Below are 48298 nucleotides of genomic sequence, written 5' to 3'. Positions count from 1 at the left end.
CAAAAGCATCAAAAGCTTGTAAAACATATGGTTTTACAAGCTTTTTACATTTCAGCAATATCCTTTAATTTGATTAAATTTAATGTGTTGACCACAAGTCGGTCAACAAAAAAAGTGCGGTCAACACTGTTGACCGAATTGGGATCAAGTCATAAAGGATGAATTCAAATAGTTGTGGAATATGAAAGTTAGATAGAAGCTGTTATGGATAGGTATAAATTTTCGATCCAATATTTTACACTGTACAGAATTTTCTTTTCTTTAAGGTGTTTGGATTTATCCATTCCATACACTATCCATGGAGTATCTATGGAGTATCTATGGATTTGACCCGTCCTGAAATAACCAAAAAAAATAGCCAAACAGGTTACAATTAAAGATTTCTTTTTAAATGTAATCTCATTTGGCCCTACTCTTAAGGAGCTTCTTTCCAAGCTTATATCTTCTGTTAAAAAGCCGCCCTATGGATATCCTTTTTGAATCTGTCAGCACTTGTCAAAGTCATTTCTGAGTCTCTAAAGACAGGGTTTATCCCTATCGACCTGTCCGTAACAATCAGTATGGATTGATTGTCATTTTCACATCCAAGATTGCCCATAATAAATAGAAATAAAATAGCTTTAAGAAGTGGTTTCTAAACCTTTTGCATGGCATTTTAGGTGAGTACAAAAATAAAATAATTAGTTATCAAATGACATGATAAAGGTTGACCTAGATTTTTAGTGAAAAGAGGCAATATCTTGAAACCGAATGATCTGGGTCATTTGAAATGTTGGAAGACGTGGTTATGTTTACGAGTTAAATAAATACACAAGATGTCGCTAACCAGAAATGAAGCCTTTCAGAAGGCATGACCAACTATTTGATGAACCGACTGTTTAACAATTTCAGTGCTAATAGCAACTTTTAAATGTTAGCAGCAAAAGTACTCGGAATTACTATTGACGAAATAAAAATAACGAAAATACACTAACTCAGGAATAATTAAATATTAAAAATGATGGAAAAATCAATTGTTAAAACAAAGCCAGTAAAGATCAGAGCTGAATACATTGAAGTAGAACCCAATGTACGTCTTCATATTACTGATGTAGGTGAGGGCAGACCTGTTGTATTAATACACGGTTGGCCTTTAAGTGACGAGATGTATGAATATCAATACAGCGCTTTGATAAAAAATAACTTCAGGGCAATTGGTATTGGCTTAAGGGGTTTTGGAAAATCAGATAAGCCTTATGGAGAATATGATTATGATATTCACGCCATGGACATCAAAACCGTATTAGACAAACTTGACATAAAAGATGCTGTTTTGGTTGGCTTTTCAATGGGTGGTGCCATTGCAATTCGTTATGTCTCTATGTATGATGGAGCGCATGTTTCTAGGCTGGCATTGTGTGGAGCCGCAGCACCAATTTGGACACAACGCGACGATTTCAAATACAACCTGCCCAAAAGTGAGGTTGATGAATTAATCGAATTGAATTATAGGGACAGACCGCAGTTATTAGCCAATGTTGGAGATATCTTCTCTGCAACGGAAACCTCATTAAACGAAGGATTAAAGAGTTGGTTGAATGGGATTAATCTCAGTGCATCGTCTTATGCCACCGCACAATGTTTAATTGCTTTACGTGATACCGATCTAAGGCCCGACTTGGAGAAAATTAAAATTCCTACAGTGATAATGCATGGCAAAAAGGATAAGATATGTTCTTTTGATTTGGCTGAACAGATGAAATCCGGTATCAAAGATTCTCATATAATTGCTTTTGAAAAAAGCGGCCACAGTTTGTTTCTGGAGGAAATGGATAAGTTTAATTCAGAGTTGATAAAATTTGCAGGAAAATAGGCAGCATTACTTCAACCCTTTTTTGTTTTAGAACTCACTAACATTAATGTGTCCTTAATATTTGCCTGGAGCATATTGAAGGTGTTCGCCTTTGTCAAGAAATGTGCTGCACCAAGTTTTAAAGTCTCATCCTTATCCAGTTGATTGTCAGACGTGGTATAAATAATTACAGGGATATCTTTCAGTTTATGGTCTTTCTTAAGTTCTCCAAGGCAGGTTTTTCCGTCCATTCGGGGCATATTTAAATCAAGAAAGATGAAATCGGGTAGTTCTTCTACACTATTATTTTGTAGTTTATGGAGCGCAATCTCCCCGTTTCCAGCAGCAATGCAGGTATATGTCGGATTGATACCATTTATCGCGTCAAAGAAAAAGTCAATATCGTCTTCATCATCATCAACGATCATGATTTTTAATGTGGATTTCACAAGGATTGGTTTAGGATATAACGCAATTTAAATAAAAATTGTAACTTTCAATAGGGTTTATAAAAGATAAATTGAACTTCATTTTAGGTCATCCATATAGGTCTGTTTCTTAAAAACTTTGTATAGCTTGCAGAACTAGGATTTAGGATCCATTAAAACTCTTCCTGAACACAATACATTATACTTGCGATTTATACTTTGACAACAAAAACCAAATGGAGGAAGAAAAAATACGAGAGCAATTACCGATAGTTGGTATCGGTGCATCAGCAGGGGGAACCAACTCTTTTGAAAAACTCCATGAAGCGCCTCCAGACACTATAATGCGGCGTACAGATCAAAGAATGTCCATCAATCACATAACGAGCCATCGTGATTATTTGAATTTGCTCCGAGAAAACACATTTGAAAAGGATACTCTGAACCAGAATCTACGCAATAATGGGAACGCCTTTTATGGCGATCCAGAGATTTTTGAAAAATTGTCGACCACCGTCTTTCCACAATTGTTGGCAAATAAAAAATTGAATAAACCCATCCGTATTTGGGTAAGTTCTTGCTCCACCGGTGAGGAAGCTTATTCGTTGGCCATTGCGTTTTTCGATATATTAGGTGGACTTACTGCAGGTCAAAGCACACACCATAAAGAGATTCAGATATTCGCAACAGACATCTCAGAATCCGCCATCTCTAAAGCACGTTCAGGCATTTATACTGCTGCTGAACTGGAAGGGCTTTCGCTAAGAAATAGAGAAACATATTTCACTAAAATTGGCGGGAGCTACAAAGTCGTTAAATCGGTTCGGGATAGCATAGTGTTCGCGGTGCATAGTTTTATCAAAGACCCGCCTTTTAGCAATGTGGATCTGGTAAGTTGTCGTAATGTATTGACTTATTTAGATCCCATTTTACAAGAAAAGGTACTGGTCACCTTACACTATGGTCTTAATGAGAATGGGTTTTTGCTGCTCGGAAAATCGGAGACCACAGACTCTTTGTCTAACCTTTTTATAACTTTTTCAAAACAAGATGGCCTCTTTATACGCAGGCCAGGGTCTGGACGTTTTGTGCGAACTCTCAATCAACACAGAGAAGAAAACAAAGTAATTCCAATAAATAAAATTCCAATGGAAAATCATTCCAAAATGGGGTTTAAAGAAAATGCAGAAGCGATTCTTATTTCTAAATATACCCCCTCCAGCGTCGTTGTTGACGAACATATGGAAGTCGTTCATGTCAACGGAAATATTGACCCTTTTTTGGCGCCATCCTCGGGCAAGCCTACCCACGAGCTATTGAAAATGGCGCGTAAGGAATTAGTTTTTGAACTGCGAAATGCCATACACAAGGCCAAAACGATCCAGGAATCAGTTACTAAGGAAGGTATTCAGGTACTGTTCAATGGAGTTCGCTTCTCCGCCAGTATTGAGGTCGTACCACTTCCCAACACCTTGGAGCCACACTATTTAATTCTGTTTCGGAAAAAATTACCGAGTACTTCCTTTGGGAATAGGCTATTGAAAATCTGGAAATCTAACTTTAAATCTTCAGAGAAAGACCATTTAAATAAGCGTAACACTTCCTTAGAAAACGAATTGGAGCAAATCAGGGAAGACATGCGTCACATCAGCCAAGACCAAGAAGCCTTTAATGAGGAATCACAGAGTGCCAACGAAGAATTATCGAGCAGCAACGAGGAAATGCAAAGCTTAAATGAGGAATTGGAGACGTCAAAAGAAGAACTACAATCAACTAATGAAGAGCTCATCAACATCAACCGCGAGCTATTAGAGAAACAAGGCGAAGTCAATTTTACGCTCAATTATCTTGAGGCTATCATCGCCAATCTACGGGAACCTCTATTGGTGTTGGAAAAAGACTTTCGTGTACAGATTGCAAATGCCTCATTCTATAAGAATTTTAAGGTGGTTAAGACCGAAATTGAGGGCATGCCTTTCTTTAAAATGCAGGATGAATTTTGGGATAATGACGGCTTGCGTACCTTATTGCTAAAGGTGCTTCCAGAGAAAAAACGTGTGGTTGATGAAGAAATTGTGTTCGCCCTTCCTTCGGGAGAGAAAAGATCTTTTATGCTCAACGCCAGGGAAATCGTTCGTGAAAAGGATTCGGAAAAACTGATTCTCTTATCTATGGAAGACATCACTGAAAGAAAGAAGACAGAGAGCTATAAAAAACTGATTGCCCAACTCGAACAGACCAATGAACAATTAGATAAGTACGTGCACGTAGCCAGCCACGATTTACAAGAGCCCTTGCGAAAAATAATGATTTTTTCGGATCTCTTGTTGAACAATCAAGATGATGATCTTTTTAAATATAGGGTGACATTGGAGAAAATTGCGAATTCCGCAATACGGATGTCCGGACTGATCAAGAGTTTACTCGATTATTCACGCGTTGCGCACCACGGTGATTTATATGAGTGGACGGATCTCAACCTAATACTTAAAGATATCATTCTTGACTTTGAAGTTCTTATAAAGGAAAAACAGGCCCAGATAACGATCAATGAGTTGCCCGAGATTGAAGCCATACCGCTTCAAATGACCCAGTTGCTAACAAATTTGATGGCCAACGCCCTCAAGTTTTCAACGAAGGAGGTTGCGCCTATAATTACCGTGTCTTCACGGCCATTATCTAAAAAAGATATTGAAAAATACCCTAATCTTAAACAGGATTTGGATTATTTTGAAATCACCATCAGCGACAATGGGATCGGAATAAGTCCACAATATCACCAACAGGTTTTCGAAATCTTTCAGCGCCTACAGAATTCAAAGGACTACGATGGAAGTGGAATTGGGCTGTCGCTGGTTAAAAAAATTGTTCAAAATCACCATGGTACCGTATTTATGGTATCTGAAGAGAGAGAAGGTGCGGCATTTCATATCATCTTGCCTAAGACCCAACCAAAATAACAATTAAAATGAATGTCATCCAAATATATCGTTTGGTTGATTTCTGGAAATGGTATATGTTTACGAAAAGATAGTAGAGAAAACTAGGAACCTAGAACTACATCATGATTAGAAAAGCCTACACGATTCGACGATCCCTTATAGCCATTCTCTTTTTTGCGCATCGTGAAATTTCAGCATTAACGAGATGAACTGAGAATTACTGGGGAATCATTTTCTATATTGAAATTTATTTAATGTGTTTTACACTAAAATTCAACAAAAAGCACATTTACACTTATTTAAATGGTAGATTACAAAATGACAAAAGATACACCAGAAACAGACAAAACCCTTATCATGTCTACCAATGAATTTCCCGTTGTGGGTATTGGTGCATCCGCTGGTGGTCTCGCGGCTTTTAAAAAGTTAATTGCAGGCATTGCAGAGGATTCTGGGATGGCCTATGTGCTTGTACAGCATTTAGATCCGAAGCACGAAAGCCTCCTGCCAGAGCTTTTACAAAAGAACACTAAGCTACCCGTACTTGAAATTACCGATGATATCAAAGTGGAGCCAAACCACATTTACATTATTCCCAGCAATAAAATGTTATTGGCAACAAATGGTATTCTTAAATTAAGTCCTCGACCTCAACCAAGCACATATAAGCAAAACCTTCCCATCGACCTATTTTTCAATTCGCTTGCCATTATCCATCAATCCCATTCTTTGGGGGTAGTGCTTACAGGTTTAGGCTCAGATGGTACAGAAGGTTTGAGAGCAATAAAAGAATACGGCGGCATCACCTTTGCGCAGGATGTTGCATCTGCAGAATGGAAAGACATGCCCCGCAATGCCATAGAGGCAGGAGTGGTAGATTTTGAATTGGAGGTTCAAGAAATACCCAATAAGATAAGAGAGGTCATTAGCACTATTGATAAAAACAACATAGATAAAAAAGATAGCTCGCCATCGGATGAGGATGTCTATCGACAAATTATCGCGCTATTGCGCGTTCGCACGGGAACAGACTTTACTTATTATAAAAAGACCACCATTTATAGGAGAATAATGCGTAGAATGGTGATCACTAAAAATCAAAGTCTCGTTACCTATCTGGATTATCTGAAAAAAAATAAGGAGGAGCAGGATTTATTATTTCAAGACTTACTTATTCCGGTGACTACTTTTTTTAGGGATCCGGATGTATTTGACAATTTATGTAAATCCATTCTGCCGTCGATTATTCAAAATAAGAAAAATGATCTACCCATCCGCTTATGGGTTGCCGGATGCAGCACGGGCCAAGAAGCTTACTCCATGGCCATTTGCTTAAAAGAATATTTCAATGCACATCCTGATCTCTACAATTCAGAAGACGTAACATATAAAGAAAATATAAAAATTTTTGCCTCAGATATCAGTGAGATTGCTATTTCTAAAGCACGTAAAGGATTTTATACAAAAAAGGAAGTTGAGGATGTCGGTCCTAAGCGGTTAAAAGAATTCTTTAGTAAATCAAGCGGCGGTTATCTGCTTAACAAAGAGGTGCGTGAACTCTGCGTCTTTGCGGTACATAATTTTTTAAAAGATCCACCTTTCAGCAACATGGATCTGATAAGTTGCCGAAATGTGCTCATTTACTTTCAACCCTATTTACAGAAAAAGGCGCTCACCAATTTTCATTATGCCTTAAACACAAAAGGGTATCTATTGCTTGGAAGCTCAGAAACAACAAGTAGTGTGCCCGATCATTTCACTCCCGTTCTCAAAGGCGATAAATTTTTTATGCGCAGGGATACCGCAAGAAAAACCATGCTTTCTTCCAATAGATATAGTGAACAGACATTGCGCAATAAAATTGAAAAAAATAGTCCAATTCCGAAAAGGCGCATCGATTTTCAACAAACAGCCGATGAATACTTGTTGCAACATTACACACCTGCTAGTGTGGTGGTGAATGAGAGTATGGACATTGTGCTTTTTCGTGGTGACATCGAGGTTTATTTGGGGCAACAAGACGGTATACCAAGTCATAATTTAGCCAAAATGGCTAAGGGAGGACTGGCATTTGAGCTTCACAATATTTTCCATAAAGTAAAAAAAGACAATAAACCCGTAATAATGAAACAGATTCCGTTTCAGTTGAACGGTAATATAGAATTGATATCGTTGGAAGCCGTCTCTCTGCCCAATGTTGAAGAGCCACACTACCTCATACTTTTTCATCCGCCTGCGATGCTCAAGGGCAGTTCACCTAAATCCATAAAGGGTTATAACAAGGATGAAAAAGACCTACGGATTGAACACTTGGAAAAAGAAATTATGGCCACTCGAGAAAATATGCGGTCCATTATCGAAGATCAGGAGGCTGCTAATGAGGTCTTGCAAACTGCCAATGAAGAATTATTGAGTACAGGCGAAGAAATGCAAAGTCTCAATGAAGAACTTGAAACCAGTAGGGAGGAGTTGCAAAGCACCAATGAGGAGATTTCTGCAGTCAATCACGAACTCATTAATTTAAATGAACAGTTGACTGAAGAGCGTAATTTTGCTGAAGGCATCATCATGACGGTACGTGAACCTTTACTGGTTTTGGATAAAAATCTTAAGGTCATTCGCGCAAATGATTCTTTTTATAAAACTTTCCAGGTGAATGAATCGGATACCGAAGGTAGATTAATCTATGAATTGGGAAATGGACAATGGAACATCCCAGAATTGAAAAGCCTATTGGAATCCCTACTGCCCGAAAGAGATAGTATTTCAGATTTTGAAGTGACCCAAGAATTTGAATCGCTAGGAGCGCGCACCATGCTCTTAAATGCCCGTGAGATTAAACGCGATGATGCATCCCAAAACATGATTTTATTGGTCATTGAAGATATCACCTATCAAAGATACTTACATCAAAAGGACCAGGAGATTCTTTCAGAATTTGTAAGCCTTGTAATGCAGGCTCCCATAGCCATTATGGTCTTAAAAGGGAAAGACTACAAGGTAGAACTTGCCAATGATCTTTACCTTGAATTGGTTGATAAAGAAAAAGACTTTATTGGAAGTCATTTTTTTGAATTAATGTCCGAACTGAAAGATCAAGGCATCAAAGAACTTTTGGATACCGTGCTAAAAACTGGCAAACCATTTCATGGTAGAGAAATGGAGTTGAGTATTATAAAAAAGAATAAAAAAATAAAGGGGTTTTATAATTTCGTTTACCAACCTATGTTCGATCGTAAAAATACGATCACAGGAATTATGGTAATTGTTACAGAAGTAACCGATCAGGTGCTTGCACAAAATAAAATCGATGCCAGCGCACAAAAGTATAATGAACTGATCCATTCATCACCGTCTCCCATTGCTATTCTTGGAGGTGAAGAGCTTATCGTAAAGGTAGCAAATAAAGCTGTTTTAGATCAGATGGCAAAAGGAAAGGAAATTGTTGGAAAGCCATTCTTGATTGCCATACCAAGCTTTGAAGAGCAAGGATATGGCGATATTTTACGTGAAGTTTATAAAACCGGAAAAACCTATAAGGGCAATGAAATGCCCATCAATTTGGCGCGAAAGGGAAAGAATAAAATGGCTTATTACAACTTCATCTTTCATCCACAACGTCATGTTGACGGTCAAATTATTGGGGTGACCATGATCGCCACAGAGGTCACCGCAGAGGCAGAATTAAATAAAGAAATAAGAAAAAGTGAAGCCAGATACCATCAAATGGCAGATTTGGTTCCCGACATGATCACTAATGCCACCGTTGATGGTGAGGTGTTTTACTACAATAAAATGTGGGCTGATTTCTCAGGCTGGGACTTAGACAAAATGGAAAAACAAGGTTGGGAAAAGTTAATCCATCCAGAAGAACTCCAAAGTGTCCAACAGAATTGGAATAACGCAGTAAAAAGTGGAGATACTTTTGAGATGGAAATGAGAATTCTGGACAAAAACGGACATTATAAATGGCATATTAGCCGTGCCATCCCGGTAAAGGATGAAAATGGGAAAATACTAATGTGGATAGGTGCCAATACCCAAATTCAAAAATTAAAGGAGGAAGAAAAACGGAAGGAGGATTTTATGAGGATGGTGAGCCATGAACTCAAGACGCCAATAACATCAATCAAAGGATACACCCAGCTTCTTTTAAGTTTAATGGATGGTCAAGATGAAATACAATGGGATTCATTGCCAATTAAAAGCTCATTAGAGCGTATTGATAATCAAACAACCCGATTGACGCGTTTGATTTCTGAAATGTTGGACATTGACAGAATTGAAGTGAGTCAATTGCATTTACAAAAGGAAAAATTTAATTTAAATGTGCTTATAGAAAATACTATTCAGGATATTGTCTATGCACATGCACAAGCAGAAATTATCTTTAGTCAAGAAGTGCATTGTGATGTTTTTGCAGACAGAGATAGGATAGGTCAAGTAATCATCAATCTAATTACCAATGCCATCAAATACTCTCCAGATAACAAGAACATTGAAGTTAAGATCTTTGAACCAAAGGAAGCTAAGGTTTCAATAAGTATTAAGGATTATGGCGTAGGTATTCCAAAGAAGGACCAAAAACACGTTTTTGAGCGTTTTTATCGTGTAAGCGGCACAAACGAGGAAAAGTATTCAGGTTTTGGGATCGGATTATATCTGTGCAAAGAAATCATCGAGCGACACCAAGGAGTTATATCAGTAAAGAGCGAAAAGGGAAAAGGCTCAGAATTTACTATTACTCTGGATCAGTACCAAAACCATAAATAAAAAGAAATGTTTAAAATACTCGTGGTCGATGATGACCACATGATCTGCGAAATGCTAAAATTAATGCTCACCCATAAAGGGTATTTGCCATTCATTTCAAACAAACCTGATCAAACGGTTGATAATGTACTTGATAGCGCGATTGACTTATTAATTTTGGATCAATTCATATTTGGAGTGAGTGGTATGGCTGTTTGTAAGGAACTTAAAGAAAACCAATTGACGGCTCACCTACCTATATTAATGATGTCTGCAGATAATGAAATAAAATCGGAATGTCTGGCCGCAGGAGCCACAGATTTTATAGCCAAGCCCTTTGATATGAAGGAGTTATTTTTAAAAATCGAAACTATCTTAATGGATGTAAGCATTGATAAATAGGAGTTATTTGAAATGTAGAAAACCACAAATCTTTACTATTGATTATCCTTATCAATCTGAGCTCGTTTCACGTCACGAAATGTTGGGTTATTCTCTGTAATCCGTCCCGCTCCCTTTTTGTTAATTTTGAAAGTGATGTCTTTTTTTGTGGTAAATAAAAGTACCGAAGAAAAAGCCGTATGGAGATGTGATTTCAAAAATGCATAGGTTTCTTCTAGGCAAAGTTCGTGTTCTTCATCTTCAGTTTCTTTAGACCTGTAGTGAGATTTCACTAACACCTTAGAGTTATCCTCGGATTGGAGAGGTCTTACAAATATGTTCTTTAGGTTAGGTTTGCCAATGGTTTTTGCCATGGTCAGTTTTGCAAAGCTACCCTCTTGAATACTTGCTTTAACTTGATTCCAAAAAAGGTCGAATACGATTTGATAAGGCATAAACTGCTAATTGTTGATCGATTATTTTATAGGCTCAAAAATACTATAAATAAGTTTGGGAAGCCTAAAGCTATGGTAATATCGTCCAAACCAATTATTAATGCGAGCTTAATACGATTACTTTCTCTCCTTGAAATCAGTTTTCATCCCACAAGTTCCCGTACTGCAATTGCCTCCTGCGCAAGCCAATCCAAAAAGGCCCATAGCGGCTGGCAAGGCACCAAGGACGATTCCAATCCATTCGCCTTCAATCGCACTTTGGACGACAACCCAAATTCCTATGAGTAAGTAGCCTGCCCGTGTCCAAGTCCATCCGGTAAGAATTCTGTTTATCATCGGGTCATTGAATGTTGTTATTAAGCGAAGACCAGGAACCACCGTTGTAAACCTTTGTGAATCCCTTTGATTTAAGCAGGTTCTTTGCTGAAGCACTTCGCATCCCGGAGGCGCAACAAGTAATTACCGGTTTATCTTTATTTTTCAATAAGTTGAGGTTTGCGCTTAATGATGGCAAAGGAATGTTTTTTGATCCTTTAATATGTCCACCCGAGAATTCTGCTTTACTTCTTACGTCTACGATAATACCACCTTCTTTTAGAAGCTGACTGTAGTTTGGAGCTGGTTTTATTCCTAAGAGCGCCTTTAGTTTTGAAATCATATTATGCATTTTGTGCTATTAAATTATTTACTTCCAACCAAGAGCCTCCATTGACACAGCTCAAACCTTCATTTATTAAAAAATCTGCTGCCTGACCACTTCTCATTCCTGAGGCACAGCATAAAATTAATGGTGCTTTCATGGCTTTAAGTTCGTCTAGTCTATGAGGGATTTCATTAAGAGGGATATTCACTGCGCCAAAAACACTGCCTCCCATAAACTCCAGTGGCGTACGCACATCTATAATCGTGCTTTCGGAATTTGTAATTAGTTCTTCTCTATTCATAATTGTGTTTTGATAAAATTATTTGAAATCTGCCTGAATAAGCTGCGGATTCATACCTGCAAAATTAAACCTAAATCACTCAACCCACAGTAACCTTGGTTACATAAGAAACCTACAGTACAAGAAAGGGACATATTGCAATGGAAAATGAACGGCATTTCTCTACAACCAGATCGTTTTTACGAATGACTAATTTTTATTTTAGAAGATAAAACCCTAATTTCAGATTTTGAATCTAAATTGAAAACCGTAAACTTGGCGGATTCTTAAAATGGATTTCAGAAAGGAGACACTGATTCATTACCTAGCGAAACGCACTGTTTAATTAGAAAAGGACATTGGTCATGGAGACAAAGCTACATTATATAGAACGTCTATTGCTCATGTTATCATATTCCTGCTTTTGGCTGTTGACCAGGGTAGGGTCGGGATCCAGATATAAATCATAAATAATTAAAATAAAAATATGGAAAAATCAAAACGCCATCAACAAGGGATGGAAATTATAAAGAAATATGAGGATCCATCGGACAATCCGTCGTACTCTATCACTTTTGACAGTTTAATGGATCTGGACTCGGAATTGGAAAATTATATTGTCGAATTCGCCTTTGGCGACATTTATTCAAGAGAAGGCCTGTCCGATAAGAAAAAAACCCTGATTACGATTTCTTCTTTAGTCACTCAAGGCTTGGAGCCGCAACTCAAATTGCACGTCAACATTGGTCTCACCATTGGATTGACCCAAAAGGAGATCGTAGGAGCCATCATTCACTTACTTCCCTATACCGGTTTCCCACGTGTCCTCAATGCATTAAAAGTGGCAAAGGAAGTTTTTACTGAAAGAGAAATTAAATAAAAATAGGTGCTCTAGTTTCATGATTTGATAATTGCGTTCCACAGTTGACATGCAATTAATTATATAGATTTGCGAGAAGTTAATCTGAAAATAACATCTGGCTTTCTAAAGGTCCCTAATATCGAACGATGATTTTCGTAGGATCGTGAAGATGGACATTTATCCAATTACAAGGGTATTGGGTTTTCTAAAGGATATACAAGCAAATAAATCCCAAAACACTTAGAGTTTTAATGAAATAAAATCAATATATGTAGGAATTAAAGAAGTAATTCAAGTTCTTTCACTATTGAAAATTAACCGGCAATGGATAACTTAATTACATTTTCAATTACAGTATTTACAGGTTTTTTTGCGATCACCAACCCGATATCAAACATGACTGTTTTTTTATCCTTAACCCAAGGTGCGGATGAAAAAACAAAAAGGGACATTAATAAAAGAGCAAATATTATTGCTTTTATCATTGTCACTGTTTTTGTTCTTCTGGGTAAGTATATTTTCGAACTGTTTAATATTAGTATTCCTGCCTTTAAAATTACAGGAGGGATCCTTATATTTTACATTGGTTTTGAAATGCTACAATCAAAAAAATCGAATGTAAAAAACATTAAAGATGTCCATATTGACGAGGATATTGCGGTTTCGCCCATGGCCATTCCTATTTTGGCGGGACCCGGAACTATTGTTACGGCCATGAACTTCGTATCTGATGTGACACCATTACAAGTGTTTTTAGTGATTGCTATTTTCGGTTCGATGAGTTTATTGACGTTTTTAACGTTTAGACTCAGTAAGTATATTGTGAAGGCTGTGGGGTATAACGTGATTTCTGTAATTGGAAAGATTATGGGTTTAATTATCGCGATCATTGGCACAGGGATGATTATTGAAGGGATTAAAATTTCTTTTAATTTGATGTCTTAAGTGAAGGGGTAATTCAGTTCACTCCTACAAAACCTAAAGCCATGTTAAACAGCTGTAAACTTTTTTAGACTAACAGACTTTCTGTAACTTTCCACCTCAAAATAAAATTTATGACAGCCAAAGAAAAAGTAGCTTCCCTGAGAGTGGAAATGACGAAGAATAATGTAGATGCCTTCATCATCTATTCTGCCGATCCGCATATGGGAGAATACCTCCCGGCAGAATGGCAAGAACGGACTTGGTTGTCTGGATTTACAGGTTCCGCGGGCTATGTGGTAGTAACCGCTGATAAAGCTGGGCTTTGGACTGATGGCCGTTACTTTACTCAGGCTCCAAAAGAGTTGAAAGGTTCAGGTATTGACTTATTTAAGGATGGGATAGAGGGAACTCCCCATTATATTGATTGGATTGTTTCAGAAACTAAAGAAGGGGCGACCGTTGGCGTAAACGCTTTAGTTACTTCTCATGCCAATTGGAAGGTTTTGGACCAAAAACTCACCAAATCCAAACGTCATCTTAAAGATTTACCACTACTCAATAATATATGGACCAAGCGTCCTGCACCAAGCAAAAACACTGTTTTTATCCATCCCATTGAACGTGCGGGCCAATCTGTATCCGATAAGATTTCGGCGATTCGTGAAAAGATGGCTTCTGAAGGTGCTACCATGCATATTATTGCCAGTTTGGATGATGTGGCGTGGACTCTAAATTTAAGGGGGAGTGATGTGAAATGCAACCCGGTATTTTTAGGTTATATCGTTTTGACCCTGCAAGAATGCTTTCTTTTTGTGGATAAGGATAAAGTGAGTGAAGAAACCGAAAGTCAAATTAAAAAAACAGGCGTGGTCCTAAAATCTTACCACGAATTTTTTGGTCATCTTGCCACTTTAAAGGATGAATCTATTTGGATAGCACCTAGCAGTAACCAATCGATATTTGATGCTGTAAAAGATGCAAATTCCATTATTGAGAAGCCCGTACCTGGAAACTTAATGAAGGCTATCAAAAATGACGCAGAGCAAAAAGGTTTTCAAACCGTCATGGTACGCGATGGAGTCGCGATGGTGAAATTCTTGCACTGGCTGACGCATACCGTAGGAAAAGAAGACATGGACGAATATAGTATTGGTGAAAAGTTACACGAATTCCGTGCGGAAGGGAAAAACTTTATCGGCAATAGTTTTGATAGTATTGTGGGATATAAAGATAATGGTGCGATTATGCACTATTCAGCAAAACCAGAAGGAAGTGCCAAAGTAACAAAGGATGGCAGTATTTTGGTGGATTCGGGAGGTCAATATTTAGAGGGTACCACAGATATTACCCGCACCTTTCCTTTAGGTGAAGTTTCGGATGAATTTAAACACGATGCGACCAGGGCTCTGCAAGGTTTGATCCATTTGTCCCTTGCAAAGTTTCCGAAGGGCACCAAAGGAGTCCAACTTGATGCTTTGGCAAGAATGCCTTTGTGGAAAGAGGGGAAAGATTATAATCACGGTACCGGGCATGGGGTAGGAAGTTTCTTGAATGTGCACGAAGGGCCACAGAGTATCCGTAAGGAAATTAATCCTGTAGAACTGCAAGCAGGGATGGTCATGTCCAATGAACCTGGCTATTATTTGGAAGGTCAATATGGTATTCGTCATGAAAATCTCATCCTGGTCAAAACCTGGAAAAAAACTGAGTGGAATACCTTTTATGAATTTGAAACCTTAACCTTATGTCCTTTTTTTAAAAGTATTATAGTGAAAGATCTGCTTTCCAAAGAGGAAGTTGATTGGATCAACAGCTACCACAAAATGGTTAGGGAAAGGTTGGCACCGCATTTAGAAGGAGAAGTTAAGGAATGGCTTGAAAAAATGGTATCGCCATTGTAAATTAAATATATTTTTGAGTTAATACATTCCCGGACTTTGATCGGGGGTTTTTTTATGTGACTATTTCGTTGTGATTAAAAATTCCAAACGTAAAATGATAGGATTTACTGCATATCAAAGTTTTAAATTAATTGACGAGAAAGGAAGTTGAATTAAGACTTAGTTTTTTTAATATGATAAGATTTTCCGTTTAAAATAGAATACTTTAAATGACGGTATAGCAATTGCTTTTTAAGTTTATGCAATTGTATTTATCCTCATGGAAACGATAATAAACCTAGTAGAACTGCTTATCTTTCATAAATTAAAGAAAATGGAAATTTCGCGGCTCCGCAGTTTTCTTAAAATTTTCATAAAGTTTGTTAAAAAAACAACAGGTTTCGTACTTCTTAAATTTAAAAATTAGATTTGTGAGACCAATAACTATCCTGAATTTATATAACCCATCTTTTAATGAAAAAAAGATACATTATTGTCGCCATTATCATCCTCGGAATAATTGCGCTCATCGTCAATAGAATTACGGTAAATTCTAAAGCCAGTAGTCCGAGAAACGCGCCACGAACAGCTTCTGTAATGAGCGTTGAAGGCAAAATCCTGAAAGCTGAAAAATTTGCTGAGAATCTTACCTTATCCGGTACCTTGGAAGCCAATGAAGAAATTGAACTACGAAGTGAAGTTTCTGGAATCGTGGAAAGCATCAATTTTGAAGAAGGTTCAAAGGTTTCGAAAGGGCAAATTCTTTTTCATGTGAATGATATTGAATTGCGGGCGCAATTGTCGCAAGTTAAAACCGCGCAACAGTTGGCTTCTGAGAATCAGAGAAGAGCGAAGCTTTTATTGGAAAAACAGGCCATAAGTCAGGAGGAATTTGATGTCGCTAACGCCGATTTTGAATCTGCTCGTGCCCAATCTGATCTGATTGCAGCACAACTTTCAAAAACAACCGTCCGTGCACCTTTTTCAGGAACCATTGGTTTGCGTTCTATTTCTAAAGGAACTTATGTCACACCAACAACACCTATTGCAAATCTTGTCAATACAAATCAACTAAAGCTAACCTTTGCCGTTCCAGAAAAATATGTTTCCCAAATGCAAGTGGGTACCGTTTTGGTTTTTACAACTTCCAATTCACGAGAAGAGCATACGGCTAAAATTTACGCTATTGAGCCGCAAGTGGATATTGCCACAAGAACTTTGAGAATGAGAGCTATTGCGGAGAATAAAGAAGGGAAGTTATATCCCGGTACTTTTGCCAATGTCACCTTACCCCTTGAAACTGTCAATAACGCTTTATTGGTACCAACCGAAGCATTAATCCCGATACAAAACGGAAAGAAGATCTTTGTAAAGGAGAACGGACTGGCCAAAGAAGTTGTGGTTGAAACTGGAGCGAGAACGGCCACTGATGTGCGGGTGCTTTCAGGAATTAAGGTAGGCGATACCATCTTAACTTCTGGAGTCATGTCACTCAGAAATGGCACCCCAATAAAAGTGAATTTAAAGAATTAATCCTAACTGATGAGTTTATCTACTTTAAGCATTAAACGTCCTGTATTGGCCATTGTCATGAATTTGACCATAATGCTCTTCGGGATTATTGGTTTCACCTATCTGGGAGTACGGGAATTTCCATCTATTGATCCTGCACAAATATCTGTAAGTACTAGTTATTCCGGTGCCAATGCTGATATCATCGAGTCCCAGATTACGGAGCCTCTTGAAAAAGCAATCAACGGAATTGATGGAATTAGAAATATAACCTCTTCCAGTAACCAAGGCTCCAGCCGAATCAGTATAGAATTCAACCTTGATAAAGATCTTGAAGAAGCCGCCAATGACGTCCGTGATAAAGTGTCACAGGCCATACGTAGTTTACCTCAAGACATTGATGCCGCACCTGTAGTTTCAAAAGCGGATGCCGATTCTCGTGCCATTATTTCCATGACGGTCCAAAGTGATAATAGAAACATTCTGGAGCTGACGGATTATGCGGATAATGTTTTAGCACAGCGTTTGCAAACCATCCCCGGTGTGAGTAGTGTCCAAATTTGGGGACAGCGCAAGTATGCCATGCGCTTATGGATTGATCCTTTAAAACTCGCATCTTACGGCGTAACCGTCGCCGAAGTGAGAAGAGCATTATTGTCGCAAAACGTTGAATTGCCTTCTGGTAAATTATCTGGTGCCAATACCGAATTGACTATAAAAACCATTGGTAATTTATCTACCGAAGAAGAATTTAACGATATTATCATCTCCTCTGAAGATGGCAAAGTAGTGCGTTTTAGTGATATTGGAAATGCGACCTTGGAAGCTGAAAATATGGAAACCAAGTTGAGCGACTCTGGTCAGCCTATGGTGGCTTTGGCAATTGTACCACAACCTGGAACCAATTATGTGGCCATCGCTGATGCCTTTTATGAGGAATTTGAAAAACTTAAAAAAGATTTGCCCGCCGATTTCAAATTAAATATTGTGGTTGATGATACCCTATTTGTCAAACGTGCCATCACCGAGGTTGTTGAAACTTTAGGGATTTCTATTGTTTTGGTCATCTTGGTCATCTTTTTCTTCTTTAGAAATTGGTCCATTGCCATGCGTCCACTCATCGATATTCCGGTGTCCTTGATTGCCACCTTTTTTATCATGTGGATGTTTGGGTTTTCAATAAATGTATTGACCTTGCTTGCTATTGTACTTGCCACGGGATTGGTGGTTGATGACGGGATTGTGGTTACAGAAAATATCTATAAGAAAGTAGAAGAAGGCATGTCGCCTATTGAAGCCGCGATAAAAGGGTCCAATGAGATATTCTTTGCAGTTATTTCCATTTCGGTGACGTTGGCCGCAGTTTTTCTTCCTGTAATTTTCTTGGAAGGTTTTGTGGGCCGCTTGTTTAGGGAATTTGGTGTAGTTATTGGTGCAGCCGTTTTAATTTCGGCCTTTGTCTCTTTATCATTAACGCCTATGTTAAATGCGTACCTGATGAAACCAGGAAAGCAGAATCAAACACGGTTTTATCTCTATACGGAACCTTTTTTCGTAAAAATGAACAATGCCTATGCCAATTCATTAGGAAAATTTTTGAAGAAAAAATGGTGGAGCTTTCCTGTTTTGGCCATCTGTATTGTGATGATTGGAGTGTTTTATAATTTACTTCAAAAAGAAACCGCGCCTTACGATGATAGAAGTTACATCGGACTTAACGTCACGGCTCCAGAAGGTGCATCTTATGAATATATGGATCGCTTTATGACTGAAATCACCGATTTAATTAATGATTCCATTCCAGAAAAAAAGGTGAGTTTGATCATTACTTCTCCAGGTTGGGGATCTTCCTCGGTGAATAGTGGCCGTGCTACAATATCATTGGTGGACCCAGGTGAGCGTGATCGCTCACAAAAGGAAATTGCAGAAGATCTCTCCCGATGGACCCGAAATTATGAAAATGCCCGTGTGAGTGTCTCAGAAACACCAACCATCGCTGTGAATAGGCGGGGAGGGATGCCAATTCAATACATTATCCAAGCACAGAATTTCGAGAAATTACGAGAGGTAATTCCTGAGTTTATGGAAGAGGCCGAAAATAATCTAGTCTTTTCCAATACCGATGTGAATTTGAAATTCAACAAACCTGAAATCTATGTCACCATTAATCGTGAAAAGGCAAAAAGTTTGGGCGTTTCCGTGTTGGATGTTGCGCAAACCTTGCAACTCTCATTAAGTGGCCAACGTTTCGGGTATTTTATGATGAACGGCAAGCAGTATCAAGTGATTGGACAGTTTGACAAGAAGGATCGCAGTAAACCGATGGATCTCACCTCCATGTACGTAAAAAATGATAAAGGCGAATTGATACAGATGGATAATTTAGTCACTACTGAAGAGCATAGTAGTCCGCCACAACTTTATCACAACAACCGGTACATGTCGGCCACGGTCTCGGCAAGTTTGGCGCCAGGAATGAGTATTAGTGATGGTATTGATGCGATGGAGAGTATCCGTGCGAAGGTTTTGGACGAAACTTTCACCACTGATTTAGGCGGTGAATCGCGAGATTTCGTGGAAAGTAGTTCCAATACCCTTTTTGCGTTTGGACTGGCTTTATTATTGATATTTTTAATTTTGGCCGCCCAATTTGAAAGTTTCATTGATCCATTTATTATTATCTTAACCGTGCCTATGGCTGTTGCTGGGGCCTTATTCTCGCTTTGGCTATTTGGACAGACCTGGAATATTTTCAGTCAAATTGGTACCATCATGCTAATTGGGTTGGTTACGAAAAATGGGATTTTGATTGTGGAATTTGCCAACCAACTTAGGGAAGAAGGCATGCCCAAACACGAAGCCATTCAGAAGGCTTCAGTATCCCGACTCCGTCCAATTTTAATGACCAGTTTAACCATTGCTTTGGGGGCGTTGCCAATTGCGTTATCAATTGGAGCAGCTTCTACCAGTCGAATTGGTATGGGGGTCGTTATTATTGGAGGCACACTGTTTTCACTTGTTCTGACCTTGTTCGTCATTCCTTCTATTTATATGATGTGGTCCAGAAAGAGAAAACATCATCCAGAATTTGATAAAATTGATACTTATGGAACCGTTTAAGCTCTGGCCACTATATCTGAGTATATGTTTGGGATTGTTTACCATAAACACGCACGCCCAAGAACTATTGACACTTGAAGAAGCGGTAGCAATTGCGTTGGAAAACAACTACGACATTCGTTTGGCAAAAAATGATTTAAAATCGGATTCTCTTGGTGTAAGTCCAGGATTGGCAGGAATGCTCCCGAGAGTCTTTGCTCAGGCTTCCACCAATAACAGTACTCAAAATATCTCACAAACGCGCTCCAGTGGTGAGGTAATAGAATTGGACAATGCAAAAAATAAAAATCTAAGTTATGGTGTAGGATTGGACTGGACTATATTTGATGGTTTAGGTATGTTTGCGCGCTATGACCAATTGAAGGAACTCGAGAAATTAGGAAAAGCACAATTACAGAGCACCATATTGAATCGGGTGAGTGATGTCATGATTACCTATTTTGATTTGGTACAGCATCAACAGCAATTGGCTGCATTGGATAGTACCTTAGTGATTTCTAGACAGCGCGTAGAGTTGGCGGATAACCGTTTTAGTATTGGAAAAGCGTCAAAATTGGAGGTGTTGAATGCACAAGTGGATCTTAATACGGATAAGACCGAACATATCCGACAAAGCGAAATGTATACCAATACAAAAATTAGGCTTAACGAAATTATGGCCCGCGATCCTGAAACCGATTTTAAGGTTAGGGACGAAGTGTTGATTGAAAGTAATTTGGAGCTTGCTGAACTTGAGCGTTTGGCAACAGCACAAAATCCTGAGTTGCAGGCGCAATTGATCAATAAGCGCATTTCGGAATTGGAATTAAAGCAGATAAAAGGCAATCGCTATCCAAGAATTTCGGCAACAACCGGTTATAATTTCAGCGATTCAGAATCAAGTTTGGGCTTTACTACAAAAAATAATGCCCAAGGTTGGAATTACGGATTAGCAGCTAGTATTGACATATTTAACGGCTCCAATCAAAATCGGAATGAAAAAATAGCAAAGCTTCAAATAGAGAATTCAACTATTGCGATAGCACAACAAACACAGACTATAAAAACAGAATTGCATACCGCATTTCAAACCTATCAAACCCATTTGCGTTTAATTGAATTGGAAACGAGCAACAAGGAAATTGCTAAGGAAAACCTCGATATTACCTTAGCTAAATATAAAATTGGCACCATCCCAACCATCGAGTTCAGAACCGCACAACTCAATTATATACGCGCTACCTTACGCATGGCAAATGCTATTTATCAAGCCAAGTTATCAGAAATTACTTTAAAACAATTGGTGGGTAGTTTGTCCTTGGAATAAGACTGAAGTATCTATATTCTTATTTTTTAAGATTATAAGTGGTCTGTCTTTGCAGGTTGTATCTCACCTTGTTCTTGCCGTCCATTCAATGTTATCTTCTTTATCGGTGGTTTATTATAATTTTCGCTTTTGAGATTATTTTTCACAAACGTGCATTTTTCCAATTACGATCCAAAACTACATTTTCAGATTTCCATCCTCGCATCTTTAAAAATTAGATATACAACTTAAGATCTCGGCGATCTTGTGCATATAAAAACTATTCCTTTCTTGACATAATATTTCATCTGAGGTAACCATGCCTCAAGAAAAGTATTTTTATTCTGTTCGAACCCTAATAATAATGGAGCATTATTATAATTTATTTATTCAGGAATTTTAACATCAAATGTAGAGAGAGTAATGATACGATATGTAAGAAAGAGGTAGGAATAATTGGTAAATGTCATAAGAAATTGTAGGGAAAAAGCAAAATAGATGTAGGAAAGTCATAAGATTTGTGTTATTATTACAGCGTAATGTGTGAGATTGTGTTGTTTATGGTGGATAAATCTATTAATTCTGTTAAATAAATGTGTTAATTATGAACAAAATTAAATTCAGTTTTTTTGTTGCTTTGGTGATTATGACGTGCTCATATTCCTTTGCTCAAACAAGTGCAGTTAAAGGGGTCATAACAGATGCCGATAATATGCCTTTGCCGGGAGTAAGTGTGCAAATTAAAAATTCAACGGTAGGAACATCATCAGACTTTGGCGGGCAATATCAGATAAATGCTTCACAAGGAGATATCTTGATTTTTTCTTTTTTAGGATTCAAAACGCGAGAAATGACTGTTAACGGGGATGTATTAAACGTCTCTCTTGAGGAAGATGCGAAAGCCCTTGATGAGGTTGTGGTCACGGCTTTTGGAAGAAAGTTAACAAGGAACGAATCCACATCCAGTGTTTCGACGGTCTCTGCTGAGGAATTGACAAAACAACATTTCACAGATGTCACGCAATCACTACAAGGTAAAGTGACAGGGATGGTAGTGAATGCTTCTTCAGGTACGCCAGGTGCCCCACCAGTAATTAATATTAGAGGTATAAATTCTGTGACGGCCAGTAATTCACCGCTTTTTGTTATTGATGGTGTTCCTGTGAATGATAGTGACTTAGGTGAATCCAATCAAAGTGGAACAAACTCTTCAATGAATATAATGTCCTTAATTGGAAGTGGTGATATTGAAAGTGTCACAGTACTCAAAGACGCTTCAGCAGTTGCACCCTACGGGGCTGATGGTGCTAATGGTGTAATTCTGATAACTACAAAATCTGGAAAAAGTGGTGATGCTAGATATAGTTTTAGCTCTACTTTAGGGTTTAACAATGATGCTATTAAGGGGCCAAAAATGGCAAATAGTTTGCAAAAACTAGATGCCATGCAAGAAGCAATTTGGAATTCCTTCGGACCAGAGTTGGGCGATGGAACCATTAACAGTCGAGATCAAGTTTATGGCTTACTCAAACAAAAATCAGCGTTTTTGGAAGATTGGGAGAACCGTGGTCGACCATATACCGATTGGCGTAAGGAAATCAGTGTTTCTGACGCTATTATGTATGACGTTAACTTTGCGGTAACTCAAGGGAGTGAAAAATCTAATTTTTATGCCTCTGTCGGGTATAACCAAACAGATGGAACAGTAGTAGGATCTGACTATAAGAAATTAACCGGAAGTCTCAAATTTAATACGAATCTGAACGACAAGTTGAATCTTGCGTTGTCAGTGAACGTAGCAAATGTCAGACAAAATTCTCTATTGGAGAATAGTGGATGGTTTTCAAATCCAAATTATGGAAAATTCACGTTGTCTCCGTGGGCAAGTTTAAGAGATGAAAATGGGGATTTTAGATATATTGATTTCCGAAAAATGGCAGCTGGTCGGCATAATGTTGTTTTTACGGCATTACAGAACGAGCATTTTGCAGATGTCACTCGTGGGATTCAAAATTCAAAATTAGAATATAAAATAACAGACAAATTAACATTTAAAACCATTCTTGGCTTAGATTTTACTTTGCGTCATTTCAAGAATAATAATGGACCTTTACACGGTGATGGAGAAGATCCTAATGGTGAAACCGGAGAAAGTAATCTCACATTATTTAATTACACAACCCAAAACTCTTTTGATTATAAATTTAAAATCGGGGAAAAACACAATTTTCTGGCCACGGGTTTATATGAATATACAAAGTATAAGGATTTAAATCTTTATGGTTATGGTGCAAATTTCCCTAATGAAGGTATTACCAACCTTAGTGGAGCTACCTCAAGCTTTTTTGCAGAAAGTACATACAGTGATCAAATGAAAATGAGATGGGTGGGGTTATTAAATTATAACTTCGAAAAAAAATATCTGGCCGATTTAAGTTATTCTTATCAGGGAGATTCAAGATTTAGCGAAAAATGGGATAGTTTTTATTCCATGGGACTAGGATGGAATCTTCAAGAAGAGGACTTTATAAAAAACATTGAAACAATTAATGTATTGAGACTTCGGGTTGGATTTGGGTTGACTGGAAATGCTGGAATTGGGAGAAACCTATACCAAACTTTGATGACATACAATATTTACAATAATGGTCCTGCTGCCGTCGTTTCGGGTTATGGTACCAATGCAAAATGGGAAAAAAGTAAGCGTTTTGATATGGCGGCGTCTTTCGAACTTTTTAACTATCGATTAAAAGGTTCTATTGGCGTGTATGTAAATAATACATCAGATATGCTCTTCAATGTTCCTTTACCTTACTCAGCTCAATTGGTCAGTTCAAGAGTTTTGCAGAATCTTGGAGAGATGAAAAACGCTGGTATTGAATTAGAATTAGGTGGAGATCTAATTAGTACTCCTGACTTCAATTGGAATTTGAGCGGTAACTTATCGACTTTCTCCAATAAGGTGACCTCTTTGCCCCAAGATGCAGAAATTGTAGAGTCAACCCGTATAGTTCAGGAAGGTAGAAAGGTTTATGAATGGTACATGCCAGAATGGGCTGGGGTTGAGCCAAGTAATGGATTGCCTCTATGGTATGTAGATAGAGCTAATGGTGATAATTCCACTACAAGCAATTATTCAGAAGCCAAGCGCCAGCATATTGGGGCTAATGCTTTCCCAACTTACCAAGGTTCCATTTCAACATCTGTTACCTATAAAAAACTCTTTTTTGAGACAAGTATGTACTTTTCTGGAGGTAATAAACTATATGAAAATTCAACAATGGCCTTATATGCGCGCACTACAAATGGAAGCCGAATCAACTCATTTTCTACGAGTGCTGATGTAGTAGAAAATGCGTGGAGAACTCCAGGGGATATTGCAAAATACCCTAGATTTGACTGGAATGATAGTAGAGTCGCAAATGCCGCATCACAACGGTCTACAAAGCATCTTTATGACGGCACTTATATGCGTTTGAGAGATGTAGGGATTGGCTATAATTTTAGTGATATTAACTTCGTAAAATCTTTAGGAATAGATGCATTGAATGTATCACTTAGAGGAACAAATCTCTGGACAGTTGTTAAGGACAAATCTTTTGATTGGGATCCTGAATCGACAATAGCTGATTCGGATGGCTTTACAACATTAAAAACTCCGCCAGTAAAAGCAATAAATATTAACGTAAATATAAATTTTTAAGTATGAAAAATTATATCAAGAATTCTTTAAGATTACTTTGCGTATTTAGTATTCTGTTCTCGTGTTCTATGGATCCGGAGTTACCAGATGTTGATTTGGCAGAAATAAATACCATTAATAATTTACGTCAATTCCAAGATGGAGCTTACCAAACAATGGTTGATTACCGATATATGGGTCGTAATCAGATTGTGGCAGGAGAAGTGAGAGCGGACAATGTATTTGCCAATGGCCAAACACAAAGATTTGTAAGCTGGTCTAAGATGGATATCAATCCAACAAACGGTGATACTGAAGGACTTTTTAGTCGTATCAATGCCACCTCTGCTAACCCTAACTTAATTATAAATGCCAATCTAGATAATCTTCAAGGAACTTTTGATGAGGCAGATAAAAAGCATATTTTGGGTGAGGCTTATATCACAAGAGCAATGGCACATTTTGATCTCTTAAGAAATTTTGGTCAGCAATATCTTTCCAACGGAAAAGGTTTGGGCGTTGCTTACGTAACAAAATTTAATGATAGAGAAGTTGATGTACGCAATGTTCCTAGAGCGACTGTAGAAGAAAATAAAATTCAATTATACAGTGATCTTCAAGACGGGATAAAATTCTTAAAGGAAGGTGCCAGTTCCAAATATAGTGCAGATAAGGTTCGGATTACTTTGGACGCAGCCTATGCCTTGCAGTCAAGAATAGCAGTTTATTTCAAGGATTACAACATGGTTTTAAACATATCGAATGAACTGGAGGCTATTATTAATAAATATCCAGTAACTCCAGCTGAGGATGTTGTCGACTATTGGAAAATGAGTTCGCCAGGTTCAGCGTCTATTTTTGAACTCCATCTAGACAACGGTGTTAGCCATAAGGATAATTCAATTAATAATATTTATCGTGGTCAGTCTTATGCCGATATACAAGCTTTTGACAACATCCTTCAAGATGTGGGCTTTGAACCTAATGATATTAGGGCGTCCACTGACATGATTCATACTGTTAATATCTATGAAGCGCCAGGAAAATGGAGAAACATGGGGAAATATCCCAGTATGCTTAGTGATATAGGTTCAGATAATATTAAAGTTTTCCGTGTTGAAGAAGTCATTCTTAATTATGCCGAGGCCTTATTGGAAGGGGATAATAATCCAGTAAAATCTAAAGATTATTTAAATATGATACCTAGCCATCGTAATGCATCATTATATAGCGATGCGACTGTTGATAATATTCTAGCTGAAAGAAGGAAGGAATTTATTTTTGAAGGATTTCGATTTTATGATTTGGTGCGATTTGGTAAGGAAATTCGGGATATCCAACCTTCTACTTCAAACAATCATGGTGTCGTTCCTGCAGGTGATAATCGAATTGCAATGCCATATCCACAACAAGAACTAGACTCTAATCGTGCCACTGAACAAAATCCAGGGTATTAATAGCAAAAATATATTCCATAACATTAGAATAGAAATACAATTCAATGAAAAAGTTTGTTATTCTTATTGCCATTATTTTAATCTCCTCAATAACTTTTGCTCAATTCAGAGATTACAATGTTCTTAAGGAAGTTAAAGTGAAGAATAAGGGAGTTGTGGCTTCGGCCTTCCCGCTGGCCAGTGAAGCCGGGGTAAAAATGCTTAGAGAAGGTGGAAATGCGTTTGACGCGATGATCGCCACCCAGTTTGCATTAGCCGTCACTCATCCACAGGCAGGCAACATTGGTGGAGGCGGATTCACCATAGCGACAACAGTAGATGGAAAAAGAATTGCCTTGGATTATCGCGAAAAAGCGCCTGGTAAAGCTGACCGCGATATGTTTTTAGACGATAAGGGTGACGGAAACTTAGCTTTAAGTCAGAATGGAGGCTTAGCTTCTGGTGTACCTGGAGCAGTAGCTGGAATTTTTAAAATGCATGAATACGCTAAACTTCCTATGGCAAAACTGATTCAGCCAGCAATTGATCTGGCAGAACTCGGATTTGCACTTTCCGCATCAGATGCCAATACATTAAATTATAATAAGGAGGCGTTCTTGAAATTTAATAAAAACCCTATTCCCTTTGTCAAGGAAGGTCTGTGGATAGAAGGGGATATTTTAATTCAAAAGGATTTGGCGGAAACGTTGAAGCGGATTCAGAAAGAGGGGCAGAATGGTTTTTATAGGGGGGAGACGGCCAAATTGATTGTACTTCAGATGAAGGAAAGTCAAGGTATCATTTCCAAAAAAGACCTCAAAAATTATGAAGTTCGAGAACGTGAGCCTTTGGTTATTGATTACAGAGGTCATGAAGTCATAACGATGCCCTTGCCAAGTGGTGGATTAGTTTTGGCACAATTACTTAAAATGGTAGATCTGATAGGTCTAGAAGGGTTACAATTGAATTCTCCAGAAGCTGTACAATTAATGTTGGAAGTAGAAAGAAGGGTGTTTGCTGATCGGGCGGAGTATATGGGTGATCCTGATTTTATAAATGATCAAACTGAAATGCTATTGAGTAATGACTATTTGAAAAATAGAATGGCAAACTACGACCCGGATAAAGCGACGCCAAGTAGCGAGGTTGGGAAAGTAGAGAATTTGATTAAAGAAAGTGAAGAAACAACACATATTAGTGTTTTGGACAAAGAGGGGAATGCGGTGTCTACAACCACTACACTTAACGGAGGATTTGGAAGTAAGGTGGTGGTGTCAGGCGCAGGTTTTTTTCTTAATAATGAAATGGATGATTTTTCCATAAAACCAGGAGTGCCCAATATGTACGGGGCTTTAGGTGGAAAAGCAAATGCTATAGAACCTAATAAGCGTATGTTGAGTGCTATGAGTCCAACAATTGTTTTGAAAGAAGGCAGTCCCAGGATTGTCGTAGGAACGCCAGGCGGCACAACCATACCTACTCAGGTATTTCAATCAATTGTGAATGTGATCGATTTTGGAGCAAACGCTAATATCGCAGTCAATGGTCCCAAGTTTCATCACCAATGGCTACCAGATACAGTTCAAGTTGAAAGTGATTTTCCCGAGACAACTGTTAAGATTTTGGAAGACAAGGGATATGTATTTGTAAAAAGAAATAAAATCGGACGTGTTGAGATGATTGTTGTCGATGGAAATGGTAATTATCATGCCGTAGCAGACGGTAGGGGAGACGACTCAGTAGCCATTGAGTAACGATTTTTAAATTCATATTGTGCATATGGTTTTTATCCATAAATTTAATAATCCGTATGTTATGCTTATTTGAAATTTGGATTATTTAATTAATGCTTTCTTTTTAGGGAAGAAATGTCATTTTTCATGTTCTAGTCATTAGATGTGTTTCTTATCCTCATTATTTCTTGCACTTTTCTATGATTATTTGGTTTTAATCTGTTCTGAAAATTTGATCCAACTTTATGGGGTTGTAATTGTCTGGGATTCGAAGTGTTAAGTTTTCGCCTCTTCTAAAAGTCGCAAAAATTATTTTCGAAAAGATTGCTATTACCCATGGAATAAACCGGGCTGATATTAATAGTTTATTTTTGTAAGATAAGAATTTAGAGTCGTCCTTGCTCAATAAAGTATCTCATAAACTGTTGTTAAAAATTTCTGGAACTTGTCAAAAGTAGATGTCTTCGTTTATCTTTTAATTACCTTTGCAGCTTGATTTTAAAAGTTTAAATATTTTTAACATATTATTATAAGGGCATTCCGCATTTGCAACGTCTTGTAGTTAGAGAGGTTTCAGGTCGTGATTCTTTTCTGTTATAAATATTGATAATACCCCTAATTAAAACTATCAAATGAGAATTTTCTTGCTTTCCTTTTTACTGGTGTCGTTAACATGGACAACGGTCAGTGCCCAAGTTTTGGAACCTGTTAAATGGTCTACTTCTGTTGAAAAAATATCCGATACCGAGTTTGATTTAATTTCAAGAGCCACAATCGATCGAGGTTGGCACTTGTACTCACAAGAGGTGCCTGAGGACGGTCCAATTCCAACCACGTTTACTTACGATACCGGTGCAGGTGCTGAACTTATTGGTAAAACCGTTGAAGACGAAGGACGCACCGTCCATGATCCCGTATTCAATATGCGTATCAAGTTTTTTGATGATGCTGCCGAATTTAGACAACGCATCACCCTGCTTAACAAAGAACTTTCAATAGTTAAAGGAGAGGTGGAGTTTATGGTTTGTGATGATATGCGATGTTTGCCACCAAGTTATATCGACCTGGATTTTGATCTGACCAAAGCTAAAAGTTCAGCTGCAAAAGATACCAATGCTGCTGAGGAGAGTAGTACATTTAATTTTCAGGAGCCTGTAATGATTGATAGTGATAAAGAAGTCATTGTTACAGAAAAGGAAGAGAAAGAAGCAGAAAGCAGTGGTCTTTGGACTATTTTCATTCTTGGAATGGGCGCTGGACTTATTGCATTGTTTACCCCGTGCGTCTTCCCATTGATACCCATGACGGTTAGCTTCTTTACCAAACAAAGTCAGAACAAAGCTGAGGGAGTGAAAAACGCTATCATCTATGGCCTTTGTATCATTGTTATCTATGTGATTTTAGGTACCGGCGTAGTGGCTATCTTTGGCGCGAGTGCCATAAATGAGTTCTCCACAAGTGTCACTTTTAACTTACTCTTCTTTTTTATTCTTGTGATATTCGCGGTGTCCTTTTTAGGTGCTTTTGAAATCATGCTGCCACAATCATGGGCAAATAAAATAGATAGTAAAGCTGGCAAAGGCGGGTATACAGGTATATTTTTTATGGCCTTGGCGCTTGCGATTGTTTCATTTTCCTGTACCGGGCCTTTCGTAGGTAATATTATTGTCCTTTCTGCAACCAAAGGCGGATTGGCGCCAATGATCGGAATGTTAGGTTTTTCAATTGCCTTGGCATTACCATTTGGTTTGTTTGCAGCATTTCCAGGCTGGTTGAATTCCCTTCCAAAATCTGGAGGCTGGTTAAATACGGTTAAAGTGGTTTTAGGATTTTTGGAACTGGCATTTGCCTTCAAGTTCCTTTCTCAAGCAGACCTGGTGTTGCAATTGCATTTCTTGGAGCGTGAGGTGTTCATCGCAATCTGGATTGCTATTTTTGGAGCCCTCGCTTTTTACCTTTTCGGAAAGATCAAATTGCCACATGATTCGCCGTTGACCCATATTTCCGTAGGACGTTTGAGTCTTGGCTTATTGGTGCTGAGTTTTACAATTTATATGATTCCTGGACTTTGGGGCGCACCTCTTAATTTAATTAGTGCTTTCCCACCACCATTGGATTACTCGGAGTCACCATATGGTGTTGGTAATTCCAAAACTGGAGTAGGGTTTAGCTCAGGTGAGACCCAGGTACTTCCTGATGGGGGACACCTTCTGGCGCCACATCAAATCTTGGCTTTCAATGATTATGATAAAGGCATGGCCTACGCCAAGGAAGTTGGTAAGCCCGTAATGCTGGATTTCACCGGATGGGCGTGTGTAAATTGTAGAAAAATGGAACAGAACGTTTGGCCAAATGATCAGGTGCTCAATATTCTTAAGAATGAAGTGGTGTTGATATCCTTATATGTGGATGATAAGCGAAAGCTTGAGGACGATGAGATCGTAGAATCGCAGTTAAGACCAGGCAAACAATTGAAGTACATTGGACAGAAATGGAGCGAGTTCCAGACCATAAGGTATAAAACGAATACTCAACCTTTTTATGCATTGATTGGGCTAGATGAAGAAAATCTTAATGATCCAGTGGGGTATACTCCAGATGCTAAAGAGTATCTTGAATGGTTGAGAGAAGGTGTAGATGCCTTTGAAAAATAAGACGTAAATCCTTTGTTTTAAAAGGCTGCATCGGGGATTGAATTTTATATTTTAATTCCTAAGGTATTCTTATAATTAGCAAAACCACTTCATTTTTATTGAAGTGGTTTTTTTGTGTGAGAATCCAATCAGAATGATTAATTGAATGATAACTTTTAAAGAACCTCATGATATTTTAAAGTTGCTTTTCTAAGATTGTCTGATAGCGTCTTTAACCAAATCAGTTGATTGGCAATCAAATAGGCTTCTTGGAGGTTATGTAGACTTTCTCTGTCTAATTCTGTAAAACCTTTTTGGATGTTTTCATCACGCATTCTGGATAAGCGGTGGTAAGTTTCCATTAGCTTTTCTTGAGCTTCTTCAATATCGATAGTGACAGTTTCAAAATCGGCCTGGACATTATCTAAAATTGAGCAGGAAACTTCGAGCGTATTGGCTATTCTCCTAACGATGGCATCAAACTCTTTGGAAGCCGGCGTCGTTTGATGGTTGATGATAAAACTGCCAATGGACGCAATAGCGGACACCATGGTTTGATTCAAGGTCACTATGCCGTAGATCAGTTGGAATTCCTTTTGTTTGGATTTTGGATCTTGAGTCATTCTTTGGAAGGCGGCGTTCAAATTACTTATGGCCAAAAACGCTTCCTTTCGAGCTAATTTATAGGTGAGTTCATTTTTAGTTTTGTCATAATATAATTCTTGGGTGGCTAAAAGATAGTTTCTGTTCTTTTTCAAAGCATCCACAAGTACATTTTTTAAATTCGAGGCTTCCCAACTTGGCCATAATGTGTAATTGGCAATAACGGCAATCCCCGCACCAATAATGGTGTCAATCACTCGGTATTGGATCACCTGAAACGCATCAGGATTGATAAGTGAATACACAAATATGATATTGATGGTAATCAGGGCTGCTGCCGATTTAAAATTTTGTTGGATCAATGAAAAAGCCAAGGTCAAGGAAATGATTGCTAATGTGGCATAAATGATGACATTTTGAGTCAGTAATACTATCCCAATTGCGATGGCGGCACCAATTAGTGTCCCAATAATTCTGTCTTTTGAGCGCTCTTTGGTCAAGCCATAGTTGGGGCGCATAATCACAATAATGGTCAGCAGGATCCAATAGGTATTTCTGATATCCAAAAGAGTTCCCAAAGTAAAGGCGAATATAATCGCCACGGTAAAGCGCAGGGCATGCCTGAACAGGGTTGAATTCCAACTGAAATTTTGAAAAATAACATTCAAGCGATATTCTTGAAGCGTTAAAAACTGACTGGTATTTTGGCGTTTTAAGGACACTTTTGAGGCATCCTCAACATTTGCCATGACACGCCGGATAGCGCTGATTTCATCGAAGATGTTTTCTTGGTAATCATATAGATTTCGCAGTACCAATGCCCCTTCACGAGCCTTTGGTAATTGGATGTCCTCAACATATTTAGAAATTGCCTCTTTGGCTTTTGACAACGCGTTTATTAAACCGTCGTTATCTGGAATTTTGTCATTTTGAATCAGTAATTCAGATAAAGTCATCAAGTGGTTGCCCATGACTTTATTGAGTTTTTTGGAAGCATTGAGATGTTTTCTATCGCTAAATAATCGATCTATGTCATTGTAATCTAAGTGTTTGGCTTCAATGATCTCAAAAATATTAACTGAAGAAATAAAGATCAAAAGATGTTTTTCATCATAATGGGAACGTCCGGAACGTTTGCGTTCCAAAAGAAGTAGTTCCCTTAAAGTTTCGTGTTTTTCATTGATCTGGCTCTGCAGGACAAAAGCTTGCTGAATGAGTGCTTGTCGTTCTGTCCTTTTGGTTAACAACCGTGCTCTTAATTTTAAATACGCTCCAATAAGGGTCAAGCTGTCAGATAAAAACTGGATTTCATCTTTTTTTGGAGCTAGTTTCCTGAATAAATAGGAAATGACCAAATACCAAAGACCACCACAGCCAATCAGTAGTACATGAGATAAAATGTCGAAGGGTGTTTCTTTTTGGACCGCAAAAGCCAATACCATGGATAACAACCCTGAAAGAGATACCATAGAGGCCCTAAATCCATAAACGGAAATAAAGGAAACAAAAAAGGAAAAAACGGCTAACGCTATAATTACAAGTGGGAAGTAAGGCTTACAAAATAGAATTGTGGCAGTAATCAGCATAGTTAGACCAGTGCTAATTAAAATGGCATTGACTTTACGTTTTAAACTTCCAGGGATGTCTCCAGGGGCATTTAAAAAAGCACCCATAACAATGGCGGGAGCAAACTCAAAATAGCCCATAAAATAGAGCACAATCAAAGGTGTTACCACAGCAAAGGTCAGTCTTAGACCTCGGTAAAAATGGGAACCTTTGATAAAAATTTCTATGGTGGTGAGAAGTGCTTTCAATGGTTTGTTTGATTCCACGCAAAGGTAAACTAATTGATTTGCTCTAATTCACTGATGAGGTTATTTTAAGGTTATTGGTTTTGGAACTATAGCAAATAAAAAACCACTTCTTGGTCGGAAGTGGTTTTAAATATTTATCTTTTTAGATATTAATTCTAAGTAATTAAATTAATCCGTGCTTCCCCATGGTGCACCTGGTGATTCTACTTCCTTGGTGAGATCAAATTTTACAGAAAACAATCTGTCTGTACCTATTCTGCGCAGATTATAGGTAAAAGAACCGTCATCCACCGTCATCCACCACACGTTATTCGCAGCATGAGCCAATAGATTTGCGGTAAATTGATCTGCTGGAAAAAATTGAATATCAGCCCGTCCTGTATTTGGACTCAGGCCGCCGTATTGGGTGACGTCATCATCAGAACCATCAGTTTTTCTATGGTCGTGTTTTAGGAGAATTAAATTATCGTCCCCCATGGTCAATACCCAAGTACGCGATTTGTCGTCGCCCACAAAAAAGGGAATTCGGATTACATTATCCTCACAACTACGTACATGCATGACTAGTTTTTTTCCTGTAAAACCATCGCCTTCTTTTCCTCCAGCTATAATTTCACCTTCGTAAGATTTTCCGCAATGAGTTTTAAGGGTGTCCCAAAATTGAACAGATCCAGGCACCTCCTGCGCCAACATCTGGAGCGGTACTGCCAATAAAATAAAGAGTAATTTTTTCATGCTTCCAAGATATGTATTTAATTTTAAGTTGGCAATCCAATTAAATTTCAAATTCAAAATTATTCCACCGTCAAAATCAAATCATCCTGCATTACCATCGTGCCTTCTTTAATGGTGATGGATTTTACTTTTCCGGCTTTGAACGCCGTAACTGTGGTTTCCATTTTCATCGCTTCTATGATGAACAATGGATCATTTTCTTTGACTTTTTGCCCACGTTTTACCAAGACTTTATATAAAGAACCTTGTAAGGGCGCTCCAATTTGAGTGGTATCTGCTGGATCAATCTTCTCATGGCTTTCTTTTTTGATGTTGAGTGACCTATCCAAAACTTCTACCAAGCGGTTTTCGCCATTCACCTTGAAAAACACAATTCTGACACCTTCCTCATTAGGAACTCCTACAGAAAGTAATCTGACAATGATTGTTTTTCCAGGTTCGAGTTCGATTAAGATCTCTTCACGTTGCTTCATGCCAAAGAAGAAATTCTTGGTGGGCACTAGACTTAAATTGCCGTACAGTTTATAATTCTCGTGGGCCTGCTCAAAGACTTTCGGATATAAGGTATAGGATAGGAAATCTTCAATTTCAATAGCCCTGGTAAATCCTTTTTGGAATTTTTTCTTGAAAGCATCATATTCCACATCAAAATTTATAGGTTCTAAATGTGCATTTGGTCTATCGGTATAGGGCTTGTGATTTCGTAAAATTATTTTTTGTAATTTCTTTGGAAAGCCACCGGTAGGTTGGCCTAAATCGCCTTTAAAGAAATTGATGACAGATTCAGGAAAAGAAATTTCTCCGCCACGTTCCATCACATCTTCTGGGGTCAGATTATTGGTGACCATGAAAATCGCCATATCTCCAACCACTTTGGAACTTGGGGTTACTTTAATCAAGTTGCCAAACATGGCATTCACCTTGGCGTACATCTTTTTGACCTCATCAAACCGATCTCCCAAACCCAAAGCAATCGCCTGTGGTCGTAAATTGGAATACTGACCTCCAGGAATCTCGTGTTGAAAGACTTCGGCTGTTCCGGCTTTTAATCCTGATTCAAATGGATAATAGAGTTCACGCGTATCTTCCCAAAAGTTTGAAAACTGGTTTAAGGTATTCATGTCAAAGTCGTGTGCCCTTGGTTGACCTTTCATCATCTCCACAATACCGTTAAAGTTGGGTTGTGAAGTCAATCCCGACAAGCCACCCAAAGCCACATCAACCACATCTACGCCAGCCTCGATGGCTTTAAGATACGTTGCGGTTTGTAAAGATGAAGTGTCGTGCGTATGCAAATGGATGGGCAGTTTGACCGTGTCTTTTAGTGCGCCCACCAATTCCGTTGCGGCATAAGGTTTTAATAACCCCGCCATATCTTTGATGGCAATCATATGTGCCCCGGCATTTTCAAGGTCTTTAGCTAATTGGGTATAGTATTTAAGCGTGTATTTGGTTTCGTTGACATCTAAAATATTTCCGGTATAGCTGATGGCAGCTTCGGCGATCCCTCCAGTTTTATTTCTCACATAATTGATGCTTGGTTCCATGGCTTTGACCCAGTTAAGGGAATCAAAGATTCTGAAAATATCGACCCCATTTTCCCAAGATTTTTCAACAAATTTTTCAATGAGATTATCTGGGTAAGCTTTATAACCTACGCCATTACTGCCACGAAGTAACATTTGAAATAAAATATTGGGAACGACTTTACGCAATTCGCGTAACCGTGTCCAAGGACTTTCATGCAAGAAGCGGAGGCAGACGTCAAAAGTAGCACCTCCCCAAACTTCCATACTAAAAGTGTTGGGATGATTTTTTGCAAAACTTTCTGCCACTTTCATCATATCAAAAGTCCGCATGCGGGTAGCGAGCAGCGATTGGTGTGCATCGCGCATGGTCGTATCTGTATAGTGGATTTTAGTATCGTTTTTGAGCCATTCACAAAACTTCTCAGGTCCCATTTCCGTAAGCATATCCTTTGTTCCTTTAGGATGGGGAGCGGCTAGATTAAATTTTGGAACTTTTGGATTTCTAAAGACTTTGCTGTCATCTTTATGGTTTACATCAGGATTACCGTTGACAATTATTTCAGCCAAAAACTGCGTGACTTTGGTAGTTCTGTCCTGTGGTAATTTAATCTGGAATAGGGAAGGGGTGTTTTGGATAAAATTAACCGTTACTTGTCCTTCTTTAAAGGTGTCATGTAGGATTACATTTTGTAGAAAGTGAATGTTGGTGTTGACGCCCCTTATCCTGAATTCCTTTAAGGCACGCACCATTTTACGAACGGCACCATCTAAAGTTCTACCATGGGCAGAAACTTTGACTAGCATCGAATCAAAAAACGGACTCACGCTGTAGCCTTGGTAAATACTTCCAGCATCCAAACGGATTCCCATTCCTGATGCACTTCTATAAGTGGTTATCGTGCCATAATCTGGTGTGAAATTATTCCCAGGATCTTCTGTGGTCAATCGGCACTGCAAAGCAAAACCGTAGGTCTTTAGAGATTCTTGTTCATAAATCTTGATTTGTTGGTCTGATAATTTATAGCCTCCAGCAATAAAAATCTGGGTTTTTACCAAATCGATTCCCGTCACCATTTCCGTAACGGTATGTTCTACCTGAATACGGGGATTGACTTCAATAAAAAAAACATTATCGTCTCTGTCGACTAAAAACTCGACCGTTCCAATATTATTATAATTCACCTCCGTAGCAATGTCTACAGCATATTTATAAAGTTCTTGTTTGACTTTTTCAGAAACGTTATGGGAAGGCGCAATCTCCACCACTTTTTGATGGCGGCGTTGTACAGAACAATCACGCTCAAACAAATGGCGAATATTACCATGATTATCCGCTACAATCTGTACTTCAATATGTTTTGGATCTTCCACGTATTTCTCGAGAAACATGGTGTCATCACCAAAAGCGTTTTCCGCTTCATTTCGAGCAGAATCAAAATTCTGTTCCAGATCTTCATCTTTTCTGATGATGCGCATCCCGCGTCCACCACCACCGGAAGCAGCCTTCAGCATTAATGGATAACCTATGCTTTTTGCTTCTGATAAGGCAACTTTTAAGGAGATCAATTTCTTTTTATTGCTTTCAATAATTGGCACCTTACATTTTACGGCAATTTTCTTTGCGGTAATCTTATCGCCCAAAGCATCCATGACTTCGGGTGTTGGTCCGATGAAAATAATGCCGTTTTTTGCACATTTTCGGGCAAATTCTGAATTTTCAGAGAGAAAACCGTAACCAGGGTGAATGGCATCAACGTTTTTGGACTTTGCCAAAGTGATGATCTCATCCATATCCAAATAGGGTTTTAGAGGCTGATTATCTTCACCAATTTGATAGGATTCATCCGCTTTATTACGATGTTGTGAATAGCGGTCTTCATAGGTGTAAACTGCCACGGTAGCAATGTTCAATTCTGTACAAGCGCGCATCACGCGAATGGCAATTTCTCCTCTGTTGGCAATAAGTACCTTTTTTATTTTCATTTTTGAGATAGTATATGGTGATAAGTGGATTCTTTTTGGATGTAGACTTCTAGAAGTAGAGCTGTTTAATATTCTGTCCAAAAACAGCTTTTAGGGAAAGTTGTTGTTTGTTGGAACTGAGCTTTTCGTCCACCGAATCCTACGATTGCTTCGAAGATAATTTTTAAATTATACAAAAACAAAAAGTGGACTGAAAAATAGTAGGTAATTAAATTTTGAAGTGGATTGAGCCTGAGCTTATTATTGTCTGCGTTTCGAGGAGATGTGTGTGGTGTACTTCAAAACGATATTTAGTAAAAAACGTAGATTTTTTAATTCTGAGAAATGAAAAACCACCTCAAATGAAGTGGTTTTAATTTTGATTGAACTAGATCAAGATGATCATTCAATTTTTTTACCTGGGATTTCTCTCCCATTTTGAAATAAAATTAAATCTGTAATCTGGTCATTTCCTTTTCTATTGAACACCAATTGTGCGTCAACAACTTTCAGGAAAAAGACATCTGGTTTTTCTGCAAACATTTCAAAAGAGGGTTGTCCTGTGAGTTGACCATAAATTTTGCTTTCCTTGGTGGTAATTTCCAAAACCATAGTGGGTGCCAGTTCATATTTTCCTACGTACTGTGCTAAAGCCTCAGGTGGTAAGGTTGATTCTACTTTAGCGGTAGGTGGTAATCGGTCTGTGATAATTCCGGGATAGGAATTGCCATCCGTTATAAAATTGATCTCCTTAACACCATTGTTATCGGAAAATGTGTAGGATTGTGTTCCGTCCTCAAAAATGTAATGTGATGGCGTTAATGGATAAAGTTCATATTTTGGTCTGCCTTCACGTTGACTATAGAGTTGGTCGTTTTCAAGGGTTATAAATCGGATGACATCATTTTCGAATTTATAAGTGCCAATCCACTTCTTAAGCTGGCCATCAGAGAGTTTTATGGCATCTTTTTTATCTGGAAATGGTTTTCCAATAACAATGGATGCAATTTTAGCTGTAATTGTTGAAATGCTCTTACAATCGCAATTGGTAAGTCCTGTAACGAAAATATTTTCATGAGGAAGATAGATTCCCATGGAGGTATATCCGAATATGCCACCGCCATGGTGAATGCTGGGCGTGCCATTGATATTTCCCTCTTCCAATCCGAATCCATATGGAATATGTGTACCATCATTTAATGTGCTTCCGTGAATTGCCATTTCATAGCTATCACTTTTGATTAGTGTATGATTGCTGAGCGCATTCTGCCACTTAAGTAAATCGCCAGTGGTAGACATGATGGAACCTGCCGCGTAAGGAATTGTCAAACTTAAATAATCGGCATTTTCGAAGCCGTTTTCAATTTCAGAATATCCCGAAGCGCGGTTTATGACAATCTCTTTCTTGCTGCCCGAGTGTGTGGCATTCATTCCAAGTGGTTTAAAAATATTGTTTTCTAGAAAATTGGCATAGGTGTCACCAGAAATAATTTCGATGATATAACCCAACAAAACATACCCAGAGTTATTGTATTTGTATTGGTCTCCTGGCGCAAAATCCATAGGTTCATTTTTGAAAACGTCAATCAATTCCTTCGGAGACATATCTGTCTTAGCACGCGTTTTAAAATTTGGCATTCCTGTGTAACTCTTAATCCCTGAAGTATGATTTAATAAATGACGAATGGTGATTTTTTTTCCTTGTGTTGGATAATCGGGAATATACTTGGTAATGTCATCTTCAAGGTTGAGTTTGCCCTGTTCGGTCAGTATTAAAATGGAAACCGCGGTAAATTGTTTGGTCATAGATCCAATTTCGAACACATTATTTGGGGTCATAGAAACATTCAATTCCAAATTTGCCATTCCAAACGCTTCTTGATAAATAGTTTTACCGTTTTTGGAAACTAAAAAAGAAACACCTGGACCATTAGCAGGATATTCGGATTTGAGATAGGCATCTACCTCGGTTTTGAAATCTTGAGCGATCGCTGAGGAAATGCTGATTAGCGTAATTGCGAGGACGAAAAATGCTTTAAGGATTTGTTTTGTTATCATAATAATCGATTTTTTGTGGATATATCTTTGAGATATTATAATGACGATTAACTACGTGTTTGGTTACAATAAAAAAACCATCCCGCTTTTGACGGGATGGTTTTGATCTTAATACTTAATTCTAAAAGCGAAGTGCTCTTAATTCTTATTTTATCATCTCATAAGAACGCTTGATAAAATCACTCAGTTCTTTTCCTTTTAACAAGCCTTGAGACAGACGCGCTAAATCTAAACTTTGAGAAATCAATCGTTCTTGTTTTTTCTTGGTTTTGGTGCTTAAAATTTCACCTACCAATTCTGAGTTGGTATTGACTACAAGATTGTACATTTCTGGCATATTGCCCATTCCAAACATACCGCCACCACCAGTTGCTTGCATCTCTTTCATACGACGCATAAACTCAGGTTGGGTGATAATGAATGGTGACGCATCACTATCCATAGCTTCCAATTGAACCATGAACTTTTCTGATGGAATTGCTTCTTTCAAAATGGTTTCCAATTCTTTTTGCTCGTCCTCAGATAGTTTTGAAATCTTGGTATCGTCTTTCTTGATCAAATTATCAATATGATCAGCATCCACACGTGAGAAAGTAATGTTCTCTTTGGTAGATTCCATTTTTTGCATCAAATGGCTCACAATTGGTGAATCCAATAACAACACTTCATACCCTTTGGCTTTTGCCGCTTCCGTGTAACTGTGTTGCGCATCTTCATTGGATGCATATAAGATGACCAATTTTCCATCTTTATCTGTTTGATTGTCCTTAATTTTATCGAACAATTCCTGATACGTGAAATATTTTCCGTCAACTGTTGGATAAAGAGCAAATGCATCAGCTTTTTCATAGAACTTGTCTTCTGAAAGCATTCCGTATTCAATGACAATCTTAATGTCGTTCCATTTTTTCTCGAAATCCTCACGATTCTCATTGAATAATGATTTCAACTTATCTGCCACTTTACGGGTGATGTAGGAAGAGATTTTCTTAACAGCACCATCCGCTTGCAAATAACTACGTGAAACGTTCAATGGAATGTCTGGAGAGTCGATTACCCCTCTCAACATGGTCAAGAATTCAGGAACGATACCTTCAACATTGTCCGTTACAAATACCTGATTTTGGTACAACTGGATTTTATCCTTTTGGATATTTAAGTCGCCCGTCATTTTTGGGAAATATAAAATTCCTGTCAAATTGAACGGATAATCTACATTTAAATGGATATGAAATAACGGTTCCTCAAATTGCATTGGGTACAATTCTCTGTAAAAAGAGTTGTAATCCTTGTCTTCTAATTCTGTAGGCTGTTTGGTCCACGCAGGATTAGGATTGTTGATGATATTATCAACCGTAATTTTCTTTTGAGGCTCCTTAGTTTCTTTGCCGTCTTTATCTTTTTTGGTCTCAGGTTTGTGATCTGGATCATTGATTTCCTTAGTTCCAAATTTGATTGGAATAGGCATGAACTTATTGTACTTGGTCAATAGCTCACGGATTTTGGATTCTTCTAAAAATTCAAGAGAATCCTCTGCAATATGAAGGATGATTTCAGTACCACGTTCTGTTTTGGCATCTGGTTCTAAAGTGAATTCTGGAGAACCATCACAAGTCCAACGTGCACCTTCTGTATCCTCTTTATAAGATTTGGTAACGATTTCAACTTTCTCTGCCACCATAAAAGCAGAATAGAAACCTAAACCGAAATGGCCAATGATGCCCGAATCTTTTCCAGCATCTTTATATTTGTCCAAGAACTCTTCGGCTCCTGAAAAAGCGATTTGGTTAATGTATTTTTCAACTTCTTCAGCAGTCATACCAATACCTTGGTCAATGATGTGGAGTTTTTTGCCTTCCTTATCGATTTTGACTTCGATTTTTGGATTGCCATATTCTACTTGTGCCTCACCAATATTGGTTAGGTGCTTTAGTTTTAAAGTGGCATCTGTAGCGTTACTGATTAACTCACGTAAAAATATTTCGTGATCACTGTATAAGAACTTCTTAATCAGTGGAAAGATGTTCTCTACCGAAACATTAATATTCCCTTTTGTCATATTTAATTTATTAAATGTTCCCTCGAAATTCCGATAGCCATCGGGAGGGAAACCGTTTGAACATTAGTTTGTTTCATAGTATTAGTCAACAAAAATGCCAATCCTACATTTGTGACAAGATGGCATAAAAAAAGCCATTCTGAAGATAGAATGGCATTTAAAAAATGATTGTATATTTTAATTTTTAATACTTTCCGTCGCTTTGATTGGATTGTCTTTCTTTTTATTTTTCACATAGGTTTCCAACCATTGGTCTTGTTCCCATAACATGTGCATAACAGATTCCTTGGCGCTATACCCATGGCTTTCGTTAGGTAACATCACCAATCGTACTGGTGCGCCCAAGCCTTTTAGTGCGTTGAAATAACGTTCGCTTTGCATTGGGTAAGTACCGGAATTGTTATCGGCTTCACCATGAATCAATAATAAAGGGGTTTTCATGGTGTGCGCATTCATGAAAGGAGACATAGTGTTATAAACATCTGGCGCTTCCCAATAATTGCGTTCTTCACTTTGAAACCCAAAAGGTGTCAAGGTTCTATTATAAGCACCACTTCTGGCAATACCTGCAGCAAATAAGTTGGAATGCGATAACAAGTTTGCCGTCATAAATGCCCCGTAAGAATGGCCGCCAACCGCCACACGATCACGATCAATATAACCCATGGCATCAACGGCATCAATGGCCGCTTTGGCATTGCCTACCAATTGTTTGACAAATGAATCATTAGGTTGTTCATCGCCTTCTCCTACAATTGGGAACGCTGCATCATCCAATACCACATAACCTCTGGCCACCCAGAATAATGGCGAACCGTAAGATGGATAGGTGAATTCATTGGAGTTTGAAGTGTTTTGAGCGGCGCTGTTTTTGTCTTTATACTCACGCGGATATGCCCACATGATCATCGGATATTTTTCACCTTCTTTATAATCTGTTGGTAAATATAAGGTTCCGGTCAATGGCAATCCATCATCACGTTTGTAGGTGATAACTTCTTTATGGACGTCTTGCAAACTCTTGAATGGATTCTCAAATTGGGTCAAAGGTTGTAAACCGATTTTCTTTTTGATGTTTCTGATATAATAGTTTGGATATTCGTTTTTAGATTCAATCTGAACCACCAATTCTCCTGCCTTGGCATCTAAAGCGGAGATAATGTTCTCAACTTTATCGGTCAACTTCGATTGGTAAAGACGATTTGTTTTTAGCGATTTAAGATTCATTTCGTCTATAAAAGGAAATTGCCCTTCCGCACTAAAACCATCACCAATGAGATAGGCTTTTCCATCATTAAGATCCAAAACCGATTCGTCATAAGCATTCAAAGTCGTTACGAAGCTTCCAGGATCGCTATAGACATCTTGATAATTTCTATCCGATAGCACCTTTGGAGCCTTATTCGCATTGGATGGGTCGAATAAATAGGTTCTTGTATTTCTGCTGTTCCACCATCTATCATAAGCAATGGCGGTAGTCTCATTGCCCCAACGGATGCCAGCAAAACGGTCCTTAGTTTTTAAAATGGATTGTTTTTTTGCGGTAAATGGTGCCTTTTGCTGGAATACTTCATCTCTAAAAGGTACTTCCTTAGCAGGGTCGCCTCCGTCTAAAGCTTCAGTCCACACCAAGGTTGCTGGGTGGTCATTACGCCAATTTAAGTTACGCATCCCCGTACGTTCTGCCATAAAACCTTGTGGTAAATCTTCAATAAGCGGTACTTCCAATACTTTCTTAACCAAGGTGCCATTGGCGTCGTAAATAGTTGTGGTAGATGGAAATCTTGTATAAGGCACCAAATAAGAGAAAGGTTTGTTGATGGTCGTAACCATGACATATTTGCCGTCAGGGGAAAAATTTAGGTTTTGGTAAATATCCGTAGATTTCCAGTTGGAAGAAGATCCATCCAAATTGACTTTTTGAATGTCAGATAATGCTAACTGTTCAAAGTTATATTCGTCGTTTGGATTTTTAAGTAAATCTTGATAGGTTCTGTTTTGAGCTTTTACACCCGCTTCACTTACAGAGATTGTTGGACCTTCCGGCACAGATTTTTTTGGATCTATCAATTCCTTTTTTGACGAAGGAAGGGTTTGTACCAATAAATAGTTACTGTCTTTAGACCATGTATAAGGTCTTCCCATATTGGCGTTGAGGTTGTCTTCGGTTAGTTTCTTAGCCTGTGCTGTGTTGATATCGATAAACCATAATTCGACACCTTTTGAAGTGGTATTCGTGAAGGCGGCGTAGTTTTGGTTTGGCGACCAAGATAAATAAGCATAGCGTCCATTTTCTGGCATTCCTGAAATGTTTTGAGGATCGCCTTCTCTTCCTTTTCTTATTTTAAAATTGGTATAATAGGTCGTTCTGCTCCCAATATTAGTTACCGGATTAATACGCAATCCGCCAAGGCGCATTTCAGTCTCCGAAAGCTCATCAATGGTTTTAAAATTGCTTCGATAAAGAAAAAGAATGTTTTCGCCCTTACGATCCATACTGATACGCGGTGCTAACGGGGCTTCTGCAAGATTTAGGATGCTCGGATCAGGTTTTTGATAGGTTAAATTGACTTGTCCAAAGCTAAACAGGGACAATAAAAAGAAGATACTTAGTAATAATGCTCTCATTGTGGATTGAATTTTTAGTTAAAGCTCTAAAAATACTCAAAACAGGGATGGTGGATCGTCAAATAAATGTTAAAATGAAGCCTGCAAACCCGAATGTGGTATTTAAAATCGGTAATTTTATGAATACTGCGGATATTGTTTAAATTGCAAATCAATTTAACGCTAAACAAATTAACATATGTATAATTCCAAAATAATTGGATTAGGGTATTACGTTCCTGATAATGTGGTAACTAACGACGATCTGTCTAAAATGATGGATACTAATGACGAATGGATCCAAGAACGCACAGGTATTAAGGAACGCCGTTGGGCAATTGAAAACTCTGAAGATACAACTTCTGGAATGGGCATAAAAGCCGCCAAAGTCGCCATTGAACGAGCAGGAATAGATAAGGATGATATTGATTTTATTGTGTTTGCAACCTTAAGCCCAGATATGTATTTTCCAGGTCCGGGCGTACAGGTACAACATGCTTTAGATATTAAAACGGTGGGAGCGTTGGATGTTCGCAATCAATGTTCGGGATTTGTTTATGCCATTTCAATTGCCGATCAATATATCAAAACGGGAATGTATAAGAATATTTTGGTGATTGGTAGTGAATTACATTCTCACGGTCTGGATAAAACTACACGAGGTCGTGGAGTGTCGGTCATCTTTGGTGATGGGGCAGGAGCTGCGGTTTTGACACGGGAAGAAGATAATACTAAAGGGATTCTTTCCACACATTTACATTCGCAAGGAGAACATGCCGAAGAATTGGTTTTGGTAGCTCCAGGAATGGGGAAACGTTGGGTGAATGATATTCTTAGAGATAATGATCCGGATGATGAAAGCTATTTTCCACATATGAATGGACAATTTGTATTTAAAAATGCAGTGGTCCGGTTTAGTGAAGTTATTATGGAAGGCTTGGCGAAAAATAATCTGGAAAAGGAGGCTATCGATATGTTAATCCCGCATCAAGCTAACTTGAGGATTTCGCAATTTATCCAGAAAAAATTTGGATTGAGTGATAATCAAGTGTTCAACAATATTCAAAAATATGGAAATACAACCGCTGCTTCTATTCCTATTGCCTTAACGGAAGCATGGGAAAAAGGTAAGATTAAAGATGGTGATGTTGTCGTATTAGCTGCTTTTGGAAGTGGATTTACCTGGGGGAGTGTGATTATTAAATGGTAACTAATTCCTGCATCGGCAAAAAACTCTAATTTAAGTGATGCTATTCTCAGATGTTTGTGTGAAAGTTCTACTTGAAGTATAAAATCTTCGTTATTAGATTTCAATGAGTTTTAAGTTTTGGAGCTATCAAATTTGAATCTAATCGTTGTTAGGTTTTCAATTCTATTAGAGATTAGATTTTAGATTCGCTGAACCTAAATAATACCTGCATTTCTTTCTGCCGACAGGAAGGGGCAGGAATTAAAAACCCGAAACATCTCTGTTTCGGGTTTTCTGCTATTAATCAACTTTAACTAACACTTTGATTAAAATTTAAAACTTATCACTAATTATTAGACGCAGAAACTTCTGTTTTATTTCGTCAAATTCTAATTTTAACTATCAATTAACACAGACCCGTCTATTTTGAAGGGCGATACTTTCAATTTTAAGTCTGTATTTTTAATACGTTGAAGAATATGGCTCTAATGAGAAATGAAAAAAAATAATATTTAAAGTCTAAAAATGAGTTCTTATATTAAAAGATAAATCCGAAGTAGAAACTCCGGATTTATCGTATACCTAATTCCCTAGAACTTCTTTTTCAAAAAGTAGAAGGCTAATTCAAATCAATTTAAAAATAAGTACAGTTTGCTAGGTCAGATAAAACAAGTGTATAAAAGGTAAAACTCCAAAGGAACTCAGTGATTTTAACAAAAAATTAACACTAAAATGGTTTTAAATACCAGTTGCCTTGGAATCATTGTTAGAAAAATAGCATTACTATCAATTAAATTTATTGTTCGGCAAATCTTACATAAAGCTTCCACTCCCGGATGTTTCGTTTTTGTCTCTGCTTTTTCGTTGTATGGCGCGGTATTTTCCACCGCCAAAACGGTAGGAAATTCCAATGTACCACGTATTGCTTTCCCAATTAAACTGTCCTATTTGTTTATAAGGCGTGTCACTTTCAAAACGTGCTTTCATGGTATTAAAAATATCATTGTAATTAAAACTGAATGTGGCCGCGTCATCCAAAAGAGAATATCTTAAACCGGTATTGACAAAGTACATGGGTTTGCTTTTAAATTGTAAACCTTCCTGTGTTGATCTGTACATTCCAAAAGCAGAAAATGTTAGTTTCTTGGTGACTTTAAAATTATTGCTCATTCTAAAACTATAGGCAATATTGTCTACTTTTACTTCAGTAAGTAGGATATCATCTACTGTTGGAGGTTCTCCTATAGTGGTTTTGAGAATTTCGGTAATCCCTTTTTGGGTTTGTGAATAAAGATCAAAACTGGCATTGAAATTCCACCATGAAGTAGGTTTATAGGCACTGGATACTTCAATTCCATATGCAGAAGTATTATCAAAATTATCATAGGACAGGATAACTTTATTCAAATCCAAACGGTCAATAAATGCTGCCCTATTAATTTCATCTTCAATTATGCGGTAAAAAACACCTCCTGTAAAGGAACCTTTTTCCAGTTTTCGAGTATAATTGATTTCGATGGAATTGGTAAATTGCGGTTGTAATGCTGTATTGCCGAAAGAAGACGTCAACGGACTGCTCCATTCTCTTATGGGATTGACTTTTCGTAAACTTGGCCGGTCCACACGTCTGCTCACACTCAACTGATAAGCGTTTTTATCAGTGGGCGTATAGGTCAAAAAACCAGATGGGTAAACTTGAAAATAATCATTTTTAAAAGGATTTGTTTCAGTTGAGCTTTCTGAAATAACCATGGCTTCTGCATCCTCTGCAACAGTTTCGGCACGAGCTCCAACTTGGTAGCTCCATTTTTCAAATGTTTTTGCATAACTGATATATGCTGAATAAATATCTCTGCCATAATTGAAATCTGTGCTTGGGGTATTAATTATCGCTCCTGTTTCGTCAAATGATTTTCCAGTAGAATCATAATATACATCCGTATTGTATAAACGTGCCTCAAAACCAACTTCCAATTTTTCTTTCTCACTTAATGGGTTGACATAATCAAGATTGATGGTGGTTTGCTCACGGTTGGTGTCTACAAAATCTATATAATTTGGAGGAAATGAAATGTTTGAATTGATAAAATCAGAAGACTCGGATTCTTCAAAGGTGTTATAATCTACTTCCAAATCGATTTTTTCGCCTTCTTTGGCAAAATTGTGCTTGAAAACTAGATTGTATTGTGAAGAAAGATTGTCAGAACTGCTCTTGAAGTTCTGTCCTTGAGGCGCAGTGTTGGGTCTTAATATATTGATATTGCCCGTACCTGTCCCATCATAGGCGTTTTGATTTGTAAATATGGAAATGGTATTAGTGTCATCTGCATAAAAATCAATCCCAAATTTGTAAAGATGCGATTGGCTATTATCGAAAAAATCGAACACTTGTTGGGATGTATCGTCAGGCCGATCGATGGTGCCGTAATTGCTTTGTTTCCCTATATTGTTGCCATAATTCCCATAAAAATTAAACTTTCCATTTCGGTAATTTAAATCGACAGAACTATTGAAGTTGGCATGGATATCCTTGGTCAAACCTAAGTTGATATTCCCATTAAAGCCAATGTTAGTATTCTTATGAAGGATGATATTAATGATGCCACTCATGCCTTCAGGATTGTATTTGGCAGAAGGATTTGTAATCAATTCAATTTGTTTAATGGATGTGGATGGAATTTGTTTCAATAACTGGTCCACCGGGACATTGGACAGTTTTCCGTCCACCATGACACGCACGTTATCATTTCCTCTCAAGCTCAAATTACCAGTTTGAGGATCTACACTTACGGATTGAATATTATTCATAATGTCTGAAGCGGTAGGACCTGAAGTGGTTAGATCTTTTCCCACGGTAATGACTTTTCTGTCCACTTTTTGCTGAATGCTGGAAACTTCTGCCACTACGGTTACTTCATCCAAGGCGGCAACATTTTCTTCTAAAAGGATCCGTCCTAAGTTCA

At 38.0% G+C, this 48298-nt stretch carries 27 protein-coding genes; 15 read left to right on the top strand and 12 right to left on the bottom strand.

Translation table 11 applies throughout. The annotated features are described in order from the left end of the window. Window positions 1-997: 997 nt before the first annotated feature. On the top strand, window positions 998-1852 hold the full coding sequence (locus tag VLZ86_RS04830) for an alpha/beta hydrolase (RefSeq protein ID WP_325449304.1): 855 nt from the start codon (window positions 998-1000) through the stop codon (window positions 1850-1852). 11 nt (window positions 1853-1863) lie between these two features. Here the strand turns inward: VLZ86_RS04830 and VLZ86_RS04825 are convergent, their stop codons facing one another. Beyond that, a complete protein-coding gene (locus VLZ86_RS04825) occupies window positions 1864-2280 on the bottom strand; it encodes a response regulator (RefSeq protein ID WP_325449302.1) in 417 nt (138 codons plus the stop codon). 215 nt (window positions 2281-2495) lie between these two features. On the opposite strand from VLZ86_RS04825, the gene VLZ86_RS04820 reads away from it, so the two are divergent. The 3 genes from VLZ86_RS04820 (at window position 2496) to VLZ86_RS04810 (ending at window position 10355) form a co-directional block, all read left to right on the top strand. Then, window positions 2496-5219, top strand: coding sequence for a CheR family methyltransferase (locus VLZ86_RS04820; RefSeq protein ID WP_325449300.1), 2724 nt, complete (start codon window positions 2496-2498; stop codon window positions 5217-5219). A 300-nt stretch (window positions 5220-5519) separates the two neighbouring features. Then, the gene (locus tag VLZ86_RS04815; RefSeq protein ID WP_325449298.1) at window positions 5520-9974 is read left to right on the top strand and encodes a chemotaxis protein CheB; all 4455 of its coding nucleotides are present in this window, start codon (window positions 5520-5522) and stop codon (window positions 9972-9974) included. A gap of 6 nt (window positions 9975-9980) precedes the next feature. Further along, window positions 9981-10355, top strand: a complete 375-nt coding sequence (locus VLZ86_RS04810; protein ID WP_325449296.1) for a response regulator — start codon at window positions 9981-9983, stop codon at window positions 10353-10355. Between the two features lie 35 nt (window positions 10356-10390). Here the strand turns inward: VLZ86_RS04810 and VLZ86_RS04805 are convergent, their stop codons facing one another. The 4 genes from VLZ86_RS04805 to VLZ86_RS04790 form a co-directional block, all read right to left on the bottom strand. Continuing rightward, complete coding sequence (locus VLZ86_RS04805; protein WP_325449294.1) at window positions 10391-10789, bottom strand: hypothetical protein; 399 nt, start codon at window positions 10787-10789, stop codon at window positions 10391-10393. A 117-nt stretch (window positions 10790-10906) separates the two neighbouring features. Beyond that, window positions 10907-11125, bottom strand: coding sequence for a hypothetical protein (locus VLZ86_RS04800; RefSeq protein WP_325449292.1), 219 nt, complete (start codon window positions 11123-11125; stop codon window positions 10907-10909). A gap of 4 nt (window positions 11126-11129) precedes the next feature. Next, complete coding sequence (locus VLZ86_RS04795; protein WP_325449290.1) at window positions 11130-11447, bottom strand: rhodanese-like domain-containing protein; 318 nt, start codon at window positions 11445-11447, stop codon at window positions 11130-11132. A 1-nt stretch (window position 11448) separates the two neighbouring features. Beyond that, the gene (locus VLZ86_RS04790) at window positions 11449-11733 is read right to left on the bottom strand and encodes a rhodanese-like domain-containing protein (protein ID WP_325449288.1); all 285 of its coding nucleotides are present in this window, start codon (window positions 11731-11733) and stop codon (window positions 11449-11451) included. Between the two features lie 466 nt (window positions 11734-12199). Here VLZ86_RS04790 and VLZ86_RS04785 point away from each other — a divergent pair, with 466 nt between their 5' ends. The 10 genes from VLZ86_RS04785 (at window position 12200) to VLZ86_RS04740 (ending at window position 30800) form a co-directional block, all read left to right on the top strand. Then, entirely contained in the window at window positions 12200-12592 is a 393-nt protein-coding gene (locus VLZ86_RS04785; RefSeq protein ID WP_325449285.1) for a carboxymuconolactone decarboxylase family protein, read from the top strand. A gap of 306 nt (window positions 12593-12898) precedes the next feature. Next, on the top strand, window positions 12899-13519 hold the full coding sequence (locus VLZ86_RS04780; RefSeq protein ID WP_325449283.1) for a MarC family protein: 621 nt from the start codon (window positions 12899-12901) through the stop codon (window positions 13517-13519). A 110-nt stretch (window positions 13520-13629) separates the two neighbouring features. Beyond that, entirely contained in the window at window positions 13630-15399 is a 1770-nt protein-coding gene (locus VLZ86_RS04775; RefSeq protein ID WP_325449281.1) for an aminopeptidase P family protein, read from the top strand. A 453-nt stretch (window positions 15400-15852) separates the two neighbouring features. Next, window positions 15853-16911, top strand: coding sequence for an efflux RND transporter periplasmic adaptor subunit (locus tag VLZ86_RS04770; RefSeq protein WP_325449279.1), 1059 nt, complete (start codon window positions 15853-15855; stop codon window positions 16909-16911). A 9-nt stretch (window positions 16912-16920) separates the two neighbouring features. Next, the gene (locus VLZ86_RS04765; protein ID WP_325449277.1) at window positions 16921-20010 is read left to right on the top strand and encodes an efflux RND transporter permease subunit; all 3090 of its coding nucleotides are present in this window, start codon (window positions 16921-16923) and stop codon (window positions 20008-20010) included. Continuing rightward, window positions 19997-21316 carry a TolC family protein gene (locus VLZ86_RS04760; protein WP_325449275.1) on the top strand — a complete coding sequence of 440 codons (1320 nt, stop codon included), beginning with the start codon at window positions 19997-19999 and terminating at the stop codon, window positions 21314-21316. Before VLZ86_RS04765 ends, VLZ86_RS04760 begins: the two co-directional genes overlap by 14 nt. Window positions 21317-21899: 583 nt before the next feature. Further along, complete coding sequence (locus tag VLZ86_RS04755; RefSeq protein ID WP_325449273.1) at window positions 21900-24998, top strand: SusC/RagA family TonB-linked outer membrane protein; 3099 nt, start codon at window positions 21900-21902, stop codon at window positions 24996-24998. Between the two features lie 2 nt (window positions 24999-25000). Beyond that, window positions 25001-26434: a RagB/SusD family nutrient uptake outer membrane protein gene (locus VLZ86_RS04750; RefSeq protein ID WP_325449271.1), complete on the top strand. Its 1434-nt coding sequence runs from the start codon at window positions 25001-25003 to the stop codon at window positions 26432-26434. 44 nt (window positions 26435-26478) lie between these two features. Further along, window positions 26479-28167: a gamma-glutamyltransferase gene (gene ggt, locus VLZ86_RS04745; protein ID WP_325449269.1), complete on the top strand. Its 1689-nt coding sequence runs from the start codon at window positions 26479-26481 to the stop codon at window positions 28165-28167. 611 nt (window positions 28168-28778) lie between these two features. After that, a complete protein-coding gene (locus VLZ86_RS04740; protein WP_325449267.1) occupies window positions 28779-30800 on the top strand; it encodes a protein-disulfide reductase DsbD family protein in 2022 nt (673 codons plus the stop codon). A gap of 155 nt (window positions 30801-30955) precedes the next feature. Here the strand turns inward: VLZ86_RS04740 and VLZ86_RS04735 are convergent, their stop codons facing one another. The 6 genes from VLZ86_RS04735 to VLZ86_RS04710 all read right to left on the bottom strand — a co-directional run bounded on the left by VLZ86_RS04735 (window position 30956) and on the right by VLZ86_RS04710 (window position 44167). After that, window positions 30956-33196, bottom strand: a complete 2241-nt coding sequence (locus tag VLZ86_RS04735) for an FUSC family protein (protein ID WP_414652539.1) — start codon at window positions 33194-33196, stop codon at window positions 30956-30958. Window positions 33197-33364: 168 nt separating this feature from the next. Next, window positions 33365-33931 (bottom strand): hypothetical protein, encoded by a 567-nt coding sequence (locus VLZ86_RS04730; protein WP_325449263.1) that lies wholly within the window; start codon window positions 33929-33931, stop codon window positions 33365-33367. A 59-nt stretch (window positions 33932-33990) separates the two neighbouring features. After that, window positions 33991-37443 carry a pyruvate carboxylase gene (locus tag VLZ86_RS04725; protein ID WP_325449261.1) on the bottom strand — a complete coding sequence of 1151 codons (3453 nt, stop codon included), beginning with the start codon at window positions 37441-37443 and terminating at the stop codon, window positions 33991-33993. A 381-nt stretch (window positions 37444-37824) separates the two neighbouring features. Further along, a complete protein-coding gene (locus VLZ86_RS04720) occupies window positions 37825-39480 on the bottom strand; it encodes a serine hydrolase (protein ID WP_325449259.1) in 1656 nt (551 codons plus the stop codon). Window positions 39481-39625: 145 nt separating this feature from the next. Beyond that, on the bottom strand, window positions 39626-41539 hold the full coding sequence (htpG, locus tag VLZ86_RS04715; RefSeq protein ID WP_325449257.1) for a molecular chaperone HtpG: 1914 nt from the start codon (window positions 41537-41539) through the stop codon (window positions 39626-39628). Window positions 41540-41716: 177 nt separating this feature from the next. After that, window positions 41717-44167 carry an alpha/beta hydrolase family protein gene (locus VLZ86_RS04710; RefSeq protein WP_325449255.1) on the bottom strand — a complete coding sequence of 817 codons (2451 nt, stop codon included), beginning with the start codon at window positions 44165-44167 and terminating at the stop codon, window positions 41717-41719. A gap of 178 nt (window positions 44168-44345) precedes the next feature. Between VLZ86_RS04710 and VLZ86_RS04705 the strand changes: the two genes are divergently transcribed. After that, window positions 44346-45356: a beta-ketoacyl-ACP synthase III gene (locus VLZ86_RS04705; RefSeq protein WP_325449251.1), complete on the top strand. Its 1011-nt coding sequence runs from the start codon at window positions 44346-44348 to the stop codon at window positions 45354-45356. A gap of 792 nt (window positions 45357-46148) precedes the next feature. On the opposite strand, the gene VLZ86_RS04700 is transcribed toward VLZ86_RS04705, so the two are convergent. Then, on the bottom strand, window positions 46149-48298 hold a 2150-nt coding region (locus VLZ86_RS04700; protein ID WP_325449249.1), incomplete at its 5' end, for an outer membrane beta-barrel family protein.

This window comes from Gelidibacter sp. (assembly GCF_035515035.1).
Taxonomy (GTDB): domain Bacteria; phylum Bacteroidota; class Bacteroidia; order Flavobacteriales; family Flavobacteriaceae; genus Gelidibacter.
Note: the sequence above shows the minus strand (reverse complement) of the source record. Positions and strands in the feature narration are given on the sequence as shown.

Bases quoted from the DNA above. Each gene is read 5' to 3' on its own strand.
- VLZ86_RS04830 (WP_325449304.1), top strand. From the start codon at position 998: ATGATGGAAAAATCAATTGTTAAAACAAAGCCAGTAAAGATCAGAGCT.
- VLZ86_RS04820 (WP_325449300.1), top strand. From the start codon at position 2,496: ATGGAGGAAGAAAAAATACGAGAGCAATTACCGATAGTTGGTATCGGT.
- VLZ86_RS04815 (WP_325449298.1), top strand. From the start codon at position 5,520: ATGACAAAAGATACACCAGAAACAGACAAAACCCTTATCATGTCTACC.
- VLZ86_RS04810 (WP_325449296.1), top strand. From the start codon at position 9,981: ATGTTTAAAATACTCGTGGTCGATGATGACCACATGATCTGCGAAATG.
- VLZ86_RS04805 (WP_325449294.1), bottom strand. From the start codon at position 10,789: ATGCCTTATCAAATCGTATTCGACCTTTTTTGGAATCAAGTTAAAGCA.
- VLZ86_RS04800 (WP_325449292.1), bottom strand. From the start codon at position 11,125: ATGATAAACAGAATTCTTACCGGATGGACTTGGACACGGGCAGGCTAC.
- VLZ86_RS04795 (WP_325449290.1), bottom strand. From the start codon at position 11,447: ATGATTTCAAAACTAAAGGCGCTCTTAGGAATAAAACCAGCTCCAAAC.
- VLZ86_RS04790 (WP_325449288.1), bottom strand. From the start codon at position 11,733: ATGAATAGAGAAGAACTAATTACAAATTCCGAAAGCACGATTATAGAT.
- VLZ86_RS04785 (WP_325449285.1), top strand. From the start codon at position 12,200: ATGGAAAAATCAAAACGCCATCAACAAGGGATGGAAATTATAAAGAAA.
- VLZ86_RS04780 (WP_325449283.1), top strand. From the start codon at position 12,899: ATGGATAACTTAATTACATTTTCAATTACAGTATTTACAGGTTTTTTT.
- VLZ86_RS04775 (WP_325449281.1), top strand. From the start codon at position 13,630: ATGACAGCCAAAGAAAAAGTAGCTTCCCTGAGAGTGGAAATGACGAAG.
- VLZ86_RS04770 (WP_325449279.1), top strand. From the start codon at position 15,853: ATGAAAAAAAGATACATTATTGTCGCCATTATCATCCTCGGAATAATT.
- VLZ86_RS04765 (WP_325449277.1), top strand. From the start codon at position 16,921: ATGAGTTTATCTACTTTAAGCATTAAACGTCCTGTATTGGCCATTGTC.
- VLZ86_RS04760 (WP_325449275.1), top strand. From the start codon at position 19,997: ATGGAACCGTTTAAGCTCTGGCCACTATATCTGAGTATATGTTTGGGA.
- VLZ86_RS04755 (WP_325449273.1), top strand. From the start codon at position 21,900: ATGAACAAAATTAAATTCAGTTTTTTTGTTGCTTTGGTGATTATGACG.
- VLZ86_RS04750 (WP_325449271.1), top strand. From the start codon at position 25,001: ATGAAAAATTATATCAAGAATTCTTTAAGATTACTTTGCGTATTTAGT.
- ggt (WP_325449269.1), top strand. From the start codon at position 26,479: ATGAAAAAGTTTGTTATTCTTATTGCCATTATTTTAATCTCCTCAATA.
- VLZ86_RS04740 (WP_325449267.1), top strand. From the start codon at position 28,779: ATGAGAATTTTCTTGCTTTCCTTTTTACTGGTGTCGTTAACATGGACA.
- VLZ86_RS04730 (WP_325449263.1), bottom strand. From the start codon at position 33,931: ATGAAAAAATTACTCTTTATTTTATTGGCAGTACCGCTCCAGATGTTG.
- VLZ86_RS04725 (WP_325449261.1), bottom strand. From the start codon at position 37,443: ATGAAAATAAAAAAGGTACTTATTGCCAACAGAGGAGAAATTGCCATT.
- VLZ86_RS04720 (WP_325449259.1), bottom strand. From the start codon at position 39,480: ATGATAACAAAACAAATCCTTAAAGCATTTTTCGTCCTCGCAATTACG.
- htpG (WP_325449257.1), bottom strand. From the start codon at position 41,539: ATGACAAAAGGGAATATTAATGTTTCGGTAGAGAACATCTTTCCACTG.
- VLZ86_RS04710 (WP_325449255.1), bottom strand. From the start codon at position 44,167: ATGAGAGCATTATTACTAAGTATCTTCTTTTTATTGTCCCTGTTTAGC.
- VLZ86_RS04705 (WP_325449251.1), top strand. From the start codon at position 44,346: ATGTATAATTCCAAAATAATTGGATTAGGGTATTACGTTCCTGATAAT.